Consider the following 54,099-nt stretch of genomic DNA (forward strand, 5'->3'; position numbering starts at 1 on the left):
CACAGACCTGGCGCCCGGCCAGCCTGGACGCCTTCGCGGCCCACGTGCGCGGGCTCGACGGCCCGGCGGTGCTGGTCGATTGCAGCGCCAGCGAGGCCGTGGCGGACCGCTACGCCGACTGGCTCTGCACCGGCCTGCACGTGGTCACCCCCAACAAGCTCGCCGGCAGCGGCCCGCTTCCGCGCTGGCAGGCGATCCGCGCCGCGGTGGCGGCTGGCTCTTCGCGCTGGCGCCACGAAGCCACGGTCTGCGCCGGCCTGCCGGTGATCCAGACGCTGCGCGACCTGCTCGACACCGGCGACACCCTGCATGCGATCGACGGCATGCTCTCGGGCACGCTGGCCTGGCTGTGCAGCCGGCATGATGGCGCGCAGCCGTTCTCCATGCTGCTGCGCGAGGCACACGCGCAGGGCTATACCGAGCCCGATCCGCGCGAGGACCTCTCCGGCACCGACGTGGCGCGCAAGCTGGTGATCCTGGCGCGCGAAGCCGGCTGGTCGCTGTCGCTGGAGGATGTGGAGGTGGAAAGCCTGGTGCCGCCGGCGCTCGCCGCGCTTTCCACCGATGCCTTTCTCGATCGCCTCGGCCAAGGTGGCCTGGCCGGGTTGGATATCCCGCTGGCCGAGCGTCTCGCCCGCGCACGCGCGGCCGGCTGCCGGCTGCGCCACGTCGCCAGCCTCGACACCCACGGCCGGGCGAGGGTGCGGCTCGAAGCGCTTCCCGCGCATCATCCGTTCGCGCACTCCCGGCTCACCGACAACATCGTGCAGCTGCGCAGCGCCCGCTACTGCGACAATCCGCTGATCGTGCAGGGTCCCGGCGCCGGCCCGCAGGTCACCGCCGCCGGCGTGTTCGCCGACGTGCTGCGCATCGCCGAGGCCCAGGAAGCACGCGCATGAACCTCACCAAGGAATCGCCCATGTCGTCCGCCCGCACCGCCAGCGCCTTCGCCCCCGCCTGCGTGGGCAACGTAGGCGTGGGTTTCGACATCCTGGGCCACACCCTGGCCGGCGCCGGCGACCGCGCGCAGGTGACGTGCATCGACGAGCCGGTCGTGCGCATCACCGCCATCGAGGGCGTGGTATCGGGGCTGCCGCGGGAGGCCGGACGCAACACGGCCGGCGCCGCGCTGGTCGCGTTGCGCCACGCGCTGCAGCTGCAGCACGGCTTCGAACTGACCCTGCACAAGGGCATCGCGCTGGGTTCGGGCATGGCCGGCTCGGCAGCCTCCTGCGTGGCTGCGCTGGTCGCCGCCAATGCGCTGCTGGACGCGCCGCTGCCACGTGAGGCGCTGTACGGCTTCGCCATGGACGGCGAAGCGGTGGCCAGTGGCGGTCGCCACGGCGACAACGTCGGTCCGCAGCTGATCGGCGGGCTGGTGCTGGCCACCGCGTCGCGGCTGGTGCGCATCCCGGTACCGGCACACTGGCACTGCGCTCTGGTGCATCCGCACTGCGTGCTGGAGACGCGCCGGGCGCGCGCGGCGTTGGCCGGGGCCTATGCCCTGCACGATTTCGTTGCGCAGAGCGCCAATTTGGCCCAGGTGATCGCCGGTTGCTGGCGCGGCGACGCCACGCTGGTGCGCGAAGGCCTGAAGGACGTGCTGGTCGAGCCACGGCGCGCGCCGCTGGTGCCGAACTTCGCCCGCGTGCAGCAGGCCGCGTTCGACCACGGCGCGCTCGGCGCGAGCATCTCCGGCGCGGGCCCCAGCGTGTTCGGCTGGTTCGAGGACGCCCGCGCCGCGCACGCTGCCGCCGAGGCGATGCGCGCGGCGTTCGCCGAGGCCGGGTTGGGTAGCGACGTGCTGGTCGGCCCCATCGACGGTCCCGCAGCCGAGGTACTCGCATGAGCGCGCTGCGCTACGCCAGCACGCGCGGCCGTGCACCCGCAGTTGGCCTGAGCAGGGCGATCGCCGCCGGCCTCGCGCCCGACGGCGGGCTCTACGTCCCGGAACACCTGCCCACGCTCGACCCGCGCGCGTTCGATCCGCGCGGCGACCTGGCCGCCATCGCGACCACGTTGCTAGCACCGTTCTTCGCCGGCGACGCGCTGGCTGGCGCATTGCCGGCGATCTGCGCCGAGGCGTTCACCTTCGAGGCGCCGCTGCGCCCGCTCGCACGTCCGGATGCCCTGCTGCTCGAGCTGTTCCACGGCCCGACCGCCGCCTTCAAGGACTTCGGCGCGCGCTTCCTCGCCGCCTGCCTGCGCCGCCTGCGCGGCGAGGTGGCCCCGCCGCTGACCATCCTGGTCGCCACCTCCGGCGATACCGGCGCCGCGGTGGGCGCCGCGTTTCATGGGCAACCGGACCTGCGCGTGGTGATCCTCTATCCCGACGGCCGCGTGTCGCCGCGCCAGGCCCACCAGCTGGGCAGCTTCGGCGGCAACGTGCAGGCGCTGCGCGTGGCAGGCAGCTTCGACGACTGCCAGCGCATGGTGAAGGCTGCGCTCAACGACGCCGAGCTGCAGCGCGAGGTACCGCTCAGCTCGGCCAACAGCATCAGCCTGGGCCGCCTGCTGCCGCAGATGGGCTACTACGCGCATGCCTCCCTGGGCTGGTGGCGCACGCACGGCATGCCGCTGGACTTCATCATCCCCACCGGCAACCTCGGCAACGCGCTGGCCTGCATCTGGGCGCGCGCCATGGGCCTGCCGATCGGCGAGGTGCGCCTGGCCTGCAACGCCAACGCCGCGCTGCCGGATTTCTTCGCCGGCGGCGACTACCGTCCGCGCGATGCCGTGGCCACGCTCGCCAACGCGATGGACGTGGGTGCGCCGAGCAACTTCGAGCGCTTGCGCTGGACCTACCGCGACGACGATGCCGCGTTGCGCGCTGCGCTGCGGGCGCAATGCGTGAGCGACGAGGAGATACGTACGACCCTGCTGCGCCATGCGCGTGGGCAGATCGGAGTGGTTTGCCCCCACACCGCCACCGCGCTGGCAGTGCTCGATCGCGAACCGGTACGCGGGGACAAGGCCTGGTGCGTCGTCTCGACAGCCCATCCGGCCAAGTTCGAGAGCGTGCTGGAACCGTTGCTGGGGTGCCCGCTGCCCGTGCCACCGCCGCTGGCCGCGATGCTCGAACGTTCTCCGCAGGCCGAGCCCATCGCCGCCGACGAAGCTGCTTTTGGCCACTGGCTGCGCGACTGGACCGCGTGACGCCACGCGCCACGTCCGGACGTATGGACGTCCAGACATCCGTTTTTGCAGCATAGAACGAACCGTCATAAGAAAGCGCTTGACACGCCCGCACGGCCGCACCTAAGGTCGACGACATGCCGCATCGCAACAGCCAGCGTCGCATTGCCCCGACGGATCGCCTCCCGGTGATCGCGGGCCTCGCGTCGCTTCGCGGCCAGCTCCTTCTTGCCCTCGTACTCGTCCTCCTCATTACCAACGGAGGTGCGGGCTGAGGCGTGTCCAGGTAACGAAGAATCCGACCTGACAAACCTGAAACCCCGCACCCGGCAACGGTTGCGGGGTTTCTTTTTGCCTCGGCTCCACCCAACGGAGCCCATGCGATGAAACCAGACACAGCAGGAACGAAGCCGACGCAGGCCGACGAGCCACGCGTTCGGATCTTCGACACCACCTTGCGCGACGGCGAGCAGGCGCCCGGCTTCGCGCTGGATCGCAAGGCGAAATTGCGCATCGCACAATCGCTCGAGACACTCGGCGTGGACGTAATGGAGGCGGGCTTTCCGCAGGCATCGGAGGAGGACTTCGCGGCCGTACGGGAAATCGCGCGCCAGGTGCGCCAGAGCACCATCTGCGCGTTGGCGCGCTGCCAGCGCGGCGACATCGAGCGTGCGGCGCAGGCGCTGGAAGGCGCGCAGCGCGGGCGCATCCACCTGTTCCTCTCGACCAGCCCGCTGCATCGCGAGCACAAGCTCAACATGAGCCGTGCGCAGGTGCTGGACGCGGCGGTGGCCGCGGTGACGCGGGCGCGCGGGCTGTGCGACGAGGTCGAGTTTTCCGCGGAGGACGCGTTGCGTACGGAGCCGCAGTTCCTGGCCGAGGTGTTCGCCGCGGTGGCGGTGGCCGGTGCAGGTACGCTCAACGCGCCGGACACGGTGGGCTATGCCACGCCCTCGGAAGTGGCATCCCTGTTCACCTATCTGCGCAAATGCATACCGGACGAGTCGGTAGTGTTCTCCGCGCACTGCCACGACGACCTCGGGCTGGCCGTGGCCAACACGCTGGCCGCGGTAGGCGCGGGTGCACGGCAGGTGGAATGCACCATCAACGGCATCGGCGAACGCGCCGGCAATGCCGCGCTGGAGGAAATCGTGATGGCGCTGCGCGTGCGCGCGCCGTACTTCGGCCTGGCCACGCGCATCGACACGCGGCGGCTGCACGCCACCTCGCGGCTGCTCGGCGAACTCACCCGCCAGCCGGTGCCGCGCAACAAGGCGATCGTCGGCGCCAACGCTTTCGCGCACGAGTCGGGCATCCACCAGCACGGCGTGCTGAGGCATCGCGGCACCTACGAGATCATGCGGCCGCAGGACGTCGGCGCCGACGATGCGCCGCTGGTGCTCGGCCGCCACTCCGGCCGGCATGCGCTGCGCCAGCGCCTGGCCGCGCTCGGCCACACGCCGGACGACGCTGCGCTGGACGGCCTGTTCGAGCGCTTCAAGGCGCTGACGGCGAGGCGCAGCGAGATCCACGACGAGGACCTGGCCGCGCTTGCGCTGGGGCTCGATCCGGACGCGCCGGGTCCGTGGTCGATCGCCCACCTGCACAGCGCCAGCCTGCTCGGCAGCGCCTCGGCGTCGGTGCGGCTCAAGCACGAGGATGGCCGCACGGCGGCCGAGGCGGCGATCGGCGAAGGCCCGGTCGACGCGCTGCTGCGCGCGATCGAGCGCGCCAGTGCCTGTGCGCTGGAGCTGACCGGATTCCAGCTGCGCGCGATCCGCAGCGGCAGCGGCGCGCAGGGCGAGGCCCGCCTTACCGCCGAGCACGACGGCCGCACCTGGCACGGCCGCGCCGCCAGCACCGACATCGTCGAGGCCACCGCGCGGGCGGTGCTGTCGATCGTCAACCGCATCGCGCGCGAGGCCGAGGCCCGCCGCGCGTCCCCACCTGCCGTGCAAGGAGCCACCGCATGAGCGCTCCCTTCCTCTGGCACAACGGCCGGCTCAAGCCCTGGACCGACGCCACCGTGCACGTCGGCGCGCATGCGCTGCACTACGGCTCGTCGGTATTCGAAGGGCTGCGCGTGTACGCCACGCCACAGGGGTCGGCCTACTTCCGCCTGGCCGACCACACGCGGCGGCTGTTCGAGTCGGCACGCGTCTACGACATCGAGGTCGGCTACGGGCCCGACGAGATCGACGCTGCCTGCCTGGAGCTGATCCGCGCCAACGGCATGGGCTCGGCTTACGTGCGGCCGATCGTGTTCCGCGGCGCCGGTTCGCTGGGCGTGCTGCCGCAGGCGGACGGTCCGGTCGACGTGGCGATACTCGCCCTGCCCTGGGGGGCGTATCTGGGCGACGCGGCCGAGCGTGGCGCCGACGTGTGCGTGTCGTCATGGCGGCGGCCGGCGCCGGGCACGCTTCCCGGTTGGGCCAAGGCCGGCGGCAACTACCTCTCCAGCCAGCTGATCGCGCTGGAGGCGCGCCGCGGCGGCTACGACGAAGGCATCGCGCTGGGCCACGAAGGCCTGCTCGGCGAAGGCGCCGGCGAGAACCTGTTCCTGGTGCGCAAGGGTCGACTGCTCACGCCGCCGACCAGCGCCGGCATCCTGGCCGGCATCACGCGCGACACGGTGATCACCCTGGCCGGCGAGCTGGGCCTGCCGGTGGAGGAACGCGACCTGCCACGCGAGGCGCTCTACAGCGCCGAGGAGGTGTTCCTGTGCGGCACCGCCGCCGAGATCACGCCGGTGCGCTCGGTCGACCGCAAGCGCGTCGGCGACGGCATACCCGGCCCGGTCACACGCGCGCTGCGCGAGGCCTTTTTCGACCTGTTCGGCGGACGGACCGCCGATCGCCACCACTGGCTGACCCACGTGCACGATCCGGTGCGCCCGAGCGTGGCCGCCACGACCCGCGAGGAGATCCACGCATGAACCCGCGCACGTTGTTCGACAAGCTGTGGGACGCCCACGTGGTGGTGCCGGAAACGCCCGACACGCCGGCCGTGCTCTACGTCGACCTGCACCTGGTGCACGAGGTCACCTCGCCGCAGGCGTTCGACGAGCTGCGCGGCCGCGGCCTGGCCGTGCGCCGTCCCGACCGCACGCTGGCCACGCTCGACCACTCCACGCCCACGCTGCCACCCGGCCCGGACGGCCAGCGTCCCTACGCCAGCGCCGAGGCGCGCGCGCAGGTGGCGCAACTGGAGGCGAACTGCCGCGCGTTCGACATCGAGCTGCACGGCTGGGACAGCGCCGAGCGCGGCATCGTGCACGTGATCGGTCCGGAACTCGGCGCCACGCAGCCGGGCATGACCATCGTCTGCGGCGACAGCCACACCTCCACCCATGGCGCCTTCGGCGCGCTGGCCTTCGGTATCGGCACCACCGAGGTGGGCCACGTGCTGGCCACGCAGTGCCTGCTGCAGCGCAAGCCCAAGACGCTGGCGATCCACGTCGACGGCGCGCTGCCGCCGGGCGTGGGTGCCAAGGACCTGGTGCTGCACGTGATCGGCCGCATCGGTGTCGATGGCGGTACCGGCCACGTCATCGAGTACCGCGGCGCGGCGATCGAGGCGCTCTCGATGGAAGAGCGCATGACCGTCTGCAACATGTCGATCGAGGCCGGTGCGCGCGCAGGGCTGATCGCGCCGGATGAGATCACCTTCACCTGGTTGAAGGGCCGTCCGCGCGTGCCGCAGGGCGAGGCGTGGGAATGTGCCGTGGCGTGCTGGCGCGCGCTCGCCAGCGATGCAGGCGCAACGTATGACCGCGAGATCCGCATCGACGCGCGCGAGGTACGCCCCACCGTCACCTACGGTACGCACCCGGGCATGGCGATCGCGCTCGATGCACCGGTGCCCGCGCCGCGCAATGCGCCCGAGGCACGCGCGCTGGCCTACATGCGCGCCGAGGCCGGCCGGCCGATGCGCGGCATGCCGGTGGACGTGGTGTTCGTCGGCAGCTGCACCAACTCGCGCCTGCCCGACCTGCGCGAGGCGGCGGCCGTGCTGCGCGGGCGGCGCGTGGCCAGCAGCGTACGCATGCTGGTGGTGCCGGGCTCCGAGGCGGTGCGGCGTGCGGCCGAGGCGGAGGGGCTGCACGACGTATTCCACGCCGCGGGCGCGGAGTGGCGCGTGCCGGGCTGTTCGATGTGCATCGCCATGAACGGCGACCTGGCGCAGCCGGGGCAGCTCGTGGTGTCGACGTCGAACCGCAACTTCGAGGGGCGGCAGGGCAAGGGGGCGCGCACCGTGCTGGCCAGTCCGGCTACGGCGGCCGCGTCGGCGGTGGCCGGTTTTGTTGCCGACGCACGTGAAGTGCTGGCGGAGGTGGCGGCATGAGCGCGGGATCCTTGCGCCCCCTCCCCGCCGGGGAGAGAGCTGGGACGAGGGGCCGCTCTTGCGACACACCGACTACGGAGCGGGCGCAAAAAAAGCGCGCGCAAGCACGCGCCTCTAACCCTCGCCCAACAGCCTTCCCCGCGCGCCCCGGCTCCTCACCCCGACCCTCTCCCCCATCCTTGATAGGCAGGGGAGAGGGGGCTGTCGTTTCCCGCGAGGCTTCCCGATGAAACCGATCACCCGCCTGCACTCCCGTACCGCCGTGCTGCCGGACGAGAACATCGACACCGACCGCATCATCCCGGCGCGCTTCCTCACCACCACCACCCGCAACGGCCTCGGCAAGCTCTGCTTCCACGACTGGCGCTACCTGCCCGACGGCGCCGACAACCCCGCCTTCCCGCTCAACCGCACCGAAGCGCATGGGTGCTCGATCCTGGTTGCCGGGCGCAACTTCGGCTGCGGTTCCTCGCGCGAGCACGCGCCTTGGGCACTGCTCGACTTTGGGCTCCGCGCCGTGCTGTGCAGCGAGATCGCCGACATCTTCCGCAGCAATGCGCTGAAGAACGGCCTGCTCGCGCTGGTCATCGATGCGCCGGCACATCGCTGGCTGCTCGACCACCCCGGCATCGAACTGGCGATCGACGTGGCCGGGGAGTTCGTCGAACTCCCGGACGGCGGCCGCATCGGCTTCGCGCTGGAACCGTTCGCCCGCCACTGCCTGCTCCACGGCGTCGACCAGCTCGGCTTTCTGCTCGGCCAGTCGCAAGCCATCGCCCATTACGAACAGACCCACCCGGAGGCCGCATGAAAGCGCACATCGTTACCCTGCCCGGCGACGGCGTCGGCCCCGAAGTCACCGCCGCCACGGTGGCCGTGCTGGAAGCCGTGGCCGAGCATTACGACCACGGCTTCCGTTTCAGCCACCACCCGATCGGTGGCTGCGCCATCGACGCCACCGGCGAGCCGCTGCCCGCCGCCACGCTGGATGCCTGCCGGCAGGCCGACGCGGTGCTGCTCGGCGCGGTGGGGGGACCGCGGTGGTCCGACCCTGAAGCGAAGGTGCGCCCGGAGCAGGGCCTGCTGGCCCTGCGCGCCGCCTTGGGCGTGTACGCCAACCTGCGCCCGCTTACGGTGCACCCGGCGCTCGCCGCCTTGTCGCCGCTGAAGAACGAGCGGCTGCACGAGGTGGACGTCGTGTTCGTGCGCGAGCTCACCGGCGGCGCCTACTTCGGCGCCAAGACGCGCAGCGACGAGACCGCCACCGACGAGTGCCGCTACACCGTGGCCGAGGTCGAGCGCGTGGCGCGGCGCGCGTTCGAGCTGGCGCGCGCGCGCCGCCACCACCTCACCTCGGTGGACAAGGCCAACGTGCTGGAGACCTCGCGGCTTTGGCGCAGCACCGTCACGCGCCTGTCCGCCGAGTACCCGGACGTGCGGCTGGAACACCAGCTGGTCGACTCGATGGCGATGCTGCTGCTGACCCAGCCGCAGCGCTACGACGTAGTGGTCACCGAGAACCTGTTCGGCGACATCCTCACTGACGAGGCCGCGGCGCTGGCCGGTTCGCTGGGCTTGCTGCCTTCGGCCTCGCTGGGCGAGGGCGGGCGCGGTTTGTACGAGCCGATCCATGGCTCGGCACCGGACATCGCCGGCCAGGGCGTGGCCAACCCGCTCGGCGCGATCCTCTCCGCGGCGTTGCTGCTGCGCCACTCGTTGGGACTGGACGCCGAGGCGCGGGCGGTCGAGTCCGCGGTGGCGCAGGTGCTCGAGCACGGCCCGCGCAGCCGCGACCTCGGCGGCCAGGCCGGCACCGCCGCGGTGCTCGACGCGGTGCTGGTCGCGTTGGCCGACGACGCGGCCAACCACCACGCCTTCTTCGCCGGCGTGCGCGCATGCGGATGATGCGCGCCGCCGCTGCACGGCCAGGGACGGCCGCTCCCTGCTCCCCTGCGTGCCGGAGACCGGAACCCGCCCTCCCCGCCGTTCCGCCCGCCACGCAGGGGGCAACTTCCATCCCATCCCGGAGCGCCCATGCGCAGTGACCTGATCAAGCGCGGCCCCGACCGCGCGCCCGCCCGCGCCATGTTGCGCGCCACCGGCCTGGACGACGAGGCGATCGCCAAGCCGCTGGTCGCGGTGGTGCACACCTGGTCGAACGTCTCGCCCTGCAACCTCAACCTGCGCGAACTGGCGGAGGCGGCGGCCGGGGGCATCCGCGCGGCCGGCGGCACGCCGGTGGAGTTCAACACCATCGCGGTGACCGACGGCATCGCGATGGGCACGCCGGGCATGCGCGCCTCGCTGGTCAGCCGCGAACTGATCGCCGACTCGATCGAGCTGGCGGTGGACGGCCACTGCCTGGACGCGATGGTGGTGTTGTGCGGCTGCGACAAGACCATCCCGGCCGCGGCGATGGCGCTGGCGCGGCTGGACATCCCCGGCGTCGCACTCTACGGCGGCACCATCGACCACGGCCGGCACGAGGGCCACGCGATCACGGTGCAGCAGGTGTTCGAAGCGGTCGGCGCGCACGGCGCCGGCCGCATCGACGACGCGCAACTGGCGGCGGTCGAGCGCCACGCCTGCCCTGGCGCCGGCGCCTGCGGCGGGCAGTTCACCGCCAACACGATGGCGATGGTGCTCTCCACACTCGGCCTGTCGCCACTGGGCTTCAACGACATTCCCGCCACGCACCCGGCCAAGCGCGCGGCGGCCTATCGCTGCGGCGAGTTGGTGATGGAATGCCTGCGCGCGGGCCGCACGCCACGCGCACTGCTCACCCACACTTCGCTCACCAACGCCGCACGCATGGTCGCCGCTACAGCCGGCTCAACCAACGCGGTGCTGCACCTGCTGGCGATCGCGCGCGAGGCCGGCGTGGCGTGGACGCTGGAGGACTTCCAGCCAGCCGCCGAGCACACGCCGGTGATCGCCGACCTGCTCCCCGGCGGGCGCTACACCGCGGTGGAGCTGTTCGGCGCCGGCGGCAGCGCGCGCGTGGCGCAGGAGCTGATTGCCGCCGGCATGCTGGAGGACGCACCCACCGTCACCGGCCGCTGGCTGTTCGCCGAAGTGGCCGCCGCGCCGCGCGCCGAAGCGCAGGACGTGGTGCATCCGGTGACCGCACCGCTCAAGCCCCGCGGCGGCTATTCGATCCTCTACGGCAACCTCGCGCCGGAAGGCTGCGTGCTGAAGCTACCCGGCAAGGGTGAGCGCTTCGAGGGCCGCGCGCGCGTGTTCGAGAGCGAGGAAGCCGCCTTCGCCGCCGTCCAGGGCGACGCGATCCAGCCCGGCGACGTGGTGGTGATCCGCAACGAGGGCCCGGCCGGCGGACCGGGCATGCGCGAGATGCTCGGCGTCACCGCGGCACTGATCGGCCGGGGCCTGGGCGACAGCGTGGCGCTGATCACCGACGGCCGCTTCTCCGGTGCCACCCGCGGCTTCATGGTCGGCCACGTGGCGCCGGAGGCGGCGCGTGGCGGACCGATCGCGCGATTGCGCGAGGGCGACACCATCGTCATCGACGCGCACCGGCGCGAGCTCTTCACCGGCGCCGATCTCGCCAGCCGGCCGTGGCAGCCGGCGCCGCCCAAGGTCACCCGCGGTGCGCTGGCCAAGTACGCGCAGCTGGTCGGCTCGGCCTCCGACGGCGCCACCACCCACGCCGCATTGCCCTGGATCGCCCGGCCGAACGCGGCACGCAGCGCAGAAGAAGCCCGCCGCGCGCCGGCCTCCGTCACCGCCTGACCCCTCACTTCCACCCCTCCGACGCGAGGGGCAAACCTGGAGAACATCGCATGACGACACCAGCACCCAACCCGCTCGCCCACACCCGCGCCGCCGTGCTCGGCTACGGCAGCCAGGGCCGCGCGCACGCGCTCAACCTGCGCGATTCGGGCCACGAAGTGGTGCTCGGCCTGCGCAAGGGCGGCCCGTCCTGGCAACGTGCGCAGGCCGAGGGCTTCGCCGTGGCCGAACCGGCCGAAGCGGTAAAAGGTGCGGCGCTGGTCGCCGTGCTCACTCCCGACATGGCGCAGCCGGCGCTCTACCGCGAGGCGATCGCGCCCCATATCGCGCCGGGCGCGGCGCTGCTGTTCGCGCACGGCTTCAACGTGCACTACGGACAGATCGAGCCGCGCAAGGACATCGACGTGGTGCTGGTGGCGCCCAAGGGCCCCGGCGCGCTGGTGCGCAGCGAATACGCGCGCGGCCGCGGCGTGCCCTGCCTGTGGGCGGTGCACCAGGATGCCAGCGGCGCGGCCGCGGCCAAGGCGCGCGCCTATGCCGATGGGATCGGCGGCGGCCGCGCGCTGCTGATCCAGACCGACTTCCGCGAGGAGACCGAGACCGACCTGTTCGGCGAGCAGGCCGTGCTCTGCGGCGGCGCCAGCGAGCTGGTCACCAAGGGCTTCGAGACGCTGGTGGAAGCCGGCTACCAGCCGGAGATCGCCTACTACGAGGTGATGCACGAGCTGAAGCTGATCGTCGACCTGTTCTACGAGGGCGGGCTGACGAAGATGCTCGAGTTCGTCTCCGAGACCGCGCAGTACGGCGACTACGTCAGCGGTCCGCGCGTGGTCGACACCGGCACCAAGGAGCGCATGCGCGCGGTGCTCGACGACATCCGCGACGGCACCTTCGCGCGGCAGTGGATCGCCGAGCACCAGGCCGGATTGCCCAACTACCGGCGTCTGAAGCAGGCCGACCTCGATCACCCGATCGAGAAGGTCGGCGCGGCGTTGCGTGCGCGCATGCCGTGGCTGCAGCCGGCCAAGGAGGAGCCGGCGCCGCTCAAGGTGGTGGGTTAGCGCGCGTCGCCGCGTGAGCCCGTGCCCTTCCCCGCACTGCGGGGAGCGGGCTTCCCACCCTCGCTTCCCCAAGGAGTTGCCCTCGTGAACGCCCAGCCGAACCCACCTGCGATCCACCCGCGCGCCGGCCAGCCGCTGACCGGCGCGGAGGTGATCGTGCAGGTGCTTGCCGACGAGGGTGTGCAGATGCTGTTCGGCTACGCCGGCGGCGCGATCCTGCCGGTGTTCGACGCTCTGTACCGGCACAACGCGACGCATGCCGGCGAGGATGGCCGTGAGCCGATGCCGCTGGTGGTGCCGGCCAACGAGCAGGGCGCGGGTTTCATGGCGGCCGGCTACGCGCGTGCCTCGGGCAAGGTCGGCGTGGCGATCGTCACCTCGGGGCCGGGCGCGACCAACATGGTCACGCCGGTGCAGGACTGCATGGCCGATTCGATTCCGCTGGTGGTGGTCTGCGGCCAGGTCGGTACGGCCGCACTGGGCAGCGACGCCTTCCAGGAGGCGCCGGTGCATCACCTGATGGGCGCCTGTGCCAAGCACGTGTTCCTGGTCACCGATCCGGCGCGGCTGGAGGCGACCCTGCGCAGCGCCTTCATGCTGGCGCGCAGCGGGCGGCCGGGGCCGGTGGTGGTCGACTGCCCGAAGGACGTGCAGAACGCCGCGCTGCGCTTCCACGGCGAGGGCGAGCTGGCGCTGCCCGGCTACCGCGCGCGGCTGCGCCGGAGCGACCAGGCCGCGCTGTCCGACGCCGAATGTGTCGCGTTCTTCGAAGCGCTGCGACGCGCGCGCCGCCCGCTGCTGTATGCCGGCGGCGGCGTGGTCGCGGCGGGCGCCGCGCCGGCGCTGCGTGCTTTCGCCGATGCGTTCGGCCTGCCGGTGACGACCAGCCTGATGGGCATCGGCGCAGTCGACACCCGCGCGCCGCTGGCGCTGCACATGCTGGGCATGCATGGCACCGCGTACGCCAACTATGCGGTGGAGGACTGCGACTTCCTGTGCGCGCTGGGTGCGCGCTTCGACGACCGCGTGTGTGGCGCACCCGACCGCTTCGCGCCACGCGCGCGTTTCCTGGCGCAGGTCGACATCGACCCGGGCGAGGTGGGCAAGGTCAAGCCGGTCCACTGGCAGCACGTCGGACCGCTCGCCCGTGCACTGGATCGGTTGACCGCGTGGGGGCGAGCGCACGGCGTGCGTCCCGATCTGGCCGAATGGCACGCGCACCTGGCGCGATCCAAGCGCGACCACGCGATGAACTACGACCGCGCCAGCCCGCTGATCCAGCCGCAGGCGGTGCTCGAAGCGATCGACCGCCACGCGCAGGGCCGCGCCATCGTCAGCACCGGCGTGGGCCAGCACCAGATGTGGGCGGCGCAATGGCTCGCCTTCCGCGAGCCGCGGCAGTGGCTGACCTCCGGCGCCATGGGCACGATGGGCTTCGGGCTGCCCGCCGCAGTCGGCGCACAGCTGGCGCGGCCGGACTCGCTGGTGATCGACATCGACGGCGACACCAGCATCCGCATGAATGCCGGCGAGCTGGAAACCATCGCGCGCCTGGAGCTGCCGGTGAAGGTGCTGGTGCTGGACAACGGCGGGGACGGCATGGTGCGGCAGTGGCAGCGGCTCTACTACGGCGGACGCTTTGCCGCCTCCGCGCGACCGGGCCGCCGGCGCGACTTCGTGCGTGCGGCGCAGGCCGACGGCTTCGCCTGGGCGCGCCGGCTGGACGATCGCAACGCGCTGGAGCAAACGATCGCCGCCTTCCTCGCCTTCGACGGACCCGCCTTCCTGGAAGTGGCGATCGACCCGGACGCCTGCGTCTACCCCATGGTCGGCCCCGGTGCGAGCTACGCGCAGATGGTCACCGGCCCGCATATCGCCTCGCGCGAGGCCGCCGCGCCGCTGGCCGCGGCCGGCGCGATGTTCTGAAGGGACGCGCCGATGCCGCACACGCTTTCCATCCTGCTGCAGAACGAGGCCGGCACGCTGCTGCGCGTGGCCGGGCTGTTCGCCACCCGCAGTTGCAACATCGACGCACTGACCGTGCGCGCCACCGATGATCCGTCGATCGCACGGATGGTGCTGGAGGTGCGCGGCGACGTTCCCGCGCTGGACCGGCTGGTGCAGAAGGCGCGCCGGCTGGTCGACGTGCTGGAAGTGGAGCAGTCGCCGCCGTGACGCAGCACGACCTGCCCGGCACCGTCGGACTGCTGGTGCACGCGCGGGTGTACGAGGCGGCGCGCGTCAACCCGCCGGACGTCGCGGCGCAGCTGTCCGAGCAGCTCGGCCGGCCGCTGCTGCTCGAGCGCGAGGACCCGCAGCCCTGGGCTTGGGGAGATGTTCCTCCGTGCATGCGGAAGAGCGTCAGCCGGGGCCTGCGCAAGAGGGGCGCGACGTCGTGATGCCTTGTGCGACCCGACGCGCGCCGAGCGCCGCTCAGAACAGGTCGATGCTGCCGGTGCTCATGAGCTCGCAGGCAAGCTCGCCGCGCCCGAGCATTTCCTCGTAGCCATGCGTGCGGTTGCGGCCATGCTCCTTGGCGTAATACAGCGCCTTGTCCGCGCGATCGATGACCGACTCCGGGTAATCGCCCGGCGCCGCGCGCGCGTAGCCGACGCTGACGGTGACGTATCCGACCTGCGGGAACAGGTAGCTGGCCACCCGCTCGCGGAAGCGCTCCAGTGCACCGCGCGCCTCCGCCTCGTCGTGCCCGGTGAGCAGGATCACGAATTCCTCGCCACCGAAACGGAACAGCACGTCACCCTGGCGGAAGCAGGCGCGCATCTGCTGGGCCAGCAGCAGGATCACCTCGTCGCCGTAGATGTGCCCGTAGGTGTCGTTGATGCGCTTGAAGTGGTCGATGTCGAAGATCGCCAGCCACACCGACGGCGTGCCCAGGCCCGCCGCGCGGCGCTCCTGCGCCCGGCGCGCGACGGCCAGCGGCAGGAACATCCGTTGCAGGTGGCGCTCGAAGGTGCGCCGGTTGTACAGGCCGGTGAGCTTGTCGCGTTCGCTCTCGTTGAGCAGCGTGATGTAGTTGGCGTAGATCCGCGCGAAGCCCTCGGCCAGCGCGCGTGCGCCGTCCAGCGCGGCGCCGCTCTCCAGCTGCAGCGCACCCAGTGCGCGGCCTTCGTGCAGGATCGGCACGTACAACCGGTGGCAGCCGTCCTCGCCGACCTCGACGTGGCTGCGCTGGCCGTCCATGCAGTGCCAGACCGGCTGCAGCGCAGGGTCGTGCTCGTCCGGGTCGCATGCGCCGACGACGAACCCGCCGCTGGCGTCGGCCACGCAGCGCACCAGGCTGTCCATCCGGCGGCCGTCGATCGTGCGCTTGCACAGGAGCACCTCGCGGGCCGGCGCCAGCTCGGCCAGTGACAGCGCCAGGCTGTGGTCGAGCGCGTCGATATCGCGGTGGTGGGTGAACGCGGCGACCGAGTCCAGCAGCCGCGCGTGCGCCGACGGCACGACCGATCGAGGCCCCGGGGCAGCCACCGGCTGCGCCCGCGCCAGCAAGGCGGGCGCCTCTTGCGTAACGATGTCGCAAGCGACGGACATGCTGGCCTCCCAGGCGTTGAAGCGTTCCCGACCCCACGCCCGCCGCGGCGCGGCGGGTTCTCTGGCCCGCTTTATCGGCATGGCCGCCCATGGCTTGAGCCGCGCTGCGGCCCCTGGATTCAAACTGCCCCGCGTGTTTGGCCTCACCGCGCGATCTCGCCCGCTTGACGGCGCATGCGCGACGCTCGGCATCCACGAACCAGCAGGAGATCGCTCATGCCGAACAACCCACAGCATCCGGAGCCGCCCATCGCCCAGCCTGGCAAGCAGCGTCCGGACCAGGAAATCCGCAATCCCGGGCATGCCAGCCCGGCGCGGGACGCCGATGCCGATCCGTTGGGCAGCCCGCTGGAAGAGAACGACCCGCTGGCACCGCCGCCGCTCTGAGTCCTGCCCGTCCCGCGCAAAGAAAGTTGGATGGGCTCGTGAGTAGCATGCCCTGGAACCGCTCTTCCGGGGCATCCGCCGAGCGGCCGAAAGCGCCGTGCCGCTCAATCGAGCAGATCACGCCGGGCTAAACTTCCCGGCATGGCCCCTCCTCCTTCTCGCAAACGCCAGCAGCACATGCCACCGACCACGGCGCGGCCGCGGCCTCCCGCACAGCGGCCGATCCGCCCGGCCGACAGCTCGACCCGCGCCACCCGCGTGCTCGAACTGCTGCTGCGCCGGCTGCCGCCGCGCTGGCGCGAAAAGGCCGCCGACTACCTCGTGCTCACCCGCATGGACCGCCCGATCGGCGCGCTGCTGCTGCTGTGGCCGACCTGGTGGGCACTATGGCTGGCGGCCGGCGATTTTCCTCCGTGGGGCACGCTGGCGATCTTCACCCTGGGCGTGTTCGCGATGCGCTCGGCCGGCTGCGCGATCAACGACTTCGCCGACCGCAAGCTCGATCCGCAGGTGGCACGCACTGCCGGGCGGCCGATCGCCAGCGGACGGGTCAGCCCGCGCGAGGCATTGATCGTGTTCGGCGTGCTGCTGGCCTTTTCGTTCGTGCTGGTGCTGTTCACCAACACGCTGACCATCAAGCTGTCCTTCGCCGGCGGGGCGCTGGCGGCGATCTACCCGTTCACCAAGCGCTGGACCTACCTGCCGCAGGTAGTGCTGGGCGCGGCGTTCGGCTGGGCGATCCCGATGGCGTTCGCAGCGGTGTCCAACACGGTGCCGCCGCTGGGCTGGCTGCTGTTCCTGGGCAACATCCTGTGGTCGGTGATCTATGACACCGAGTACGCGATGGTCGACCGCGACGACGACCTGAAGGTCGGCGCCAAGTCCACCGCGATCCTGTTCGGCGATGCGGACGTGCCGATCTTGGGAATGCTGATCGGCACTTTCCTGCTGGCCATGCTGTTTGTCGGCCAGCGCGCGCAACTGCCGTGGCCATACTGGCTCGGTCTGCTGGCTGCCGCCGGCCTGTTCGGCTGGCAGCTGTGGCTGATCCGCCGCCGCGCGCGCGATGCCTGCCTGGCAGCCTTCCGGCACAACAATTGGGTCGGCCTGGCGCTGTGGATAGGGATCGTGCTCGGCCTCGCCGTGAAATGAAGGGATCGAGGTCCCGCGCCCCCAACGGATCCGCCCGACCTGTCTGCAGGCGAGGCCAGAATCAACGAGCGCACCCGGCTACCGCCCACGCGGCGATGGCGCCCGCGCCAATGCCCACACGTCCACCCGCGCCACGCCCGCCCGCCTGAGCACCCGCGCGCATTCGGCCAGCGTCGCGCCGGTAGTCATCACGTCATCCAGCACGGCCACGTGCGCCGGCAGCGCCACCGGATCACGCAATGCAAACGCCCCACGCACGTTGCGCCGGCGCATGGCCGCATCCAGCTCGGTCTGCGCCGCGGTGGCACGCGCCCGCAGGAGCACGTCGTGCCGCACCGGAATGCCGAGCGCGCGACCGACCGGCCGGGCCAGCTCCAGCGCCTGGTTGTAGCCGCGCTGGCGCAGACGCGCGCGATGCAGCGGCACCGGCAGGATCAGTGCCGGCCGCGCGAGCGGCGGTGGCAGTCGCTGCCACAGCTCGGCCAGCGTGCGCCCGGCAGCGAGTTCGCGGCCGAACTTGTAGCGTGCCTCCAGCCGGTCCAGCGGCCAGCCGTAGCGGAAGGGCGCCCAGGCCGCCTGCCACGGCGGCGGCTTGCGCTGGCAGGCGCCGCACGACGCCACCGAACCTGGCAGCGGCAGCGCACAACGCGCGCAGCAGTGGTGGTTTCGCGGCAACTCCGCGGCGCAGGCGCGGCACAGGTCCAGCCCATCGGCGCCGGCGGCCCCGCACAGCAGGCAGCGCCACGGCAACAGCCAGGCCTGCAGGCGTTGCAGGGGATGGGACAGCGCATCCATGCGCATCGGCTCGGATCAGCCCCGCGGCTTGTACAGCGCCGCGTCGAGGATCGACCACAGGTGGATGATCCAGCCCAACCATACGATCCACAGCGCCGCGGCGAGCACGAACATGATGGCGGCCTTGAGCAACCGCCCTTGCACCAGCTGGCCCAGGCCGGGGATGAAGAAGCTGCACACCGCGGCGATGACGTTGCCGGTGCTGCCCTGACCTGCGCTCATCGGCTTGCTCCGTGGGAGTGGGGTTCACGCATGGTAACGGACCCGCTTGGGCTAGGTGCGTCAACCAAAAAGTGTCTTTTCGAGTTGACACCGACCGGACCCGTTCCCACACTGCCGCGTCCCCACGCGGAGCCGCGCCACCCATGATTCCTGCCAACATCCGCCACGACTGGAAGCGCGCGGAAGTCGCCGCGCTGTTCGCGCTGCCGTTCAACGACCTGCTGCATCGCGCGCACGCGGTCCATCGCGAGCGGCACGACCCGAACGCGGTGCAGGTGTCGACGCTGCTCTCGATCAAGACCGGCGGCTGCCCGGAGGATTGCGCCTACTGCCCGCAGGCGCAGCGCTACCAGACCGGCGTGAAGGCCCAGAAGCTGATGAGCGTGGAGGCCGTACTCGAGCGCGCGCGGGCTGCGCGTGACGCCGGCGCCAGTCGCTTCTGCATGGGCGCGGCCTGGCGCAGCCCGAAGGACCGCGATGTCGCCAAGGTCGCGCAAATCGTCACCGCAGTGAAGGCGCTGGGCCTGGAAACCTGCGCCACGCTCGGCATGCTGAGCGGCGAACAGGCCGACACCCTCAAGCACGCCGGCCTGGACTACTACAACCACAACCTCGACAGCGCGCCGGAGTTCTATGGCCAGATCATCCACACGCGCGAGTATCAGGATCGCCTGGACACGCTCGGCCACGTGCGCGATGCCGGCCTGAAAACCTGCTGCGGCGGCATTGTCGGCATGGGCGAATCGCGCGAGCAGCGCGCCGGTCTGCTGCAGGCGCTGGCCAACCTGCCCGAGCACCCGCAGTCGGTGCCGATCAACCAGCTGGTGCAGGTCGAAGGCACGCCGCTGCACGGCACCGCGGTGCTGGACCCGTTCGAGTTCGTGCGCACCATCGCGGTGGCGCGGATCCTCATGCCGGAGTCGATGGTGCGGCTGTCGGCCGGCCGCCAGCAGATGGACGAGGCGGTGCAGGCGTTGTGTTTCCACGCCGGCGCCAACTCGATCTTCTACGGCGAGAAGCTGCTGACCACCGGCAACCCCGACGTGGCTGCCGACCGCGCGCTGTTCGCACGGCTGGACCTGCATCCGATGGAACGGGTGGAACGGTCGGGCACCGTCCACGCCGACATCTGCGAGCCGGCCTGATCCGCGCGGGCAGCACGCCGTCCTCCGCCATGATCGAACCCGCGCCAAACGTCGCCTTCCCGTCCGGCTCGGCCGTTGGCGGAGCACCCGGGCGCGCCGACCTGCTGCAGCGCCTGGCCATCCAGACGTCCGAACGTGCCCGCTCCGGCCTGCTGCGCCGCGCCCGCACGATCGACCATGCCCAAGGCCCATGGCTGGAAACCGGTGAGCGTCGCCTGCTCGGCTTCTGTTCCAACGACTACCTCGGCCTCGCCCAGCACCCGCAGCTGATCGCTGCCTTCAAGCGCGCGGCCGACGACGAAGGCGTCGGCAGCACCGCCGCGCACCTGCTCTGCGGCCACCGCCGCGAGCATGCCGAACTGGAGGAAGCGCTGGCCGACTGGACCGGCCGCGAACGCGCGCTGCTGTTCTCCACCGGCTACATGGCCAACCTCGGCGTGCTGCAGGCGCTGCTCGGCCGTGGCGACCTGTGCGTGCAGGACAAGCTCAACCATGCCTGCCTGCTCGACGGCGCCACGCTGGCCGGCGCAGTGCTGCGCCGCTATCCGCATGGCGATGCCGCCGCCGCGGCCCGGCAGCTGGCAAGCGAACCCGGCGCCGCCGCGCTGCTCGCCTCCGACGGCGTGTTCAGCATGGACGGCGACCGCGCCCCGCTGCGCGAACTGGCCGCGCTGTGCCGGCGCGAGGGCGCCACGCTGATGGTCGACGACGCGCACGGTCTGGGCGTGCTCGGACCCGCGGGTGCCGGCAGCGTCGCCGAGGCCGGCCTGGGTTCGCGCGAAGTACCGGTACTGATGGCTACCCTGGGCAAGGCGCTGGGCAGCCACGGCGCTTTCGTCACCGGCTCGGCCGCGCTGATCGAAGGGCTCGCCCAGTTCGCCCGCACCTATGTCTACACCACCGCGATGCCGCCGGCGCTGGCTGCCGCTGCGCTCGCGGCGGTGCAGCTGGCGAGAACGGAAGACTGGCGGCGCGGAAAGCTCGCCGCGCTGGTCGCCCGCTTCCGTGCCGGCGCCGCGCAGCTGGGCCTGCCGCTGGCCGCTTCGGATACGCCGATCCAGCCCGTGCTGCTGGGCGACGCCGCTGCCGCGCTTGCCGCCGCGCAGGCATTGGAAACCCGGGGCCTGCTGGTGGTGGCGATCCGGCCACCGACGGTGCCGGCCGGCCAGGCGCGCCTGCGCATCACGCTGAGCGCCGCACACGACGAGGAACACGTCGACTGCCTGCTCGACGCACTGGCGGCGCTGCCGCGTGCCGTCACGCCGGTATAATCGACGGCTTGCCGCTCCCCGCTCCCATGATCGTCAACGTCGCCGCCTACCGCTTCGTCCCGCTCGCGGACCTGCCCGCACTGCGACAATCCTTGCGCGCGCGTGCCGAAGCGCTGGCGCTCAGGGGCACGATCCTGCTGGCGCCCGAAGGCATCAATCTGTTCCTCGCCGGGGCGCGCGATGCCGTCGAGGGTTTCCTCCGCTGGCTGCGCGAGGATCCGCGCTTTGCCGATCTGGCGGTCAAGGAGTCGCTCTCCGACGAGGTGCCCTTCGGGCGCCTGCGCGTGCGGCTCAAGCGCGAGATCATCACCCTGCGCGCACCCGTCGCGCCGCATCGGGGCCGCGCGCCGGCGGTCGAAGCCGCCACGCTGAAGCGCTGGCTCGACCAGGGCCATGACGATGCCGGGCGCGAGGTCGTGCTGCTGGATACGCGCAACGATTACGAGACCGACGCAGGCCGCTTCGCCGGCGCCATCGATTACCGGGTGCCTAGCTTCACGGCGCTGCCCGAGGCGGTGCTCGCCGATCGCGAGCGCTACCTCGGCAAGACCGTGGTGTCCTACTGTACCGGCGGCATCCGCTGCGAGAAGGCAGCGCTGCACCTGGCCGAGCGGGGCCTGGGCGAGGTACTGCAGCTCGAGGGCGGCATCCTGAAATACCTGGAGGAGACCGACGGCAGCCACTGGGAAGGCGACTGCTTCGTGTTCGACGGGCGTGGGGCCGTAGGCAGGGACCTCAAGCCCTCCCCGCTCGCTCTCCCGCATCCCCTATCGAAGATGGCGGAGAGTGTTGGAGTGCGGGGACGCTCTTGCGGGGAGCCCTCTTCGAGCGCTGCTGCAACAGCCACCTTTCCCGCGAGCCCTGCCCCTTCACCCCAACCCTCTCCCCCGTTACCTGTCGAAGAAGGCGGAGAGGGAACCAAAGCATGACGCTGCGCATCGAGCAACGGGGCCACGGCCCGCAGCCGCTGGTGCTGATCCACGGCTGGGCGATGCACGGCGGCATCTTCGCACCGCTGGTGGAAGCGCTGGCCGATCGCTGCTCGTTATACGTGGTCGACCTTCCCGGCCATGGCCATTCGCGCGCCTGCGGCCTGGCGCTGGAGCCTCGCGCGATCGCCGACGCCATCGCCAAAGCCACACCGCCGGCCCCGTGGCTGGGCTGGTCGCTGGGCGGCCTGGTCGCGCTCACCGCCGCGCTGGACGACCCCGCCCACGTGCAAGGCCTGGCCATACTCTGCGCCACGCCGAAGTTCGTGCGCAGCGCCGATTGGCCGCACGGCAGCGACGCCACCCTGGTGCACCAGCTCGCGCTGGACCTTGAAGCCGGCTATCACGCCACGATCGAGCGCTTCCTCGCGCTGGAGGCGATGGGCAGCGACGATCCCAAGGCCGAACTGCGCCGCCTGCGCACGCACGTGTTCGAACGCGGCGAACCGGAACTGCGCGTACTGCAGGAAGGTATCGGCCTGCTCGAACGCACCGACCTACGCGCACGGTTGCCGCGACTGGCCGTACCGAGCGTGTGGATTGCCGGGCGTCGCGACCGGCTGGTGCCGCCGGCCGCCATGGCGTGGTCGGCCGAACAGTGCGGCGGCCGCTTCGTAGAGATCGCGCACGCCGGCCACGCGCCCTTCATCGGCCACGCCCAGGCCGTGGCCGAGGCACTGCAGCCCCTGTTCGCGGAAATCCCGGCATGAACGCGTTCCACCTCGACCGCGCCCGCGTGCGCCGGAACTTCAGCCGCGCCGCCGCCACCTACGAGCAGCACGACGAGCTGCAGCGTGAAGTTCAGGCCGACCTGCTCGGCCGCCTGGACTTCTATCTGCAGGCGCCCGAGCGGGTGCTCGACGTCGGCGCCGGCACCGGCCGCGGCACGGCGCTGTTGAAGAAGCGTTATCCCAAGGCGCAGGTGATCGCCGTCGACCTGGCGTTGCCGATGCTGCGCGTCGCGCGCACGCACCAGCGCCTGCTGCGCCCGTTCCAGCGCCTCTGCGCCGAAGCCACGGCGTTGCCGCTGCCCGACCACAGCGTGGACGTACTGCATTCGAACCTGTGCTTCCAGTGGATCGACGACCTGCCGGCGCTGTTCGGCGAGTGCGTGCGCGTGCTCAAGCCCGGCGGCTTGCTGGCCTTCTCCAGCTTCGGCCCGGACACGCTCAAGGAGCTGCGCGCCGCCTGGGCCGCGGTGGACCAGCAGTCGCACGTCAGCCGCTTCCTGGACATGCACGACGTGGGCGACGCGATGATCAACGCCGGCCTGCGCGATCCGGTACTGGACGTCAACCGCTACACGCTCACCTACAGCGAGCCGCGCGCGCTGCTGAAGGAACTCAAGGGCCTGGGCGCCACCCATGCCGACCGCGCGCGCGAACGCCACCTCACCGGCAAGTCGCACTACCGCCGGATGCTGGCCGCCTACGAGGCAATGCGCGTGGACGGCCGCGTGCCGGCCACCTGGGAAGTGGTCACCGCGCATGCGTGGGGACCACCGCCGGGCCAGGCGCGCCGCACCCCGCAAGGCGAGATCGCCACCTTCTCGCTGGACAGCCTGCGCGGCTCGCGCCGGCGCTGAGGATCCACGCGGCAGCTTGCCGTGCGCGACCGATGGTCCCGGGTTGGCGGCCGGCTGCACTCCTTACATCTGCGAAGCCGTCGTCGGCGCGGCGGCCCTGGTGCCGGCAACACCAGCCTCCCGGCGGTCGCGCCAGCGCAGGAACGGCCGCTCCACCGCGTAATGCAACGCGGCTCCCACGGCCAGCACGCCGAGGGCATACAGCGCGAAGGCGGCGAAACCGTGACACCGCCACGGCCCCACCCACCATGTCGCGACCGCATGCAGGGCCAGCTTGTGGCTCAGGTACAGGCTGTAGGAAATACGCGCCAGCCAGCCCGCTCCCGGCACCGCCCAGCGTGCCGGCATCGCGCTGGCGGCGCCTACGCACAGCGCCAACGCCAGCGACAGGAGCGGGTAGCCGACCACCGTGGGCCAGAAGCCCAGCCTCTCGCGGAACAGCCACCACGCCAGGACGAACAGGCCCAGGCCCGCCGCCAGCGCGATGCCCGCATGCCGCTGCAGGTGTACCCAGGCCCGTGGCCGGCCGACGCGCAGCGCGGCCAGCGCCACGCCGGCGAGGAGTCCGTCCAGCCGTGCCCAGGTCGGATAGTAGATGCCCTCGACGAAGCGCAGGCCGAATGCCGGTCCCGGCCGGTCGCGCACGGGCGCCATGGCGTGCCACCACACATAGCCGCGCAGCGCCATGCCGAAAGCGACCAGGCCCAGCCCTATCGCCACCGCCTTGCCCAACGACGGCCGCCGCAGCAGCCACCACGCCAGCCACGGAAACAGCAGGTAGAAATGCTCCTCCACGCACAGCGACCAGGCATGCGAGAACGCCTGGTCGTGTTCGTAATCGATCAGCAGGTTGAGGGTGAAGCTCAGGAACTGCCACGCCGGTGCCAGGCCCGGCGCCTCGCGCAGCACCGGCCAGGCGACGTACACCGCGAGCACCACGAGGAAGGCCGGCAGGATGCGGAAAGCGCGGCGCCGGTAGAACGCCCGCCAGGCCAGCGGCTCGCCGCGGGCCAGCGGCGCGAGCAGCTGGTAGCCGATGAGGTAGCCGGACAGCACGAAGAACAGGTCCACGCCCATCCAGCCGTCGTTGCCCAGCCAGGCGAAGCGCTCGCCCAGGCCACCGACCACGTAGGAGTGGAACAACATCACCCACACGATCGCCCACGCGCGCAGCAGGTCCAGGCCGGGAAGGCGGTTCATCGCATGATCCTTCTGCTCGGGAAGCCGGCAGTGTGGGCGGTTGCGTCGATGCGGTTCGGGCAAACCGCTGGCGAAACGCCGGCGGCTTCGGGGCTAAGGCGCCCCGTTCGCCAGCAAGGCCGCGCGCAACACGTCGACGTAGGTGCGGCTGGCACGCAGCACGGTACCGTCGCGCAGGCGCAGCAGATGATCGCGGTTGAACAGCGCCTGCATTTCGGCCACGCGATCCAGCCGCACGATGGCGGAGCGGTGGATGCGGATGAACTGCGCGGGATCGAGCCGGCCCACCAGCCGCTGCAGCGACTCGCGCAAGAGATGCAGCTGGCCGCCCGCATGCAGAGCGGCGTGGTCCGGCTTGCGCGCCTGGAAGCGGTCGAAGGCGTCCTCGCCCAGTACCTCGAACCACGAGCCGCCATCGGGTACGAACAACGCTTCCAGGCCTTGCTGGTCGTGCGCGATGATCGCCGCCTTGAAGCGCGCGATGAGCTGTCCGATCTGCGATTGGTCCGATCCGGCGCAATGGCCCTGTCCAGCCAAGGCCGGGCTTGCCAGGCCGGCGGACAGGATGGCGGAAAGTACGTACTTGTTCATGCGTCGCTCCGTGGCGTGGAAGCGCCATTGGGATCACGCCGCACGCGCTGCCGCCACTGCCGTGCGCCAGGCCGTGCCCGGTTGTCGGCGAACCGATGCGCCGCCGCCGCTGGCGCAATCTTCACCCGCCCGAGCCTATGTTGGGCAGCCTCATCCACTTCCGAAGGAGCCGCGATGGGGCTTCAGGGCAAGGTCGCGCTGGTCACCGGCGCTGCACAGGGCATCGGCCGCGCGATCGCGCTGCGGCTTGCGCGGGAAGGCGCCGCGGTGGCGATCGAGGATCGCGTCGCGAATGACCGCGCCCGCGAGACCTTCGCACAAGTGCAGGCCACCGGCGCACGTGCATGCCTGATCGAGGGCGACATCGGCAAGCTCGAGGCCGACCGGCAGGTCCTCGCCCAGGCGGTGGCGCAGCTGGGCCGGGTCGACATCCTGGTCAACAACGCAGGCGTGGAACGCCGTGCCGGTTTCCTCGACGTCACCGAGGCCGACTACGACCTGGTGCTGAACGTCAACCTCAAGGGCGTGTTCTTCCTCACCCAGGCATTCGCCCGCCACGTGCGCGAGCGCGGCGATGGCGGACGCATCGTCAACATCAGCTCGGTCCACGAGGAGTTGCCGTTCCCGCACTTCGCCAGCTACTGCGCCAGCAAGGGCGGCGTGAAGATGCTGATGCGCGACCTGTCGGTGGAACTGGCGCCGCTGGGCATCGCCATCAACAACATCGCGCCGGGCGCGATCGAGACGCCGATCAACGCGCACCTGATGAACGATCCGGCACTGATGGCGGCACTCATGAAGAACATTCCGCTCAAGCGGCTGGGCACGCCCGAGGAGGTCGCCGGCGCGGTAGCTTTCCTGTGCAGCGACGACGCCGGCTACATGACCGGCAGCACGCTTTTCATCGACGGTGGCCTGTTGTGGAACTACGCCGAGCAATGAGCGACGACACCAAGCGGCACAACGAGGAAAGGACGGCGAGCGTCCCCAAGGCGGACACGCTCACGCCCGCCGATCGCTATCAGGAGCTGTTCATCGCGGTGCAGATGGAGCGCGTCTTCGACGACAGCAAGACCTTCGTCGACTGCGTGCCGCGCGGCGATCCGGAGGGCATCCTCGACACCTACCGTGAGCGCTGCGACGACGAGGGTTTCCGGCTGTCCGATTTCGTGCATGCGCACTTCGACCCGCCGCAGAAGCACACCAGCCACTACACCTCGCCACCCGGGCAGTCGCTGAAGGACCACATCGACAGCCTGTGGGGGGTGCTTACCCGCCATCCGCACCAGCATCCGCCCAATGCCTCGATCCTGCCCTTGCCCAACGACTACGTGGTACCGGGCGGGCGCTTCGCCGAGCTGTACTACTGGGATTCGTACTTCACCATGCTCGGGCTGGCCGAGAGCGGGCGACACGACCTGCTGGCCTCGATGGCCAACAACTTCGCCTACCTGATCGACACCTACGGCCACGTGCCCAACGGGAACCGCACCTATTACCTGAGCCGCTCGCAGCCGCCGGTGTTCGCGCTGATGGTGGAACTGTTCGAGGACAAGGGCGTGTGCAAGGCGATCGAGTACCTGCCGCGCCTGCGCAAGGAATACAACTACTGGATGGCCGGCGCGGAAGACCTGCGTCCCGGCGACACGCGCCGCCACTGCGTGTGCCTGGACGACGGCAGCATCCTCAACCGCTACTGGGACGACCGCGACTCGCCGCGCGAGGAGTCCTACCGAGAGGACGTGCTCACCGCGCGCAAGTCCTCCCGACCGTTGCACCACGTCTACCGCGAGCTGCGCGCCGGTGCCGCGTCGGGCTGGGATTTCAGTTCGCGCTGGTGCGATGGCACGGAGTTGTCGACGATCCGCACCACCTCGATCCTGCCGGTGGACCTCAACTGTTTCCTGTACAAGCTGGAGCGGCAGATCTGCCTGCTCAACCATGCCGCGGGCCAGCGCAAGCAGGCGGAGAAGTTCCAGCAGCGAGCGGAGATCCGCAAGCAGGCGATCGAGCGCATGCTGTGGAGCGAGCACGATGGCGCCTATCTCGATTACGACTGGGAGCGCGACCGGCCGCGCGAGGCGCTCAACAGCGCCACCGCCGTGCCGCTGTTCATCGGCCTGGCCAGCCGCGACCAGGCCAGGCGTACGGCGCAGGCGCTGCGTGACCGGCTGCTGTGCGAAGGCGGCCTGGGTACCAGCGAGCAGCTCAGCGGCCAGCAGTGGGACCAGCCCAATGGCTGGGCGCCGCTGCAGTGGATGGCGATCCGCGGCATGCGCAACTACGACATCGACGCCGACGACATCGCCTGCCGCTGGCTGCGCACGGTCGGGTCGCTCTACAAGAGGCAGAGCAAGCTGGTCGAGAAATACGTGATCACCCACGACGGCGAAAACGCCGAGGGTGGCGGCGGCGGCGAGTATCCGCTGCAGGACGGGTTCGGCTGGACCAACGGGGTAACCCGCCGGCTGCTGCACGAGGACCCGGGCAACGAGGCGAACGAGGCGAAGGCGGCCAGCCGCTGACGGCGGCTTACCCGGTGAGGCCCAGCTTGCGCATGAGCGCCTGCGCATCGAACGGTGCATGCACCTTCGCATCGTTGTCGAAATAGCAGTACACGTCGCGGCCGGCGCGCTTCGGCGGCGGCTTGCCGCTCGCGAGCACCGCGTCGTCCGGTTCGCCCCCGTGCGACCAGGCCAGGATGCGCGCGGCCCAGCGCTCCAGCGCCGCGTCGCTGTAGCCGCTGGTGTAGAGCTTCTCGTCACCATGCAGCCGCAGGTACATGAAGTCCGCAGTGACGTCTTCCAGGTACGGCCAGCGGCCGGCCGTGTCGGCCACCACCAGCGCCACCTTGTGCCTGCGCAGCAGCGCGATGAACGGCTCGCAGACGAAGCTCTCGTGGCGGATCTCCAGCGCGTGCCGCAGGCGCCGCTTGCGGTCGGGCGTGACGCTGGCCCCGTGCTTCAGCCGGTGGTCGTGCTTGCGCGCGAGCGCCGCGGCCTGGAGCGTGTCGCGCGGCAACGCGCCGAGGAAGTGGTCGAACAGCACCTCGTCGAAGCGCTGGCTGGGCGGGCATTGCCACAGGACCGGCCCCAGCTTTGCGCCGAGCTCGAACACGCCCGAGGCGAGGAAGTTGGCCATTGGTCCTTCGAAGTCGCGCAGCCGCTTGATGTGCGTAATGAAGCGCGGCCCCTTGACCGCGAAGACGAAGCCACGCGGCGTGGCGGCGTTCCAGCACGCGTAGCTCGAAGGCCGTTGCAGGCTGTAGAAGGAGCCGTTGAGCTCGACGCTGCCGACCTGGCGCGAGGCGTACTCCAGTTCGGCCCGCTGCGGCAGGTCCTTCGGATAGAACACCCCGCGCCAGGGCGCGTAGCGCCAGCCGGAAATGCCGATGCGCAGTGTCGCCACATCCGTCTCGTCCGCCGATACCGCTGCCATGCAAGCGTCCGCCGGGTGACGTACGGGTGAACCCGGCTCAGACCTGGCGGTGGCGGAAGCAGCCGACCAGGTGGTCGTTGACCATGCCGGTGGCCTGCATCAGCGCATAGCAGATGGTGCTGCCGACGAAGCGGAAGCCGTCCTTCTTCAGCGTCTTGCTCATGCGGTCGGAGAGGGCGGTGGTCGCCGGCACCTCGGCCGGCGTCTTCCAGCGGTTGCGCACCGGCCTGCCCTCGACGAACGACCACAGGTAGGCGTCCAGGCTGCCGTGGGCTTCGATCGCATTGAGCGCGGCGCGGGCGTTGTCGCGGGCTGCGCCGACCTTCAGGCGGTTGCGGATGATGCCCGGATCGGTGAGCAGCTTTTCCAGCTCGCGGTCGCCCATGCGCGCCACGCGCGCGATGTCGAAGCCGTGGAATACCTCGCGGTAGCGTTCGCGCTTGGCCAGCACCGTGCGCCAGGACAGGCCGGCCTGCGCGCCTTCCAGACAGAGGAACTCGAACAGCATGCGGTCGTCGTGCAGCGGCGCGCCCCATTCGGTGTCGTGATAGGCGCAAAGCAGGTCGTCGGTGGCCCAGGTGCAGCGCTGCATGTGGCAATCCCGTGACGGCAGGGGCGCCACTTTAGCGCAGCGGGCACGGCGTACACTGGCGCCCTTTCACCGCACTGTTTCCTCCATGTCGAACGCCTCCCCGCAGCGCGGCGCGCTGGCCGCCCTGGCCGGCACCATCCTGATCTGGGCCTACAGCTGGGTGGTGATGAAGCAGGCGCTCGACTGGGCCGGGCCGTTCGATTTCGCCGCGTTGCGTTATCTGTTCGGCGCGCTGGTGCTGTTCGCCGCGCTGCTGGCCGGCCGGCAGTCGTTGAAGCCGCCGCCATGGCTGCCCACGGTGCTGATCGGGCTGTGCCAGACCGCAGCCTTCCAGGGACTGGAGCAGTGGGCGCTGGTCGGCGGCGGCGCCGGGCACGTGGCGCTGCTCGCCTACAGCATGCCGTTCTGGGCCGTGCTGCTGGCCTGGCCGCTGCTGTCCGAGCGGCCGGCCGGCAGGCACTGGCTGGGCCTGGCGCTCGCCGGCACGGGACTGGTGTGCATCCTCGAACCCTGGCGCGGCCTGGGCAGTCCGCTGAGCACGATGCTGGCACTGGCCGGCGGTGTGGCCTGGGCCGGCGGCACCGTGCTGAGCAAGCGGTTGTTCCAGCAGCATGCGGTGTCGCCGCTCGCCCTGACCAGCTGGCAGATGCTGATCGGCGCGCTGGCGCTGGGCGCGGTCGCGCTGCTGGTGCCGCAACGTCCGGTCGAATGGAACTGGCGTTTCGCCGGCGCACTGGTCTACAGCGCCGTGATGGCCTCCAGCGTAGCGTGGGGACTGTGGCTGTTGGTGCTGAAGCGATTGCCCACCACGGTGGCGAGCCTGTCCAGCCTGGGCGTGCCGGTGGTCAGCGTGCTGCTTGCCTGGCTGATCCTGGGCGAGCAGCCGAGCGCGGCCGAAGGCGTAGGCATCGTACTGGTGCTGCTGGGCCTGGCGGCGGTGACCGGCGTGCTGAAACGGCCTGGAAAGGTGCGCCGCGCAACCTGAGGCCATCGCGTTCCGCCACCGCGGGCTTTGCATATGCACTTGTGGTCCGACCTCGTCACCTGGTTCAGCCGGCACGCGGTGATGCCGCTGCTGGCCTGGCTGCACATCGCGGGGCTGGCGGGCGACCCGCGCGAGATTGCCGAAGCGGTGATGATCGCGCTGCTGCAGGTGGCGATCATCGCCTGCGTGTTCCGTCCGCTGGAGACCCTCGCGCCGGCCGAACGCTGGAGCGACCGCAAGCTGACCCGGGTCGATCGCCAGTACACGCTGCTGATGCTGCTGGGCATCTTCCCGCTGTTTTCCTACCTGGTGCTGACGCCGATCAGCAATTACTTCGGCGGCACCGCCGACGGCGGCAGCAGCGATTCGCTGCTGGGCATCACGCACTGGTGGCCGGGCCTGGACCATCACCCGCTGGCGCTGTTCCTCATCTACTACGTGATCTACGACCTGGTGTACTACCTCATGCACCGGGTGCAGCACGCCATGCCCTGGTGGTGGGCGCTGCACAGCATGCACCACAGCCAGCGCCAGATGAGCTGCTGGACCAACGACCGCGGCAGCCTGGTCGACGGCTTCCTGCAATCGATGGTGCTGGCCGGGGTGGGCGTGCTGATCGGCGTCGCGCCGACCGACTTCGCCTGGCTGATGCTGCTGGGCGAGCTGGTGCAGAACTTCTCGCACACCAATGTGCGCTTCGGCTTCGGACCGCTGTTGCAGAAGTGCTTCGTCGATCCGAAGTTCCACCGCCTGCACCACATGGTGGTCGACGAGGCGCGGCCGGGCCTGCACAACTGCAACTTCGGCCAGGTGTTCTCGATCTGGGACGTGCTGCTGGGCACTGCACTGTACGGCGAGCCGGCGCGCCCGACCGGCGTGGGCGACCCGCAGGTCGACGCGGACAACGGCCACGGCCTGGTCGGCCTGCACTGGGCCGCGTTCAAGCGCTTCTGGGCCACCGTGCGCACGCTGGAGGGCTGGCGTCCGGGCGAGGTGTCGTTCGATACCGCCGGGCGGCCGGTCCGGGTGGTGCACGCGGCTCCTGCCCCAACCGTGTGTCCGCCGGCGGTTCCGGCGGCGACGCTGGAAGGCGCGACCGCCGACTAGGTGTGATCTCTCAGTAGGTTGTTCACCCGGGGCAATCCCGGAATTCTGGAGGTGCGACCCAACCAGCCCACCAGGAGCCCCGGATGAACCTGCATAAACATGCCCGTCTTACGCCCCGAGGTCGAGCCCTGCTCGTGGAGCGGGTGCTTGAGCACGGTCTGCGTGTGGAGGAGGCGGCCCATGCCGCGGGAGTCAGCGTGCGCACGGCGTACAAATGGCTGCAGCGCTTTCGCGCGGAAGGCGCAGCCGGATTACTCGATCGCTCCTCCCGCCCACACCGCTGTCCGCATGCTACGGCCGAAGCGCTCGCCAAGCAGGTGATGGCGCACCGCCGTGAGCGTTGGACCTACCGGCAGATCGCCCAGCATCTGGCGGTGGCCGCCAGTACGATCGGCCGCCTGGTCAAGCGCGCCGGGCTGCATCGGCTGGCGGAACTGGAGCCGGCGCGCCCGGCGAATCGGTACGAATACCCGGCACCGGGCGACCTGCTGCACCTGGACATCAAGAAGCTGGGGCGTTTCTGGCGCCCGGGTCACCGCGTTACCGGCGAGCGCCAGCGTGCATCGGATGGAGCTGGCCGGGAATTCGTGCACGTGGCGATCGATGACGCCTCGCGCGTGGCTTTTGGCACCATCGAACCCAACGAGCGTGGCCCCAGTGCGTGCCGCGCCCTGCTCAAGGCGCTGCGTTATTACCGCACGCTGGGCGTGCGCTTCACTCGTGTCATGACCGACAACGGGGCCTGCTACAAATCCCGCGCCTTCCGGCGCTTGCTGCGCCGGCTCGGACTGCGTCACCTGCGCACCCGGCCCTATACACCCCGCACCAACGGCAAGGCCGAGCGCTTCATCCAGACCGCCTTGCGCGAATGGGCCTACGCGCGCCGCTATGAACACTCGGCCCAGCGCGCCGCCCATTGGCTGACCTGGTTGCACCAATACAACTGGCACCGGCCACATGCCAGCCTGGACTACCGACCGCCCATCACCCGCATCGGCGCCATGAACAACCTGGTGGGTTTACACAACTAGGTCGCCGGGCGGGCGGCCGGGCCCCCGCTCACCAGGGCAACGCGTCCAGATCGACGTTGCCACCGGTGAGCACCACGCCGACGTGGCGGCCAGCGAAGCGCTCCCCGGCCTTGAGGATCGCGGCGAACGCGGTCGCGCTGGAGACCTCCACCACCAGCTTGAGCTCCTGCCACAGCAGCCGCATGGCGGCGATGGTTTCGGCATCGGTCACGGTGATGACGTCGATGCGGTGCCTGCGCAGCGCATCGAGGTTGGGCGTGCCGACGAGCGCGCGCAGGCCGTCGCAGACCGTATCGGGAACCACGTCGGTGACCCGCTCGCCGCGGGCGAGCGAACGCGCGGCGTCATCCGCACCCGCCGGTTCGGCGGCGTGCAGGCTGAGCTCCGGCCGCAGCGCATGCGCGGCGATCGCCACGCCGGAGGCCAGTCCACCGCCGCCGACCGGCGTGACCAGCGCATCGATGCCGGGCGCCTGCGCCAGCAGTTCCAGCGCGATCGTGCCCTGGCCGGCCATCACCTGGGTGTCGGCATAGGGATGCACCAGCACGGCGCCGGTATCCTGCACCAGCTGCGCGGTGGTCGCCTCGCGCGCGGCCTGGGTCGGCGCGCAGCGATGCAGCACCGCACCGGCGCGTTCGATCGCTTCGAGCTTGGCGCGCACCGCGCCCTCGGGCACCACCACGTGGGCGCGGATGCCGCGGGTGGCTGCCGCCAGCGCCAACGCGTTGCCGTGGTTGCCAGAGGAATGGGTGACCACGCCGCGCGCGGCGGCCGCCTCGTCCAGCGCCCAGACCGCGTTGCAGGCGCCGCGGAACTTGAAGGCGCCGCCGCGCTGCAGGTTCTCGCACTTGAAGTGCAGCTGCGCGCCGGCCAGCGCGTCGAGCGCGTCGCTGCGCATCACGGGCGTGACGCGCGCATGCGGCGCGATCCGCGCGGCGGCATCCTGGATCTGGGCGAAGGTGGGCAGATGGGTCATGGCGTATCGAGCTCCACGCCGCAGCGGAACGTGCGTGCGGCGCCAGGTTCAAGTCGGATGGCTTCGGCGCATTCGGGCCGGTTGAAGGCGTCGGGCAGGCTTTCCATAGGTTCGAGCGCGAGCGAACGGCGTGCGTCGCGCTCCAGCGTATCGCCGGTATAGGCCAGCAGCACGCCGCGCTCCTGCCACACCGCGATGCCGACGCCGCTTGCGCTGTCGCGCAGCCGCGTACGCGTGCGGCCGTCGGCGTCGAGCCGCAGGCCGGTGTAGCTGTGGTTGAGCTCGAGCGAACCGATCGCGCGCGGCTGGCGGAAGTCGAGTCCAGGTGCCTGTGCCAGCGGCAGGTAGGCGTCCGGGCCCGGCAGCGGAATGAAGTCCGCGTCGGTGCGGATCACGCAGGCGGCGGGGATTTCCAGCTCCCACGACGCCAGCGGTCCGCTGCCGACGCGGAAGTACGGATGCCAGCCGACGAAGGCTGGCGCCGCATGGGTGCCGATGTTGCGCAGGGTCGTTTCCAGCGTGAGGCCGTCGGTCGCCAGCGTGTAGCGCACCGCCAGGTCGAGTGCGAACGGATAGCCCGGCTGCGGCGCAATGGTGGCGACCAGCAGCACGCTCGCGGCGTGCTCATCCGCGCCCAGTGCGGCGATGGCGAACTCGGTGTCGCGCACGAAGCCGTGGCGGCTTGCACGCGCCGCGTCGCTGGTGCCCGGCATGAGATCGTGTTCGGCGCCGTCGAAGCAGTAGCGTGCATCGGCCATGCGATTGGCGAACGGCGCCAGCAGGGCGAAGCGCGAGCCCGGGCGGGCGGCCAGTTCGGCGGCACTCCGGTACCCGTCGGCCAGTTGCACGCACCGTTCGCCGAAGCGCGCTTCGAAACCAAGCACGCAGGCGGCGTGCCGGGCGATACGCACGCGGCGACCACGCGCGATGTCGTTCAATACCACCACCGGCTGCGTGTCCAGCCATGCGATGGCGACGTCGAATGCACCCATGTCCGATCCGGCCGCGAAAGCGTCGCATGTTAGCCTGAGCCTTCCCCCAGCGGCTTCTCCCCCATGACTGCGCGCGACGAACAAAGCCCCTCGCCCATCCGCCTTGCCGACTACCGGCCGCCCGCCTGGACGGTCAGCCAGATCGAGCTGGAGTTCGACTTGGGGATAGACAGCACCGAGGTGCGTTCGCGCCTGCACCTGCGGCGCGACCCCGCGCAACACGTGCCATTGCGGCTGGACGGCGAAGGCCTGGAGCTCATCGCCATCACGCTGGACGGCCAACCGCTGGACGCGCATGCCTATCGCTACCAGGACGAGGTGCTGGAAGTCGAAGGCGCAAGCGACGACAGCGTGCTGGAGACCCGTGTGCGCGTGCGCCCGGCGGCCAACACCGCACTGGAGGGGCTGTACCTCTCCGGCTCTCGCGAACAGGGCTTCCTGCTGACCCAGTGCGAGGCGGAGGGCTTCCGCCACGTCACCTTTTTCCCCGACCGCCCGGATGTGCTGGCACGCTACAGCGTCACCCTGCGCGCCGACCGCGCGCGCTTCCCGGTGCTGCTGGCCGGCGGCAATCCCGCAGGTGCTGGCGAATTGCCGGACGGCCGCCACTGGGCGCGCTTCGTCGACCCCTACCCGAAACCCAGCTATCTCTTCGCGCTGGTCGCCGGGCGACTGGAAAAGATCGAACGCGGTTACCGCACCGCCGACGGCCGCGACGTGAAGCTGGTGATCTGGGCCGAGCCGGACGTGATCGATTGCTGCGGTTATGCCATGGACGCGCTCGAGCGGGCCATGCGATGGGACGAACGCGCCTACGGACGCAACTTCGACCTGGACGTGTTCCATGTCGTGGCCACGCACGACTTCAACATGGGCGCGATGGAGAACAAGGGGCTCAACATCTTCAACGCGAAATACCTGTTGGCCGATCCGGACACCACCACCGACGATGAATACCGCGGGGTGGAAGCGGTGATCGGGCACGAGTACTTCCACAACTGGAGCGGCAACCGGGTGACCTGCCGCGACTGGTTCCAGTTGTCGCTCAAGGAAGGCCTTACCGTATTCCGCGAGCAGCAGTTCTCCGCTGACATGAACTCTGCGCCGCTCAAACGCATCGACGACGTCGCCCTGCTGCGCCGCGCGCAGTTTCCCGAGGATGCAGGTCCGCTGGCCCATCCCGTGCGTCCATCGCAATACAGCGAGATCAACAATTTCTATACCGCCACGGTGTACGAGAAAGGCGCGGAACTGGTACGCATGCTGGCCGGCCGGCTCGGGTCCGAGGGCTTCCGCCGCGGCATGGACCTGTACTTCGATCGCAACGACGGCCGTGCGGCCACGCTTGAGGACTTTCTCGCGGCGTTGGGTTCGGCCAACGGCATCGATCTTTCCCCCTACCTGGCCTGGTACGCCCAGGCGGGTACGCCGCAGTTGTCCGCCGCGGGCCGTTACGATGCAGCCACGCGGTCCTACACGCTGACCCTGCGCCAGCACACGCCGGCCACCCCCGGTCAGCCGGACAAGCGGGCGCTGCCGATCCCGGTCAAGCTCGCGCTGTTCGGTCCGGACGGACGCATGCTGCCGCTGCACGATGGCGCTGCCGAGCAGGTGGTGGTGCTCGAGCAGGACGAGCAGTCGTTCGTTTTCCCCGGCATCGAACACGCGCCGGTGCCCTCGCTGCTGCGCGGCTTCTCCGCACCGGTGATCCTCGACTACGCCTACGCGCCTGCCGAACTGGCCCTGCTGCTGACCCACGACACGGACGGCTTCAACCGCTGGGAAGCCGCCCAGCAACTGGCCTGGCGCGCGTATGCGGAACTGCGCGACGGCAGTGGCCACGAAGCGCTTTCGGTATGGGGCGACACGCTCGCCGGGCTGTTCGACCAGGATGGGCTCGATCCCGCGCTGCTCGCCGACCTGCTGACTCCGCCGGGCGAGGTAGAGTTGGCCGAGCGCGAGACCGACGTCGATCCGGCGCGCATCCACGCGCTGCGCCAGGCCCTGCAGCGCGAACTCGCCGCGCGCATCGGCGCGCACGTGCTGGCCGGGCGCTACCGCACGCTGGAGGCGCAGGCCAGCGATGCACTGGATGCCGCCAGCCAGGCGCAACGCCGCCTCAGGCGCCGCGTGCTGGAACTGCTGGTGTTGCTCGATGCCGCCAAGGCGCAGGCCCTTGCGGCCGCTCAGTTCGACCGCGCCGCGACCATGACCGACCGCCTCGCCGCGCTCGCCGTGCTGGTGCGCAGCGGGGCACCGCAAGCGGCAGAGGCGCTCGAGCGCTACCGCACGCGCCATGCCGGCAACGCGCTGGCGCTGGACAAGTGGTTCGCGGTGCAGGCCCAGATCCCGGGCGAACCGGCCTTGGCGCGCGTGCGTACGTTGCAGGCCAATCCTAAGTTCACCTTGAAGAATCCCAACCGCGTGCAGGCGCTGCTGGGCACCTGGGCGCGCGGCAACCCGAGCGGTTTCCACCGCGTCGATGGCGAGGGTTATCGGTTCCTGGCAGCGCGTCTGGCCGAACTGGACGCGCTCAACCCGCAGGTGGCGGCGCGCCTGGCGACGGCTTTCAACGGTTGGCAGCGGTTGGAGCCGGCGCGGCGCGAGCAGGCGCGGGCGGCGGTGGCGGAACTTGCCGGTCGGCGTCTGTCGCGCAACCTGGCCGAGATCGTCGGTAATATGCTCAAGGGCTAGGCAGCCCTGAAGCGGGCGGAATGACGCCGCCGGCCGGAGCGCTCTGGGCCGCTCCGGCCGGCAGCGGGGCGGTCAAGCGGCCAACTGGTTCAAAGCACTGCACAGACGATGCATGTGCGATTCCAGACGCGGGCGCAGCTGCTGGCGCTCCTGCTCGCTGCGAGCGGCCAGATGCTCGATGGCCATCTGCACCTTGCCGATCTCGATCATCAGGTCGTGCCGCGGATAGACGGGCTGGAAATCGAAGACGTTGTTCATGGCAGAACAGCTTTGATGGGTTGGATGAGCGGACTCTGCAACCCGCGTGCCAGAGCGTGATCGGCGTCACAATCAAGCCTGGGCGGACTCCGCGGGCTGACGCTGAGCGTCAGCTGCCTTACAAAAAAAAGCCGGAATTAGTCACTTTTTATTCACGGGTGTACTGGGAATATCGCTTCGCAGTCGCGGCACATCGCGGCGCCGCCAGCACCCCCATTCCGGTTTCTGGCGCCCGGCAACACGGTCATCCTGGATTCCCCCTGTTCCTGAGACCGCCGGGCGCCAGATCTAAGCAAGGCCAAGCCCCGCCACTGGCGGGGCTTGGCTTTTCAGGGGCCGGAAAAAGGCGACGGCGCCGTGGGAGACCCCAGCGGCGCCGTCATGCTTCCTCTCCTGGTACGCGGTCGGGCCCCTGTCTGCCCAGCCTCGGCGCGCGGTTCGCGCAGCGTCTGCCCATGGAAAGTGCACGAGAGGTGAAGCAGTATTCGTGCCAAGCTCTTGATTATGTTCGGGCGAGAGCGGTAAAGCGCTAACATATGCACGTTCCATTCTTTCGCGCGATTGCGTCCTTCCGATGATCCATCCCACCCGCTACGACGTGATCGTGGTCGGCGGCGGCCATGCCGGCACCGAGGCGGCGCTGGCCGCAGCCCGCTGCGGTGCGCGCACCCTGCTGCTGACCCACAACCTGGAAACCGTCGGCGCGATGAGCTGCAACCCGGCCATCGGCGGCATCGGCAAGGGCCACCTGGTCAAGGAGATCGACGCGCTCGGCGGCGCGATGGCGCACGCGGCCGACCGCGCCGGCATCCAGTGGCGCACGCTCAACGCCTCCAAGGGGCCGGCCGTGCGCGCTACTCGCTGCCAGGCCGACCGCGTGCTTTACCGCGCGGCCATCCGGCGGATCGTCGACACGCAGGCCAACCTGGAGCTGTTCCAGCAGGCGGTGGACGACCTGGTCATCGAAGGCGGCCGCGTCACCGGGGTGGTCACGCAGATGGGCGTGACGTTCCATGCTGCCGCCGTGGTGCTCACCGCCGGCACCTTCCTGGCCGGCAAGATCCACATCGGCCCGGCCCAGTACGCCGGCGGACGCGCCGGCGATCCCCCGGCCAGCGCGTTGGCCCAGCGCCTGCGCGAACTGCCGGTTGCCGCCGACCGGCTGAAGACCGGCACGCCGCCGCGCATCGACGCGCGCAGCATCGACTTCAGCGGCCTGGAGGAACAGCCGGGCGACGATCCGGCACCGGTGTTCTCCTATTTGGGTTCGCGCGGGGACCATCCGCGCCAGGTCAGCTGCTGGATCACCCACACCTCCGAGCGCACGCACGAACTGATCCGCGGTGCGCTGGATCGCTCGCCGCTCTACAGCGGCCAGATCGAAGGCATCGGGCCACGCTACTGCCCTTCGATCGAGGACAAGGTGGTGCGCTTCGCCGACAAGGCCTCGCACCAGATCTTCATCGAACCGGAAGGGCTGGACAGCGTCGAGATCTACCCCAACGGCATCTCCACCTCGTTGCCGTTCGACGTGCAGCTGGCGCTGGTGCACTCGATCAAGGGTTTCGAGCGCGCACATGTGACCCGTCCGGGCTATGCCATCGAGTACGACTACTTCGACCCGCGCGGCCTGCAGCCGTGGCTGGAGACCAAGGCCATCGGCGGCCTGTACTTCGCCGGCCAGATCAACGGCACCACCGGCTACGAGGAAGCGGCCGCGCAAGGCCTCGTCGCCGGCCTCAACGCCGCGCGCATGGCCCGCGGCGAAGCGCCCTGGTACCCGCGCCGCGACGAGGCCTACATCGGCGTGCTGATCGACGACCTGACCAGCAACGGCACGCTGGAGCCCTACCGCATGTTCACCTCGCGCGCCGAGTACCGGCTGCACCTGCGCGAGGACAACGCCGACCTGCGCCTGACCGCACAAGGCTTTGCGCTCGGCGTGGTGCCGCAGGCGCGCTTTGACGGCCTGTGCGCCAAGCGCGAGGCGGTCGAGCGGGAGACCCAGCGGCTGGCCTCGCTGTGGGCCGCGCCCACCAACGCGCTGGGCGCGGCGATCGAGCGCCAGCTCGGCATCGTCGTCAGCCGCGAAACCAGCGCACTCGACCTGCTGCGCCGTCCCGAGCTCGACTACGGCAAGCTCACCGCGGTCACCGGACTTGGCCCGGCCATCGAACGCGAGGACGCCGCCGCGCAGGTCGAGGTGCAGGCCAAATACGCCGGCTACCTCGAACGCCAGCGCGGCGAGATCGAGCGCCAGCGCCGCCACGAGCACACGGACATCCCACCGGGGTTCGACTACGACCAGGTGCGCGGCCTTTCGTCCGAAGTGCTGCTCAAGCTCAAGCGCACGCAGCCGGCAACCATCGGCCAGGCCGCACGGGTCAGTGGCATCACCCCTGCAGCGATCTCGCTGCTGCTGGTGCACCTTAAGCGCCGCAGCGCCTGATGCTTCGCCTCCTCTCCTCTTCAGAGGGGAGCTGGGGAGGGCCGAGGCTGGCGGAAGGTTTTTTGCCAATGCGAACCACAAGCGCCGATCGCAAGCCCGGAAGGACGGGAGCAGCGCACGGTGGCCCGTGGCATCATCGCCCGCAATGAATGTTCGGGAGTTTGCGGATGGAAATCTGGATCGGCCGCGACGGCCAGCGCCATGGTCCGTACAAGGAAGAGGACGTGCGGCAATGGCTGCGCAGTGGCCAGCTCGCCGCCGGGGACCTGGGCTGGTACGAGGGCCTGGCCGACTGGCAGCCATTGTCGGTGCTGTTCCCCGATGCGCCGGCCGCGACGCCGCCGCCGATCTCGCCCGCGGCAACTGCTGTGCCACCGCCGACCACCACGGCGGCGCTGGAAGACTACGCCGGCTTCTGGAAGCGCCTGGTCGCGTACATCATCGATGCCATCGTGCTGTACATCCCGAACATGCTGATCATGAACGCCTTCGGCAACGAGGCGGCGCAGGCGAAGCTGCAGCAGGCCATGCTGGCGGCAGGCACAGACTTCAATGTCGTGATGGCCGCCTATGGCCAGTACTACGAGACCATGCGCGCCGGCGTCGCGCTGACTGCATTGCTGGTCTGGCTGTACTTCGCCATCTGCGAAAGCTCGGCCTGGCAGGCCACCGTGGGCAAGCTGGCCATGGGCATCCGCGTGACCGACCTTGAGGGTCGGCGCATCGGCTTCTGGCGTGCGCTGGGCCGTTATGCGGCCAAGATCCTGAGCTGGTTCATCCTGGCGATCGGCTTCCTGATGATCGGCTGGACCCGCCGCAAGCAGGGCCTGCACGACATGCTGGCCAACACGCTGGTGCTCAACGGCCGCGCCAGTGCATACCGCCAGGCCGCGCCGCGCGACGATCGCTCCTTCCACGCCTAGGGTTGCGCCGCGGTTGCTATGATCGACGGCTTCCTGCACCACTCGAAGCCGTCGAATCACATGCTCAGCATCGAACACCGCATTGCCCAGGACATCGCCGCCAAGCCCGACCAGGTGCGCGCGGCGGTGGCCCTGCTCGACGAAGGCGCTACCGTGCCCTTCATCGCCCGCTACCGCAAGGAAGCCACCGGCGGCCTGGACGACACCCAGTTGCGCCTGCTCGAAGAGCGACTGCGCTACCTGCGCGAACTGGAAGAGCGCCGCAGCGCGATCCTGGCCAGCGTCGATGAGCAGGGCAAGCTCACCGATGCGCTGAAGAACGAGATCCTCGGCGCCGACACCAAGGCGCGGCTGGAAGACCTCTACCTGCCGTACAAGCCCAAGCGCCGCACCAAGGCGCAGATTGCCCGCGAAGCCGGGCTGGAGCCGCTGGCCAGCGGCCTGCGCGAAGACCCGACACGCGTTCCGGACGCCTTCGCCGCACCGTTCGTCGATGCCGACAAGGGCGTGCCCGACGTGCGTGCCGCGCTCGACGGCGCGCGCGCGATCCTGATGGAGTCCATCGCCGAGGACGCCCACCTGGTCGGCGAGCTGCGCGACTGGCTGTGGGACAAGGGCCAGATCCGCGCCAGGGTGGTCGAGGGCAAGGAGAACGAAGGCGCCAAATTCCGCGACTACTTCGACCATGTCGAGCCGATCGGCAAGATTCCCTCGCACCGCCTGCTGGCGCTGATGCGCGCGCGCAACGAGGGTGTCATCGAACTGGAGCTGCAGCCGGCGCCCGATGCCGAGCAGGGCCACCTCGAAGGCGAAGGCCGCGTCGCTGCACACGCCGGCATCCACGATCGCGGCCGTCCCGCCGATGCCTGGTTGCGCGAGACCGTGCGCCTGACCTGGCGCGTGAAGCTGCACCTGCACCTGACGCTGGACCTGTTCGGCCGCGTGCGCGAGGGGGCCGAGGACGAGGCGATCCGCGTGTTCGGTGAGAACCTCAAGGACCTGATGCTGGCCGCGCCCGCTGGTGCGAGGACGGTCATGGGCCTGGACCCCGGCATCCGCACCGGCGTAAAGGTGGCGGTGGTCGATGCCACCGGCAAGCTGCTCGCCACCGAGACGATCTACCCGCACGAACCGCGGCGGCAATGGAACGAATCGCTGGTCACGCTGGCGAAGTTGTGCAAGCAGCACGGCGTGGACCTGATCGCGATCGGCAACGGCACCGCCTCGCGCGAGACCGACAAGCTGGCCGGTGAGCTGATCAAGAAGCTGCCCGATGCCCGCCTTTCCAAGGTCGTGGTGAGCGAGGCCGGCGCCTCGGTGTATTCCGCATCCGAAACCGCGGCCAAAGAGTTCCCGGACCTCGACGTCAGCCTGCGCGGCGCCGTCTCCATCGCCCGCCGCCTGCAAGATCCGCTGGCCGAGCTGGTGAAGATCGAACCCAAGGCGATCGGCGTGGGCCAGTACCAGCACGACGTCAACCAGGTGAAGCTGGCGCGCGCGCTGGACGCCAGGGTCGAGGACTGCGTCAACGCCGTCGGCGTGGACGTCAACACCGCCTCGGCAGCGTTGCTTTCGCGCGTGGCTGGCCTTTCCGCCAGCGTGGCCGAGAACGTGGTCAAGCACCGCGACGCCAACGGCCCGTTCGCCAACCGCAGGGCGCTGCTGAAGGTGCCGCGCTTGGGCGACAAGGCGTTCGAACAATGCGCCGGCTTCCTGCGCGTACCCAACGGCGACAACCCGCTGGACGCCAGTGCGGTGCATCCGGAAGCCTATCCGGTGGTCGAGCGGATCATTGCCCAGTGCGGCCGCGAGGTGCGCAACATCATCGGTGACACGGGCTTCCTGCGCGGTCTCAAGCCCGAGCAGTACACCGACGAGAAGTTCGGCGTGCCGACCGTGCGCGACATCCTCAAGGAGCTGGAGAAGCCCGGCCGCGACCCGCGCCCGGAGTTCGTCGCGCCGAGCTTCGCCGAGGGCGTGGAAGACCTGAAGGACCTCAAGCCTGGGATGATCCTCGAAGGCCGCGTCACCAACGTCGCCGCCTTCGGCGCGTTCGTCGACATCGGCGTGCATCAGGACGGCTTGGTGCATGTCTCGGCGCTCTCGCACACCTTCGTCAAGGACCCGCGCGATGCGGTCAAGGCTGGCGACATCGTCAAGGTCAAGGTGATGGAAGTGGACATCCCACGCCAGCGCATCGGCCTGTCGATGCGGCTGGACGACGAACCGGGCCAGGCACGCGGCGCGCGCCCGGCCGGCAACGATGCGCGCCCGGGCAACCGCGATGCCCGCCCGTCCCGCCAAAGCAGTCCGTCCAAGCCCGTTCCCGCGCCGGCCAACAACGCGCTGGCCGACGCCCTGCTGCGCGCCAAGCAGCGCTGATCGGCAGCATGACCCACGCGCCTGCGACGCTGGCGTGTGGGTCGCCTGCGCCCAGGGCGCCCGGTCATGGAACCGCCGCAGGGCAGGTGTTCGGTTACCGACGGTTAGGACTGGCTGCCGTGCTCTGGACACGGTCGTCCGCCAGCCAGGGCGAGGTCGACAGGTCGCCGTTCGCCGCCGCGATGCGCCGCAGCATGCGCTTCCGTATGGAGTGCATTACCGTAACGCGCAAATAACGAAAGGCCATTCCGGCCATCAAGGAGCGTCATCGTCATGCCCCGTACCCGCCTTGCCGGCGCCATCCTCGCCGGTCTGTTGTTCAGCACCGCCGCTGTAGCCACCGATTTCAGCAAGGTCGTCGTCTTCGGCGATAGCCTGAGCGACGACGGCAACATCTCGCTGGCCACCGCACCCGGCGTGCAACCGCCGTTGCGCTTCACCACCAACCCCGGCACGGTCGCCATCGAGAACGTGGCCAGTGCGCTGGGTCAACCGATTACGCCTTCGCTGCTCGGCGGCACCGACTACGCCTGGGGCGGCGCCGGCGTGCTGGCCAACTCGCCCGGCACGCCCGGCTCGGTGCCGACGTTGACCGCCCAGGTCGACGGCTACCTGGCGGCCGGCACGGTGGACTCCGATGCGCTGTATTCGATCTGGGGCGGCGCCAACGACATCTTCTATCACGCTACCGCCGCCGGTGCTGGCGCCACCGCGCAGCAGCTGATTGCGCAGACGATCTCCCAGCAGGTCTCGCTGGCGATCGCCAACAACATCATTCCGAATGATCCCACCGCGATCGCCGCATTCACCGCGCAGATCACGCCCACGGTTACCGCGCAGGTGAACGCGGCCGTGCTCGCCGGCGCCGGGGTCAGCGGTTTCGAAAGCGCCGATCAGGCCCAGGCAGGAGTCGCTGCGGCGGCCCAGCAGGAGGTCAAGCTGATCGGGCAGCTGCAGGCGGCAGGCGTGAAAAACATCCTGGTGTTCAACCTGCCCAATATCGGCCTCACTCCTTCGGCGCTGGCGGAAGGCCCGGACGCGGCGGCTTCACTGGCGGGGCTTGGCCTGGTATTCAACGGTCAGCTCAACGCCGGCCTGGCGCAGATGGGCGTGGGCATCGTCCCGGTCAACGTCTACAGCCTTTTCAACGAAATCATCGCCAACCCGCAGGCCTACGGCTTCAGCAACGTCAACACACCCGCTTGCGGCGCGGGCGCTTCCTCGGTGAAGTGCGGACCGGCGGGTTCGGGCCTGCCCTATACCTACCCCGCGGGCGCCGATCAGAGCTACGTGTTCGCCGATGGCATACACCCGACCACCGCGGCGCACGCAGTACTCGGCCAGTACGTCGTGTCCATCCTGCAAGCGCCCGGCCAGGTTTCGCTGCTCGGTGAAGCGCCGCTGGCGGCAACGGCGGCGCAGTACCGGACGATCCGCAACCAGTTGCTTGCCGACGGCCAGGGCAGCGATACCCGCTTCTTCGCCAGCGTGGATTACGGCCGGCAGCGTTTCGACGCGACCAGCGGCTCGTCCAAGAGCGACAGCAACAACGTCAACCTGACACTGGGTGCCGATGCACGTGCCAGCGAGCACGTCTCGGTCGGCGTGGCGCTCTCGCTGGGCGACAACAACGCCGATTTCGCCGGCGGCGCGGGCGGCTACAAGATGCAGGACATCTCCGGGCTCGGTTACGCGCTGTACCACAACGGTGGGGGCTACGCGGGCGGCTTTGCCAGCTTCGGTCAGTCCAACTTCAAGGACATCAACCGCCGCATCCAGCTGGGCGCCGCCACCCGCAACGAGAGCGGCAAGGCGGACGGCACCCATCTTGGCGCTGGCCTCGAGGGCGGCTGGTGGTTCGGCAGCGGCGACCTGAAGACCGGGCCGTTCGCGCGTGCCGAATGGCAGACGGCCAAGGTCGGCGGCTACAACGAGAACGGCAACGACAGCACCGCAATGTGGTTCGGCCGACAGCAGCGCGATGCGCTGGTCGGATCGCTCGGCTGGCGCCTGCAGGGCCAGTGGCAGGCTGGCGGCGCCACGTTGATGCCCTTCGTGGAGGTAGCCTGGAACCACGACGACAAGGCCGACCCGCGCCAGATCCAGGCGGGCCTGGTCAGCATGCCGGGCACCTTCGTGCTGACCGGTTACGTGCCGGACAAGACCTGGGGCAGCGCCGACCTGGGCCTGTCCGCCCAGTTCGGCCCGAGCGTCACCGGCTGGTTCGGCTACCACGGCCGCTTCAGCGACAATAACCAGAAGGACAACGCCTTGAACCTGGGCATCAAGATCGGATTCTGAAGCCGGTTTCGCCCATGAAAAAAAGCCGCCCTCGGGCGGCTTTTTTTCTGTACGTCCGGATGGCCAGACGTCCATCCCGCAAAGGGTTGGGCTTATTTGCCCTTGCCGCCAGTGGCGAGGTTCAGGATATCTTCGGCCTGCTTCTTCAGGCTCGCCGCCTCGTCATCGCCGAGCGCCTCGGTCTTGTCGCCGGAAACGACCTGCTTGAGCACGAGATTGCCATCCTTGTCCCAGCCGGCACGCTCCGTCGAACTGGGCTTGGCGTCCTGGCTGGCCTTCTTCTGCTGCACCACGACCCACGGCTTGCCGTCCTTGTAGGCGTAGTCGGTGCTGGTGAAGCCCTTGTCGCCGTAGTCGGCGCGGCCGCGGATGAACTGCACGGCACCGTTCTGGCGGAACACCTGCCAGGCGCGCGAAACGTCTTTCTCCAGCTTGGTGCCGTTGCTGATCTTCATGCCGCCGATCTGCTTCTGCACCGCCTGGAAGTCGGCCAGCTCCTTCTCGCCCGGGGTCTGCTCGGCCACCAGTTCGATCGACACCTGGTTCGGCGCGCCCTTGGTCAGCACCGGTGCCTGCAGCGCCATCTTGTACTGGCGTTCGCCGTCACTGAGCTCGGCCTTGACCACGTACAGGTCGGCCGGGTTGACGTCGGCAGGGTTGAAGTTGAGCTCGAACGACTGCGGAAACTGCACAGGCGCGATGGTCTTGCTGGCCAGCGGCGTGGCGTCGGCCTGGTCGGTCGAGGAGACGTCGACCAGGTTGACCACCAGCTTGGCTTCCGGCGAAACGGTACCGCCGCCGCGCACGGCAACCGTGCCACTGACCGTGTTCGCCTTCGCCGCCGCGGCGGCGTTGTCGCTGCCCTGCTCGGGCGCGTTGGAGCTGTTGCAGCCTGCCAGCGCCAGCGCAGCTACCGACATCAGCGACCAGACCATCCTGCGCATGGGAAAACCTCTACTGAAAAGAAACTTTGGGGAATGCACGGAATCCGCTGGCGTTGGCGCCGCATTTTCCGCGGGGGAAGTTCCAAGCATAGCGGAAAAAGTCACACCCGCGCAAAAGTCAAGCCAGACTTATGGCCGAGGGTGAACGGCCGCGCCCGCCCGTTCACAACACATAAACAATGGCGACGGACGCCATGGCCAACCAAAGCCCGCGATAAGCGGCGCCGCGCTAGGATGTTGCCTGGCGAGCCGCCGGTCGGCGGCCACCAGCGTCGCTTCCCGCTGTCTGGACAAGCCAATGAACCTCGCCCCACCCTCTCCCACCCCCGACATCGGCAATACCTTTGCCGACCGCATCAAACTGTTGATCCAGCGCGTGGGCAGTGCCACCGAGATCGCCCGCATGTGCGGCTTCTCGGAGGGCGTGGTGCGCAGCTGGCGCGATGGCAATACCGATCCCTCGCGCGCCCGCTGCGTGACGCTGGCACGTACCCTCGGCATCTCGCTGGTGTGGCTGGTCGCCGGTGAGGGCGCGATCATGCCCGACATGGACCAGGGCTTCGACGAGGCGTTCGCTGCTGAAACCACCCATCGCCCGCGCCCGCGGCACAGCGGCGTGGCCGGACAGGTGCTGGAGGCCCAGGCCGCGGTGGACACGCAGCGGCTCAACGCGGCGATGCGCATCCTGCAGTCGGAACTCGAACTTGCCGGCAAGCCACTCGCGCTGGCAGAGAACACCGACCTGCTTGCCAGCCTCTACGAAGCACTGGGTCCGGGCGGTACACGCGTGGATACCGATGCCATGCTGGTGTTCAACCGGCAGCTTTCCGAGCGGATCCGCCGCGCGAGCGCCTGACCGGCGTCACAGGCGCGCGATATCGGCCACCGCGGCGAATTGCGCCTTGAGACTCGCCAGCAGGGCCAGCCGGTTGGCCCGCACGCGGGGGTCCTCGGCATTGACCAGCACGCTGTCGAAGAACGCATCGACCGGTGCCTGCAGCTGGGCCAGACGCGCCAGCACGGCGGTGTAGTCGCCGGCTCCGCGTGGCGCAGCGGTGTCGGCCAATGCGGCATCGAGCGCTTCCGTCAGCTCGTGCTCTGCCGGTGATTCGAAGCAGGCCGGATCGACCGGGCCTCCCGGCGCCACGCCGGTTTCCTCTTCCGCCTTGCGCAGGATGTTCGCCACCCGCTTGTTGGCCGCAGCCAGGCTGGCCGCCTCCGGCCGGCGGCCAAATTCCGCCACGGCGCGCAGGCGGCGGTCGAAATCGGGCAGCGTGTCCGGCTTCACCGCCAGCACTGCCTCGAACTGTTCGGCGGTGAAGCCCAGCTCGGCGTAGTAACCACGCAGGCGGTCCACGACGAAATCGACCAATTCAGCGAGCAATGCAGTGCGTCGCGCGCCGGCGTCGAAGGCGGGCGGCTTGCCGTCCTTGCCGGGCTTGATGCCGGCGACGAGCGCAGCCTCCGGCAACAGTTCCAGCGCTTCGGCGAAGCTGGCGCGCAGGTCCAGCTCCAGACCGGCTTCCACCAGCGTGCGGGCCAGGCCCAGCGCAGCACGGCGCAGCGCGAACGGGTCCTTGTTGCCACTGGGCTTCATGCCCACGGCAAAGATACCCGCGAGCGTGTCCAGCCGCTCGGCCACCGCCAGTACCTGGCCCACCTTGTCGGCCGCAATGGCGTCGCCGGCGAAGCGTGGCTGGTAGTAGCTGTCCAGCGCCCTGGCCACGGCGTCGCCCTCGCCCTGGCGTTGCGCGTAGTAACGACCCATCACGCCCTGCAATTCGGGAAACTCGCCTACCATGCGGGTCAGCAGGTCACATTTGCTCAGGGAGGCGGCGCGGGTCGCCGCCCCGGCATCGACATCGACGCGCGCGGCGATCACCCGCGCCAGTTCGGCCACGCGCACGCTCTTGTCCCACAGGCTGCCCAGGGCCTGCTGGTAGGTGACGTTCTTCAATGGACCCTGGTAGTCACCCAACGGCGTCTTGAGGTCCTCGTCCCAGAAGAACTTGGCGTCGGCGAAACGCGGGCGGATCACCCGCTCGTAGCCCTTGCGGATTTCCGCCGGGTCCTTTGACTCGATGTTGGCGATACCGATGAAATGCTCGGTGAGCACGCCCGCGGCGTCGAATACGGGCACGAACTTCTGGTTGGTCTCCATGGTGGTGACCAGCGCTTCCGGCGGCACCGCCAGGAATTCGCGCTCGAAGGCACAGGCGATCGCCGCTGGCCATTCGGTGAGGTTGGCGATCTCGTCGAGCAAGGCCTCGTCCAGCCGCGGCACGCCACCGGTCTGCGCCGCGGCGCGGGCGACTTCGCCGCGAATGCGCTCGCGCCGCTCGCGCGGGTCGGCGAGCACCTTGGCTGCGCGTAGCGCGTCGAGCCAACCGTCGGCATCGGTCACGTGCACGGGGTTGGGATGCATGAAGCGGTGGCCGCGCGACTTGCGGCCGCTCTTCAGGCCCAGCACTTCGCCGTCGATGATCTCGGCGCCGTGCAGCATGACCAGCCAGTGCGCCGGGCGCACGAAGGCGTAATCGTGGTCGGCCCAGCGCATCGGGCGCGGGATCGGCAGGCCCTTGAGCGCTTCCTCGACAATCTCCGGCAGCAGCGCGGCCAGCGACTGGCCGGGCTTGACCGCGCGGAACACGAACCAGGCTCCCTTGTCGGTCTCCAGCTTCTCCAGTTGCGCCACGTCCACGCCGCAGGACTGGGCGAAACCGATCAACGCCTTCGACGGCTGGCCCTGTGCATCCAGCGCGGTGTTCACCGCCGGACCGCGGCGTTCCACATGCTGCTCCGGTTGCGTACCGGCCAATGCTGGCACGTACACGGCCAAGCGGCGTGGCGAGCAGTAGGCACGCGCCTCGTCCAGCGCCCCTTCGATGCCTCGCTTGGCCAGGCCCTGGACGACGCCGTCGAGGAACGCCTGCGACAGCTCGTCGAGTGCCTTGGGCGGCAGCTCCTCGGTGCCCAGTTCGATCAGCAGCGATTTGGCGGCACTCATGCGGCCTGCTCCTTCGAAACCTTCTTCAAGCCGGGAAAACCGAGCTTCTCGCGCTGCGCCACGTAGGCTTCGGCGACGGCGCGCGAGAGCGTGCGCACGCGCAGGATGTAGCGCTGGCGCTCGGTCACGCTGATTGCGCGGCGGGCGTCGAGCAGGTTGAAGGTGTGGCTGGCCTTCATCACCTGCTCGTAGGCCGGCAGCGGCAGCCCGGCGGCGATCAGCTGGTTGGCCGTGGCCTCGCACACGTCGAACCAACGCAGGAGCTCCGGAACGTTGGCGTGTTCGAAGTTGTAGGTACTCTGCTCGACCTCGTTCTGATGGAACACGTCGCCGTAGGTGACCACTCCACGGGGACCATCAGTCCAGATCAAGTCATAAACGTTATCTACATTTTGCAGGTACATCGCCAGGCGCTCGAGGCCATAGGTTATTTCGCCGGTCACCGGGCGACATTCCAGGCCACCGGCCTGCTGGAAGTAGGTGAACTGGGTCACCTCCATGCCGTTGAGCCACACCTCCCAGCCCAGACCCCAGGCGCCGAGCGTGGGCGACTCCCAGTTGTCCTCGACAAAGCGCAGGTCGTGCACCAGCGGGTCGAGCCCCAGCTCCCTCAGCGAGCCGATGTAGAGCTCCAGGATGTTCTCCGGGTTGGGTTTCATCACCACCTGGTACTGGTAGTAGTGCTGCAGGCGGTTGGGGTTTTCGCCATAGCGACCGTCGGTCGGGCGGCGCGACGGCTGCACATAGGCGGCAGCCCAGGGCTCGGGGCCGAGCGCGCGCAGGAAAGTCGCCGGATGGAAGGTGCCCGCACCGACTTCGGTATCCAGCGGCTGCAGCAGCACGCAGCCTTGCGCGCCCCAGTAGCGGTTGAGGGTCTGGATCACGTCCTGGAATGTGCGCGCTGGCATGGCGATGGGCCCAACAACAAAGCGCGTTAGTATAGCCAAAGCCCGCGCCCGCACTGGCCCCGGCGCCGCTCGAACGTACCATGGGGAGGCCCGTCTTCGATGGCCGCATCACCGCAAATCGCATCCCTGCTCGGCCGCCGCGGCCGGCTTGGGTTGGATGACGTGCTGGCCGCGCTGGTGGTCGATGGCTACGTGGCCGCCGACGATGCGAAGAACGTGCGCATGGGCGCCCGTGCCGGCCGTGCCACCGTCGAGCTGCATCCGCTGGTGCTGATCGCCAACGCCAAACTGCCCAACCAGCGAGAACCCGGGCGTCCGCTGAGCCTGGAAGGCCTGACCGAGTGGTTGGCCGGACAGGCGGCGCTGCCCTACCTCAAGATCGACCCGATGAAGATCAACGTGGCGGCGGTGACCCAGGTGGTCAGCCATGCCTACGCCACTCGCCATCGCATCCTGCCGGTGGCGGCCACGCCAGGCGAGGTGACGTTCGCCACATGCGAGCCGTTCGATGCCGCCTGGGCGAGCGACCTGGCGCAGATGCTGCGCCGGGACGTGCGCCGGGTGGTGGCCAGCCCGCTGGACATCAACCGGTTCCTGGCCGAGTTCTACGGGGTGCAGCGCTCGATCCAGCTTGCGCAGGACGCCAAGGGCAGCGGCTATGACAGTGCCGCGGCGATCCTCAACTTCGAACAACTGGTGGAACTGGGCAAGGCAGGCGAGGTTGGCGCGGACGACCGCCACGTCGTGCACATCGTCGACTGGCTGCTGCAGTATGCGTTCGAACAGCGCGCCTCCGACATCCATCTGGAACCCCGGCGTGAGGCGGGACAGATGCGCTTCCGCATCGATGGCGTGATGCACAAGGTGTTCGAACTGCCACCGCCGGTGATGACCGCGGTGACCGCGCGGATCAAGATCCTGGCGCGGATGGACGTCGCGGAGAAGCGCCGTCCGCAGGATGGACGCATCAAGACCCGCTCCTCGGCCGGCCGCGAGGTGGAACTGCGCATTTCGACCATGCCTACCGCCTTCGGCGAGAAGGTGGTGATGCGCATCTTCGATCCGGACATCGTGGCGAAGGATTTCGGCCAGCTTGGTTTCTCGCCGCAGGAGGGCGAAGCATGGCGATCGATGGTCGAGCGCCCGCACGGCATCGTGCTGGTGACCGGCCCGACCGGATCGGGCAAGACCACCACGCTGTATTCCACGCTCAAGCATCTCGCGCGGCCTGAACTGAACGTCTGTACGGTGGAAGACCCGATCGAGATGGTCAGTTCCGAGCTCAATCAGATGCAGGTACAGGCCTCGATCGAGCTGGACTTCGCCGCCGGCGTGCGCACGCTGCTGCGCCAGGATCCGGACATCATCATGATCGGCGAGATCCGCGATCTGGAAACCGCGCAGATGGCAGTGCAGGCCTCGCTGACCGGCCACCTGGTGCTGTCCACCCTGCACACCAACGACGCACCCAGTGCGGTGACCCGCCTGCTCGACCTGGGCGTGCCGCATTACCTGATCCAGTCCACACTGACCGGCGTCGTGGCGCAACGACTGATACGCACGTTGTGCCCACACTGCAAGCGTGAAGCGCAGCAGGACCCGCATACCTGGACGGCGCTCACCCATGGCTGGTCGCTGCCGGTACCGAAGAAGGTGTACGAGCCGGTCGGCTGTCTCGAGTGCCGCAATACCGGTTTCATGGGCCGCACCGGCGTATACGAAATGCTCAAGCTGAGCCCGCGGTTGCGTGGCCTGATCTCGGCCCAACTCGACCTGGCCCGTTTCGGCGAGGGGGCGCTAGCCGAGGGCATGCAGCCCCTGCGCATCTCGGCTGCGGCGCAAGTGGCCAAAGGCTTGACCACGGTGCAGGAAGTGCTCACCGTATTGCCTCCGATCGAACACGAAAGCCAGCCCTAGACTTGGCCATCCAGACGTCCGCATGAAACCCATCCTGATCGTCCGCACCGGTCGTGCGCCGGACCCCATCCGTGCGCGCCATGGCGACTTCCCTCACTGGTTCCGCCTGTGCGCTGCGTTGTCGCCGGTCCGCCTGCGGGTCGTCGACGTCGCCGCGGACGAGAGCCTGCCTGCACCGAAGGAGGTTGCCGGCGCGCTGATTACCGGTTCGGCGGCAATGGTCACCGAGCGCGCCGCCTGGAGCGAACGCACGGCCGGCTGGATCCGTGACGCAATGGACGCGCAACTGCCGCTGTTCGGCGTCTGCTACGGTCACCAACTGATGGCGCACGCGTTGGGCGGCCGCGTGGACTACCTGTCTGGTGGGCGCGAAATCGGCACCCTGCCGATCGAACTGACGCCGGCCGCTGCCCAGGATCCGCTCACGGCGCGGCTACCCGCCAGCTTCCGCGCCCACACTACGCACGAGCAAAGTGTGTTGGAGACTCCATCGGGCGCGACGGTGCTTGCCCGCTCGGCGCGCGACCCACACCACCTGCTCCGCTACGGGCCCAATGCGGTCAGCGTCCAGTTCCATCCTGAATTCAACGCAGACGTGATGCGCGCCTATATCCGGCGCAAACGCGACGCGATGCAGCGTGAAGGCAGCGATCCCCACCAGATCTGGCGCGAAGTCGCTGCCACGCCGGTCGCGCGCCGCGTCATGCGCGGCTTCGGCTTGCGCCATGGGCTGAGCACGGCCTGACCAAGATCGTTGCTCCAGGGCCCGCACCACACTGCAGACCGGTCAGCGCGGCTTGGACGGCAGCGGAAACGGCGTCACCTTCTGCCCATCGCTGGCCTCGCGAATCACCAGTGCGCCTTTGCGGTCGACTTCTTCGATGCGGACGATCGACTGCATTGGCAGGTGAAGTACACGAGTATCGGCAAATTCCTCGCGTAGGCGCTCCTCTGTGGGGTCGACCAGCAACCCCGAGCCGGCCGGCTCGAATACCAGCTCGCCGACTTCGGTGAAACCCCATAGCGGGCTGGTGTCGACGTGCCGTGCGTACACCTCGTAGCACTTGCCCAGGTGCAGGAAGGTGACTTTGTAGAGTTTCTTGGCGTGCATGGCGGCCAGTTTAGCCGCGCAGGCGGCGCGCGATGGCCTCGCGCGAACATAGCGCGAACAACATACCAAATAGGAATCCGGCGATGTGCGTCCACCACACGACCGCGCCATAGCTGGGTCCGGCGTAGCTGAAGAGTAGCTGCAGCAGCACCCAGATGCCGATCAACAGATAAGCCGGTACACGCACGAATTCGAGAAACAGACCCAGCGGCAATACCAGACCGAGGCGCGCCCGCGGAAACAGCGCCGCATAGGCGCCCAGCACCGCCGACACCGCACCGCTGCAGCCAATGATCGGCAGGCGCACGCCTGCAAGCGTCAGTGCCCCGACCAGGTTTGCCACGATGCCACCGGCGACAAACAGCGAAAGAAAGCGCGCCGAGCCCAACGTGCGCTCCGCCGGCAGCCCGAAGATGACTAGAAACAGCAGGTTGCTCAGCAGGTGGATCCAGGCCACGTGGATGAAGAGCGCGGTGAAAAGGCGCACTAGCGCCGGGTCGCCCAGCTGCCGCCAGAACGCCTCGCGGGTGTCGAAGATATTGGCGGGAATCGTGCCCCACTCGAGCAGAAACGAGATCCGCTGTGGCGGTGGCATCAGCGCAAGCGCGACAAAGCTGGCCACGCACAGGAGCACAAGCAGCAACGTTGCCCATTGCGTGGCTGAGCGACGCCGGGTTTCCACATGGACGAACAAGGCGGCGTCTCCTCGGCGGGGCGTCGTGTCTCTACGCATCATAGATGCATGGCCAGCCAAGGTTGACCACGTTCCGCACGGATTTCACCGGAAACCTTGCGATCTGGCCGGGCGGATGCCCCCATTTCACGCGCAAAGAAAAACCCCCACCGAAACGGTGGGGGTTTTTGCGTATAAAGCCCCTGGCGGTGACCTACTCTTGCATGGACAA

General features: G+C 69.6%; 48 protein-coding genes (1 of these 48 only partly in view). 33 read left to right on the top strand and 15 right to left on the bottom strand.

Annotation, left to right across the window (positions count from 1 at the left end):
* From BMZ38_RS12780 to BMZ38_RS12840, 13 genes are all read left to right on the top strand, one after another.
* On the top strand, positions 1-899 hold the 3' portion of the coding sequence (locus tag BMZ38_RS12780) for a homoserine dehydrogenase family protein (protein WP_245747291.1). The gene continues 244 nt to the left of window position 1, outside the view; 899 of the gene's 1,143 nt are visible here — the last part of the coding sequence; the start codon falls outside the window, past its left edge; it ends in the stop codon at positions 897-899.
* The gene (locus BMZ38_RS12785) at positions 896-1,849 is read left to right on the top strand and encodes a homoserine kinase (RefSeq protein ID WP_091338250.1); all 954 of its coding nucleotides are present in this window, start codon (positions 896-898) and stop codon (positions 1,847-1,849) included. The genes BMZ38_RS12780 and BMZ38_RS12785 overlap by 4 nt, the downstream gene beginning before the upstream one ends.
* Positions 1,846-3,156, top strand: a complete 1,311-nt coding sequence (gene thrC / locus BMZ38_RS12790) for a threonine synthase (protein WP_175483773.1) — start codon at positions 1,846-1,848, stop codon at positions 3,154-3,156. Before BMZ38_RS12785 ends, thrC begins: the two co-directional genes overlap by 4 nt.
* A 362-nt stretch (positions 3,157-3,518) precedes the next feature.
* Positions 3,519-5,108 (top strand): 2-isopropylmalate synthase, encoded by a 1,590-nt coding sequence (locus BMZ38_RS12795; RefSeq protein WP_091338253.1) that lies wholly within the window; start codon positions 3,519-3,521, stop codon positions 5,106-5,108.
* Positions 5,105-6,070 carry a branched-chain amino acid transaminase gene (locus BMZ38_RS12800; RefSeq protein ID WP_091338256.1) on the top strand — a complete coding sequence of 322 codons (966 nt, stop codon included), beginning with the start codon at positions 5,105-5,107 and terminating at the stop codon, positions 6,068-6,070. The genes BMZ38_RS12795 and BMZ38_RS12800 overlap by 4 nt, the downstream gene beginning before the upstream one ends.
* A complete protein-coding gene (gene leuC, locus BMZ38_RS12805) occupies positions 6,067-7,479 on the top strand; it encodes a 3-isopropylmalate dehydratase large subunit (RefSeq protein ID WP_091338259.1) in 1,413 nt (470 codons plus the stop codon). The genes BMZ38_RS12800 and leuC overlap by 4 nt, the downstream gene beginning before the upstream one ends.
* Positions 7,480-7,705: 226 nt before the next feature.
* Positions 7,706-8,290, top strand: coding sequence for a 3-isopropylmalate dehydratase small subunit (gene leuD, locus BMZ38_RS12810; RefSeq protein WP_091338264.1), 585 nt, complete (start codon positions 7,706-7,708; stop codon positions 8,288-8,290).
* On the top strand, positions 8,287-9,384 hold the full coding sequence (leuB, locus tag BMZ38_RS12815) for a 3-isopropylmalate dehydrogenase (protein ID WP_091338266.1): 1,098 nt from the start codon (positions 8,287-8,289) through the stop codon (positions 9,382-9,384). The genes leuD and leuB overlap by 4 nt, the downstream gene beginning before the upstream one ends.
* A gap of 129 nt (positions 9,385-9,513) precedes the next feature.
* On the top strand, positions 9,514-11,229 hold the full coding sequence (gene ilvD, locus BMZ38_RS12820) for a dihydroxy-acid dehydratase (protein ID WP_091338269.1): 1,716 nt from the start codon (positions 9,514-9,516) through the stop codon (positions 11,227-11,229).
* 50 nt (positions 11,230-11,279) lie between these two features.
* Positions 11,280-12,290, top strand: coding sequence for a ketol-acid reductoisomerase (gene ilvC, locus BMZ38_RS12825; protein WP_091338271.1), 1,011 nt, complete (start codon positions 11,280-11,282; stop codon positions 12,288-12,290).
* 84 nt (positions 12,291-12,374) lie between these two features.
* Positions 12,375-14,216, top strand: coding sequence for a biosynthetic-type acetolactate synthase large subunit (gene ilvB / locus BMZ38_RS12830; protein WP_281243900.1), 1,842 nt, complete (start codon positions 12,375-12,377; stop codon positions 14,214-14,216).
* A 12-nt stretch (positions 14,217-14,228) separates the two neighbouring features.
* On the top strand, positions 14,229-14,465 hold the full coding sequence (gene ilvN / locus BMZ38_RS12835; RefSeq protein ID WP_091338273.1) for an acetolactate synthase small subunit: 237 nt from the start codon (positions 14,229-14,231) through the stop codon (positions 14,463-14,465).
* Positions 14,462-14,689: a hypothetical protein gene (locus tag BMZ38_RS12840; protein WP_091338274.1), complete on the top strand. Its 228-nt coding sequence runs from the start codon at positions 14,462-14,464 to the stop codon at positions 14,687-14,689. Before ilvN ends, BMZ38_RS12840 begins: the two co-directional genes overlap by 4 nt.
* A gap of 34 nt (positions 14,690-14,723) precedes the next feature.
* Here the strand turns inward: BMZ38_RS12840 and BMZ38_RS12845 are convergent, their stop codons facing one another.
* Positions 14,724-15,842 carry a GGDEF domain-containing protein gene (locus BMZ38_RS12845; RefSeq protein ID WP_091338277.1) on the bottom strand — a complete coding sequence of 373 codons (1,119 nt, stop codon included), beginning with the start codon at positions 15,840-15,842 and terminating at the stop codon, positions 14,724-14,726.
* Between the two features lie 216 nt (positions 15,843-16,058).
* On the opposite strand from BMZ38_RS12845, the gene BMZ38_RS17810 reads away from it, so the two are divergent.
* A complete protein-coding gene (locus BMZ38_RS17810; protein WP_175483774.1) occupies positions 16,059-16,229 on the top strand; it encodes a hypothetical protein in 171 nt (56 codons plus the stop codon).
* A gap of 222 nt (positions 16,230-16,451) precedes the next feature.
* Positions 16,452-17,381, top strand: coding sequence for a 4-hydroxybenzoate octaprenyltransferase (gene ubiA, locus BMZ38_RS12850; RefSeq protein ID WP_245747293.1), 930 nt, complete (start codon positions 16,452-16,454; stop codon positions 17,379-17,381).
* Between the two features lie 78 nt (positions 17,382-17,459).
* Here the strand turns inward: ubiA and BMZ38_RS12855 are convergent, their stop codons facing one another.
* The gene (locus BMZ38_RS12855) at positions 17,460-18,176 is read right to left on the bottom strand and encodes a ComF family protein (RefSeq protein WP_175483775.1); all 717 of its coding nucleotides are present in this window, start codon (positions 18,174-18,176) and stop codon (positions 17,460-17,462) included.
* Positions 18,177-18,191: 15 nt separating this feature from the next.
* Entirely contained in the window at positions 18,192-18,398 is a 207-nt protein-coding gene (locus BMZ38_RS12860; protein WP_091338284.1) for a hypothetical protein, read from the bottom strand.
* 143 nt (positions 18,399-18,541) lie between these two features.
* Between BMZ38_RS12860 and bioB the strand changes: the two genes are divergently transcribed.
* The 5 genes from bioB to bioC are packed head-to-tail and all read left to right on the top strand — an operon-like array spanning position 18,542 to position 23,388.
* Positions 18,542-19,543, top strand: a complete 1,002-nt coding sequence (bioB, locus tag BMZ38_RS12865) for a biotin synthase BioB (RefSeq protein ID WP_091338287.1) — start codon at positions 18,542-18,544, stop codon at positions 19,541-19,543.
* 29 nt (positions 19,544-19,572) lie between these two features.
* Positions 19,573-20,814, top strand: a complete 1,242-nt coding sequence (bioF, locus tag BMZ38_RS12870; protein ID WP_091338289.1) for an 8-amino-7-oxononanoate synthase — start codon at positions 19,573-19,575, stop codon at positions 20,812-20,814.
* Between the two features lie 26 nt (positions 20,815-20,840).
* A complete protein-coding gene (locus BMZ38_RS12875) occupies positions 20,841-21,743 on the top strand; it encodes a sulfurtransferase (RefSeq protein WP_091338292.1) in 903 nt (300 codons plus the stop codon).
* On the top strand, positions 21,740-22,513 hold the full coding sequence (gene bioH / locus BMZ38_RS12880; RefSeq protein WP_091338295.1) for a pimeloyl-ACP methyl ester esterase BioH: 774 nt from the start codon (positions 21,740-21,742) through the stop codon (positions 22,511-22,513). The genes BMZ38_RS12875 and bioH overlap by 4 nt, the downstream gene beginning before the upstream one ends.
* Complete coding sequence (gene bioC / locus BMZ38_RS12885; RefSeq protein WP_091338297.1) at positions 22,510-23,388, top strand: malonyl-ACP O-methyltransferase BioC; 879 nt, start codon at positions 22,510-22,512, stop codon at positions 23,386-23,388. Before bioH ends, bioC begins: the two co-directional genes overlap by 4 nt.
* 63 nt (positions 23,389-23,451) lie before the next feature.
* Here bioC and BMZ38_RS12890 read toward each other — a convergent pair whose 3' ends face one another.
* The gene (locus BMZ38_RS12890) at positions 23,452-24,588 is read right to left on the bottom strand and encodes an acyltransferase family protein (protein ID WP_091338300.1); all 1,137 of its coding nucleotides are present in this window, start codon (positions 24,586-24,588) and stop codon (positions 23,452-23,454) included.
* A 93-nt stretch (positions 24,589-24,681) separates the two neighbouring features.
* The gene (locus BMZ38_RS12895) at positions 24,682-25,179 is read right to left on the bottom strand and encodes a LytTR family DNA-binding domain-containing protein (protein ID WP_091338302.1); all 498 of its coding nucleotides are present in this window, start codon (positions 25,177-25,179) and stop codon (positions 24,682-24,684) included.
* Between the two features lie 174 nt (positions 25,180-25,353).
* Here BMZ38_RS12895 and BMZ38_RS12900 point away from each other — a divergent pair, with 174 nt between their 5' ends.
* Complete coding sequence (locus tag BMZ38_RS12900; RefSeq protein WP_091338305.1) at positions 25,354-26,121, top strand: SDR family NAD(P)-dependent oxidoreductase; 768 nt, start codon at positions 25,354-25,356, stop codon at positions 26,119-26,121.
* Positions 26,118-27,704, top strand: coding sequence for an alpha,alpha-trehalase TreF (gene treF, locus BMZ38_RS12905; RefSeq protein WP_091338307.1), 1,587 nt, complete (start codon positions 26,118-26,120; stop codon positions 27,702-27,704). The genes BMZ38_RS12900 and treF overlap by 4 nt, the downstream gene beginning before the upstream one ends.
* Before the next feature lie 7 nt (positions 27,705-27,711).
* On the opposite strand, the gene BMZ38_RS12910 is transcribed toward treF, so the two are convergent.
* Positions 27,712-28,617: a DUF72 domain-containing protein gene (locus BMZ38_RS12910; RefSeq protein ID WP_091338310.1), complete on the bottom strand. Its 906-nt coding sequence runs from the start codon at positions 28,615-28,617 to the stop codon at positions 27,712-27,714.
* A 37-nt stretch (positions 28,618-28,654) separates the two neighbouring features.
* Positions 28,655-29,209: a DNA-3-methyladenine glycosylase I gene (locus tag BMZ38_RS12915; RefSeq protein ID WP_091338313.1), complete on the bottom strand. Its 555-nt coding sequence runs from the start codon at positions 29,207-29,209 to the stop codon at positions 28,655-28,657.
* A gap of 85 nt (positions 29,210-29,294) precedes the next feature.
* Here BMZ38_RS12915 and BMZ38_RS12920 point away from each other — a divergent pair, with 85 nt between their 5' ends.
* The 3 genes from BMZ38_RS12920 (at position 29,295) to BMZ38_RS12930 (ending at position 32,332) form a co-directional block, all read left to right on the top strand.
* Positions 29,295-30,194, top strand: coding sequence for a DMT family transporter (locus BMZ38_RS12920; RefSeq protein ID WP_091338315.1), 900 nt, complete (start codon positions 29,295-29,297; stop codon positions 30,192-30,194).
* A 33-nt stretch (positions 30,195-30,227) separates the two neighbouring features.
* Positions 30,228-31,301: a sterol desaturase family protein gene (locus BMZ38_RS12925; protein ID WP_091338317.1), complete on the top strand. Its 1,074-nt coding sequence runs from the start codon at positions 30,228-30,230 to the stop codon at positions 31,299-31,301.
* Positions 31,302-31,384: 83 nt separating this feature from the next.
* Positions 31,385-32,332 (top strand): IS481 family transposase, encoded by a 948-nt coding sequence (locus BMZ38_RS12930; RefSeq protein WP_091338319.1) that lies wholly within the window; start codon positions 31,385-31,387, stop codon positions 32,330-32,332.
* Positions 32,333-32,360: 28 nt separating this feature from the next.
* Here the strand turns inward: BMZ38_RS12930 and BMZ38_RS12935 are convergent, their stop codons facing one another.
* On the bottom strand, positions 32,361-33,308 hold the full coding sequence (locus BMZ38_RS12935; protein ID WP_091338322.1) for a pyridoxal-phosphate dependent enzyme: 948 nt from the start codon (positions 33,306-33,308) through the stop codon (positions 32,361-32,363).
* Entirely contained in the window at positions 33,305-34,300 is a 996-nt protein-coding gene (locus tag BMZ38_RS12940) for an aldose 1-epimerase (protein ID WP_091338324.1), read from the bottom strand. Before BMZ38_RS12940 ends, BMZ38_RS12935 begins: the two co-directional genes overlap by 4 nt.
* Before the next feature lie 63 nt (positions 34,301-34,363).
* Here BMZ38_RS12940 and pepN point away from each other — a divergent pair, with 63 nt between their 5' ends.
* Positions 34,364-36,994 carry an aminopeptidase N gene (gene pepN / locus BMZ38_RS12945; RefSeq protein ID WP_091338327.1) on the top strand — a complete coding sequence of 877 codons (2,631 nt, stop codon included), beginning with the start codon at positions 34,364-34,366 and terminating at the stop codon, positions 36,992-36,994.
* A 72-nt stretch (positions 36,995-37,066) separates the two neighbouring features.
* Here the strand turns inward: pepN and BMZ38_RS12950 are convergent, their stop codons facing one another.
* Entirely contained in the window at positions 37,067-37,252 is a 186-nt protein-coding gene (locus BMZ38_RS12950; RefSeq protein WP_091338328.1) for a hypothetical protein, read from the bottom strand.
* A 574-nt stretch (positions 37,253-37,826) separates the two neighbouring features.
* Here BMZ38_RS12950 and mnmG point away from each other — a divergent pair.
* The 4 genes from mnmG (at position 37,827) to BMZ38_RS12970 (ending at position 45,307) form a co-directional block, all read left to right on the top strand.
* Positions 37,827-39,701, top strand: a complete 1,875-nt coding sequence (mnmG, locus tag BMZ38_RS12955; protein WP_091338331.1) for a tRNA uridine-5-carboxymethylaminomethyl(34) synthesis enzyme MnmG — start codon at positions 37,827-37,829, stop codon at positions 39,699-39,701.
* 167 nt (positions 39,702-39,868) lie between these two features.
* The gene (locus tag BMZ38_RS12960) at positions 39,869-40,624 is read left to right on the top strand and encodes an RDD family protein (protein WP_091338333.1); all 756 of its coding nucleotides are present in this window, start codon (positions 39,869-39,871) and stop codon (positions 40,622-40,624) included.
* 60 nt (positions 40,625-40,684) lie between these two features.
* The gene (locus tag BMZ38_RS12965; RefSeq protein WP_091338418.1) at positions 40,685-43,006 is read left to right on the top strand and encodes a Tex family protein; all 2,322 of its coding nucleotides are present in this window, start codon (positions 40,685-40,687) and stop codon (positions 43,004-43,006) included.
* 273 nt (positions 43,007-43,279) lie between these two features.
* Positions 43,280-45,307: an autotransporter outer membrane beta-barrel domain-containing protein gene (locus BMZ38_RS12970; RefSeq protein ID WP_091338335.1), complete on the top strand. Its 2,028-nt coding sequence runs from the start codon at positions 43,280-43,282 to the stop codon at positions 45,305-45,307.
* A 92-nt stretch (positions 45,308-45,399) separates the two neighbouring features.
* Here the strand turns inward: BMZ38_RS12970 and BMZ38_RS12975 are convergent, their stop codons facing one another.
* Positions 45,400-46,251, bottom strand: coding sequence for a DUF1481 domain-containing protein (locus BMZ38_RS12975; RefSeq protein WP_091338337.1), 852 nt, complete (start codon positions 46,249-46,251; stop codon positions 45,400-45,402).
* Between the two features lie 298 nt (positions 46,252-46,549).
* Between BMZ38_RS12975 and BMZ38_RS12980 the strand changes: the two genes are divergently transcribed.
* Entirely contained in the window at positions 46,550-47,107 is a 558-nt protein-coding gene (locus tag BMZ38_RS12980) for a helix-turn-helix domain-containing protein (protein WP_091338339.1), read from the top strand.
* Between the two features lie 6 nt (positions 47,108-47,113).
* On the opposite strand, the gene glyS is transcribed toward BMZ38_RS12980, so the two are convergent.
* On the bottom strand, positions 47,114-49,258 hold the full coding sequence (gene glyS, locus BMZ38_RS12985) for a glycine--tRNA ligase subunit beta (protein ID WP_091338342.1): 2,145 nt from the start codon (positions 49,256-49,258) through the stop codon (positions 47,114-47,116).
* Entirely contained in the window at positions 49,255-50,166 is a 912-nt protein-coding gene (gene glyQ / locus BMZ38_RS12990) for a glycine--tRNA ligase subunit alpha (RefSeq protein ID WP_091338343.1), read from the bottom strand. The genes glyS and glyQ overlap by 4 nt, the downstream gene beginning before the upstream one ends.
* Before the next feature lie 99 nt (positions 50,167-50,265).
* On the opposite strand from glyQ, the gene tfpB reads away from it, so the two are divergent.
* Positions 50,266-52,083: a type IV pilus assembly ATPase TfpB gene (gene tfpB / locus BMZ38_RS12995; RefSeq protein WP_091338346.1), complete on the top strand. Its 1,818-nt coding sequence runs from the start codon at positions 50,266-50,268 to the stop codon at positions 52,081-52,083.
* Between the two features lie 22 nt (positions 52,084-52,105).
* Positions 52,106-52,828, top strand: a complete 723-nt coding sequence (locus tag BMZ38_RS13000) for a glutamine amidotransferase (RefSeq protein ID WP_091338347.1) — start codon at positions 52,106-52,108, stop codon at positions 52,826-52,828.
* A 42-nt stretch (positions 52,829-52,870) separates the two neighbouring features.
* Here BMZ38_RS13000 and BMZ38_RS13005 read toward each other — a convergent pair whose 3' ends face one another.
* Positions 52,871-53,194 (bottom strand): DUF1820 family protein, encoded by a 324-nt coding sequence (locus BMZ38_RS13005; RefSeq protein ID WP_091338350.1) that lies wholly within the window; start codon positions 53,192-53,194, stop codon positions 52,871-52,873.
* Positions 53,195-53,204: 10 nt separating this feature from the next.
* Positions 53,205-53,888, bottom strand: a complete 684-nt coding sequence (locus BMZ38_RS13010) for a rhomboid family intramembrane serine protease (protein ID WP_175483776.1) — start codon at positions 53,886-53,888, stop codon at positions 53,205-53,207.
* Between the last annotated feature and the right edge of the window lie 211 nt (positions 53,889-54,099).

It is taken from the genome of Frateuria terrea (genome assembly GCF_900115705.1).
GTDB classification, from domain to species: domain Bacteria; phylum Pseudomonadota; class Gammaproteobacteria; order Xanthomonadales; family Rhodanobacteraceae; genus Frateuria_A; species Frateuria_A terrea.

Bases quoted from the DNA above. Each gene is read 5' to 3' on its own strand.
- pepN (WP_091338327.1), top strand. From the start codon at position 34,364: ATGACTGCGCGCGACGAACAAAGCCCCTCGCCCATCCGCCTTGCCGAC.
- BMZ38_RS12970 (WP_091338335.1), top strand. From the start codon at position 43,280: ATGCCCCGTACCCGCCTTGCCGGCGCCATCCTCGCCGGTCTGTTGTTC.
- BMZ38_RS17810 (WP_175483774.1), top strand. From the start codon at position 16,059: ATGCCGAACAACCCACAGCATCCGGAGCCGCCCATCGCCCAGCCTGGC.
- BMZ38_RS12875 (WP_091338292.1), top strand. From the start codon at position 20,841: ATGATCGTCAACGTCGCCGCCTACCGCTTCGTCCCGCTCGCGGACCTG.
- BMZ38_RS12960 (WP_091338333.1), top strand. From the start codon at position 39,869: ATGGAAATCTGGATCGGCCGCGACGGCCAGCGCCATGGTCCGTACAAG.
- BMZ38_RS13005 (WP_091338350.1), bottom strand. From the start codon at position 53,194: ATGCACGCCAAGAAACTCTACAAAGTCACCTTCCTGCACCTGGGCAAG.
- BMZ38_RS12890 (WP_091338300.1), bottom strand. From the start codon at position 24,588: ATGAACCGCCTTCCCGGCCTGGACCTGCTGCGCGCGTGGGCGATCGTG.
- leuD (WP_091338264.1), top strand. From the start codon at position 7,706: ATGAAACCGATCACCCGCCTGCACTCCCGTACCGCCGTGCTGCCGGAC.
- BMZ38_RS12900 (WP_091338305.1), top strand. From the start codon at position 25,354: ATGGGGCTTCAGGGCAAGGTCGCGCTGGTCACCGGCGCTGCACAGGGC.
- ilvC (WP_091338271.1), top strand. From the start codon at position 11,280: ATGACGACACCAGCACCCAACCCGCTCGCCCACACCCGCGCCGCCGTG.
- BMZ38_RS13000 (WP_091338347.1), top strand. From the start codon at position 52,106: ATGAAACCCATCCTGATCGTCCGCACCGGTCGTGCGCCGGACCCCATC.
- BMZ38_RS12950 (WP_091338328.1), bottom strand. From the start codon at position 37,252: ATGAACAACGTCTTCGATTTCCAGCCCGTCTATCCGCGGCACGACCTG.
- BMZ38_RS12975 (WP_091338337.1), bottom strand. From the start codon at position 46,251: ATGCGCAGGATGGTCTGGTCGCTGATGTCGGTAGCTGCGCTGGCGCTG.
- BMZ38_RS12965 (WP_091338418.1), top strand. From the start codon at position 40,685: ATGCTCAGCATCGAACACCGCATTGCCCAGGACATCGCCGCCAAGCCC.
- BMZ38_RS12925 (WP_091338317.1), top strand. From the start codon at position 30,228: ATGCACTTGTGGTCCGACCTCGTCACCTGGTTCAGCCGGCACGCGGTG.
- leuB (WP_091338266.1), top strand. From the start codon at position 8,287: ATGAAAGCGCACATCGTTACCCTGCCCGGCGACGGCGTCGGCCCCGAA.
- BMZ38_RS12795 (WP_091338253.1), top strand. From the start codon at position 3,519: ATGAAACCAGACACAGCAGGAACGAAGCCGACGCAGGCCGACGAGCCA.
- BMZ38_RS12855 (WP_175483775.1), bottom strand. From the start codon at position 18,176: ATGGATGCGCTGTCCCATCCCCTGCAACGCCTGCAGGCCTGGCTGTTG.
- BMZ38_RS12800 (WP_091338256.1), top strand. From the start codon at position 5,105: ATGAGCGCTCCCTTCCTCTGGCACAACGGCCGGCTCAAGCCCTGGACC.
- BMZ38_RS12845 (WP_091338277.1), bottom strand. From the start codon at position 15,842: ATGTCCGTCGCTTGCGACATCGTTACGCAAGAGGCGCCCGCCTTGCTG.
- glyS (WP_091338342.1), bottom strand. From the start codon at position 49,258: ATGAGTGCCGCCAAATCGCTGCTGATCGAACTGGGCACCGAGGAGCTG.
- BMZ38_RS12920 (WP_091338315.1), top strand. From the start codon at position 29,295: ATGTCGAACGCCTCCCCGCAGCGCGGCGCGCTGGCCGCCCTGGCCGGC.
- treF (WP_091338307.1), top strand. From the start codon at position 26,118: ATGAGCGACGACACCAAGCGGCACAACGAGGAAAGGACGGCGAGCGTC.
- BMZ38_RS12915 (WP_091338313.1), bottom strand. From the start codon at position 29,209: ATGCAGCGCTGCACCTGGGCCACCGACGACCTGCTTTGCGCCTATCAC.
- bioH (WP_091338295.1), top strand. From the start codon at position 21,740: ATGACGCTGCGCATCGAGCAACGGGGCCACGGCCCGCAGCCGCTGGTG.
- BMZ38_RS12940 (WP_091338324.1), bottom strand. From the start codon at position 34,300: ATGGGTGCATTCGACGTCGCCATCGCATGGCTGGACACGCAGCCGGTG.
- ilvD (WP_091338269.1), top strand. From the start codon at position 9,514: ATGCGCAGTGACCTGATCAAGCGCGGCCCCGACCGCGCGCCCGCCCGC.
- glyQ (WP_091338343.1), bottom strand. From the start codon at position 50,166: ATGCCAGCGCGCACATTCCAGGACGTGATCCAGACCCTCAACCGCTAC.
- bioF (WP_091338289.1), top strand. From the start codon at position 19,573: ATGATCGAACCCGCGCCAAACGTCGCCTTCCCGTCCGGCTCGGCCGTT.
- BMZ38_RS12935 (WP_091338322.1), bottom strand. From the start codon at position 33,308: ATGACCCATCTGCCCACCTTCGCCCAGATCCAGGATGCCGCCGCGCGG.
- tfpB (WP_091338346.1), top strand. From the start codon at position 50,266: ATGGCCGCATCACCGCAAATCGCATCCCTGCTCGGCCGCCGCGGCCGG.
- leuC (WP_091338259.1), top strand. From the start codon at position 6,067: ATGAACCCGCGCACGTTGTTCGACAAGCTGTGGGACGCCCACGTGGTG.
- BMZ38_RS12910 (WP_091338310.1), bottom strand. From the start codon at position 28,617: ATGGCAGCGGTATCGGCGGACGAGACGGATGTGGCGACACTGCGCATC.
- BMZ38_RS12860 (WP_091338284.1), bottom strand. From the start codon at position 18,398: ATGAGCGCAGGTCAGGGCAGCACCGGCAACGTCATCGCCGCGGTGTGC.
- bioC (WP_091338297.1), top strand. From the start codon at position 22,510: ATGAACGCGTTCCACCTCGACCGCGCCCGCGTGCGCCGGAACTTCAGC.
- BMZ38_RS12895 (WP_091338302.1), bottom strand. From the start codon at position 25,179: ATGAACAAGTACGTACTTTCCGCCATCCTGTCCGCCGGCCTGGCAAGC.
- BMZ38_RS12930 (WP_091338319.1), top strand. From the start codon at position 31,385: ATGAACCTGCATAAACATGCCCGTCTTACGCCCCGAGGTCGAGCCCTG.
- ilvN (WP_091338273.1), top strand. From the start codon at position 14,229: ATGCCGCACACGCTTTCCATCCTGCTGCAGAACGAGGCCGGCACGCTG.
- thrC (WP_175483773.1), top strand. From the start codon at position 1,846: ATGAGCGCGCTGCGCTACGCCAGCACGCGCGGCCGTGCACCCGCAGTT.
- mnmG (WP_091338331.1), top strand. From the start codon at position 37,827: ATGATCCATCCCACCCGCTACGACGTGATCGTGGTCGGCGGCGGCCAT.
- BMZ38_RS12785 (WP_091338250.1), top strand. From the start codon at position 896: ATGAACCTCACCAAGGAATCGCCCATGTCGTCCGCCCGCACCGCCAGC.
- BMZ38_RS12980 (WP_091338339.1), top strand. From the start codon at position 46,550: ATGAACCTCGCCCCACCCTCTCCCACCCCCGACATCGGCAATACCTTT.
- bioB (WP_091338287.1), top strand. From the start codon at position 18,542: ATGATTCCTGCCAACATCCGCCACGACTGGAAGCGCGCGGAAGTCGCC.